At 40.4% G+C, this 57,671-nt stretch carries 51 protein-coding genes and 1 pseudogene (1 of these 52 running past the window's edge); 21 read left to right on the forward strand and 31 right to left on the reverse strand.

What is annotated here, in order from left to right; translation table 11 throughout:
- Positions 1-406: 406 nt before the first annotated feature.
- The 6 genes from C4S38_RS16230 to C4S38_RS08445 form a co-directional block, all read right to left on the reverse strand.
- Positions 407-538: a hypothetical protein gene (locus C4S38_RS16230; protein WP_262497702.1), complete on the reverse strand. Its 132-nt coding sequence runs from the start codon at positions 536-538 to the stop codon at positions 407-409.
- A 1-nt stretch (position 539) separates the two neighbouring features.
- Entirely contained in the window at positions 540-734 is a 195-nt protein-coding gene (locus C4S38_RS08425; RefSeq protein ID WP_103983367.1) for a hypothetical protein, read from the reverse strand.
- Positions 734-1,162: an HU family DNA-binding protein gene (locus C4S38_RS08430; RefSeq protein ID WP_103983368.1), complete on the reverse strand. Its 429-nt coding sequence runs from the start codon at positions 1,160-1,162 to the stop codon at positions 734-736. Before C4S38_RS08430 ends, C4S38_RS08425 begins: the two co-directional genes overlap by 1 nt.
- 277 nt (positions 1,163-1,439) lie before the next feature.
- Positions 1,440-3,314, reverse strand: a complete 1,875-nt coding sequence (locus C4S38_RS08435) for a DUF6562 domain-containing protein (RefSeq protein ID WP_103983369.1) — start codon at positions 3,312-3,314, stop codon at positions 1,440-1,442.
- A gap of 48 nt (positions 3,315-3,362) precedes the next feature.
- Positions 3,363-4,397 (reverse strand): DUF6562 domain-containing protein, encoded by a 1,035-nt coding sequence (locus C4S38_RS08440; RefSeq protein WP_103983370.1) that lies wholly within the window; start codon positions 4,395-4,397, stop codon positions 3,363-3,365.
- A 6-nt stretch (positions 4,398-4,403) separates the two neighbouring features.
- Entirely contained in the window at positions 4,404-5,504 is a 1,101-nt protein-coding gene (locus tag C4S38_RS08445; protein ID WP_103983371.1) for a DUF3575 domain-containing protein, read from the reverse strand.
- A gap of 830 nt (positions 5,505-6,334) precedes the next feature.
- Between C4S38_RS08445 and C4S38_RS08455 the strand changes: the two genes are divergently transcribed.
- On the forward strand, positions 6,335-7,609 hold the full coding sequence (locus C4S38_RS08455) for a 3-keto-disaccharide hydrolase (protein ID WP_394340844.1): 1,275 nt from the start codon (positions 6,335-6,337) through the stop codon (positions 7,607-7,609).
- A 164-nt stretch (positions 7,610-7,773) separates the two neighbouring features.
- A pseudogene (locus C4S38_RS16045) lies at positions 7,774-8,058 on the forward strand (LytTR family DNA-binding domain-containing protein); the annotation flags it as partial.
- 17 nt (positions 8,059-8,075) lie between these two features.
- Here C4S38_RS16045 and C4S38_RS08465 read toward each other — a convergent pair.
- The 6 genes from C4S38_RS08465 to C4S38_RS08490 all read right to left on the reverse strand — a co-directional run bounded on the left by C4S38_RS08465 (position 8,076) and on the right by C4S38_RS08490 (position 16,593).
- A complete protein-coding gene (locus tag C4S38_RS08465) occupies positions 8,076-9,095 on the reverse strand; it encodes a DUF4838 domain-containing protein (protein WP_103983375.1) in 1,020 nt (339 codons plus the stop codon).
- 101 nt (positions 9,096-9,196) lie between these two features.
- Positions 9,197-9,568, reverse strand: coding sequence for a hypothetical protein (locus tag C4S38_RS08470; protein WP_103983376.1), 372 nt, complete (start codon positions 9,566-9,568; stop codon positions 9,197-9,199).
- A 117-nt stretch (positions 9,569-9,685) separates the two neighbouring features.
- The gene (locus C4S38_RS08475) at positions 9,686-10,354 is read right to left on the reverse strand and encodes a 3-keto-disaccharide hydrolase (RefSeq protein ID WP_103983377.1); all 669 of its coding nucleotides are present in this window, start codon (positions 10,352-10,354) and stop codon (positions 9,686-9,688) included.
- 25 nt (positions 10,355-10,379) lie between these two features.
- Positions 10,380-12,068, reverse strand: coding sequence for a RagB/SusD family nutrient uptake outer membrane protein (locus tag C4S38_RS08480; RefSeq protein ID WP_103983378.1), 1,689 nt, complete (start codon positions 12,066-12,068; stop codon positions 10,380-10,382).
- 19 nt (positions 12,069-12,087) lie between these two features.
- Positions 12,088-15,273, reverse strand: coding sequence for a SusC/RagA family TonB-linked outer membrane protein (locus C4S38_RS08485; protein ID WP_234999327.1), 3,186 nt, complete (start codon positions 15,271-15,273; stop codon positions 12,088-12,090).
- A 258-nt stretch (positions 15,274-15,531) separates the two neighbouring features.
- Positions 15,532-16,593, reverse strand: coding sequence for a FecR family protein (locus tag C4S38_RS08490; RefSeq protein WP_103983474.1), 1,062 nt, complete (start codon positions 16,591-16,593; stop codon positions 15,532-15,534).
- 176 nt (positions 16,594-16,769) lie between these two features.
- Between C4S38_RS08490 and C4S38_RS08495 the strand changes: the two genes are divergently transcribed.
- Positions 16,770-17,318, forward strand: a complete 549-nt coding sequence (locus C4S38_RS08495; RefSeq protein WP_103983380.1) for an RNA polymerase sigma-70 factor — start codon at positions 16,770-16,772, stop codon at positions 17,316-17,318.
- A gap of 32 nt (positions 17,319-17,350) precedes the next feature.
- Here C4S38_RS08495 and C4S38_RS08500 read toward each other — a convergent pair whose 3' ends face one another.
- From C4S38_RS08500 to C4S38_RS08530, 7 genes are all read right to left on the reverse strand, one after another.
- Positions 17,351-18,952: a DUF4855 domain-containing protein gene (locus C4S38_RS08500; protein WP_103983381.1), complete on the reverse strand. Its 1,602-nt coding sequence runs from the start codon at positions 18,950-18,952 to the stop codon at positions 17,351-17,353.
- A gap of 6 nt (positions 18,953-18,958) precedes the next feature.
- Entirely contained in the window at positions 18,959-19,756 is a 798-nt protein-coding gene (locus C4S38_RS08505; protein ID WP_103983382.1) for a glycoside hydrolase family 16 protein, read from the reverse strand.
- Positions 19,757-19,786: 30 nt separating this feature from the next.
- Entirely contained in the window at positions 19,787-21,376 is a 1,590-nt protein-coding gene (locus C4S38_RS08510) for a SusD/RagB family nutrient-binding outer membrane lipoprotein (RefSeq protein WP_103983383.1), read from the reverse strand.
- A 13-nt stretch (positions 21,377-21,389) separates the two neighbouring features.
- Positions 21,390-24,707: a SusC/RagA family TonB-linked outer membrane protein gene (locus tag C4S38_RS08515; protein WP_234999328.1), complete on the reverse strand. Its 3,318-nt coding sequence runs from the start codon at positions 24,705-24,707 to the stop codon at positions 21,390-21,392.
- A gap of 313 nt (positions 24,708-25,020) precedes the next feature.
- Positions 25,021-25,902, reverse strand: coding sequence for a PIG-L deacetylase family protein (locus tag C4S38_RS08520; protein ID WP_103983475.1), 882 nt, complete (start codon positions 25,900-25,902; stop codon positions 25,021-25,023).
- A 32-nt stretch (positions 25,903-25,934) separates the two neighbouring features.
- Positions 25,935-26,969 (reverse strand): FecR family protein, encoded by a 1,035-nt coding sequence (locus tag C4S38_RS08525; RefSeq protein WP_103983385.1) that lies wholly within the window; start codon positions 26,967-26,969, stop codon positions 25,935-25,937.
- A 74-nt stretch (positions 26,970-27,043) separates the two neighbouring features.
- Positions 27,044-27,613: an RNA polymerase sigma-70 factor gene (locus C4S38_RS08530; RefSeq protein WP_103983386.1), complete on the reverse strand. Its 570-nt coding sequence runs from the start codon at positions 27,611-27,613 to the stop codon at positions 27,044-27,046.
- A gap of 141 nt (positions 27,614-27,754) precedes the next feature.
- On the opposite strand from C4S38_RS08530, the gene C4S38_RS08535 reads away from it, so the two are divergent.
- From C4S38_RS08535 to C4S38_RS08565, 7 genes are all read left to right on the forward strand, one after another.
- The gene (locus C4S38_RS08535) at positions 27,755-30,553 is read left to right on the forward strand and encodes an outer membrane beta-barrel protein (protein WP_103983476.1); all 2,799 of its coding nucleotides are present in this window, start codon (positions 27,755-27,757) and stop codon (positions 30,551-30,553) included.
- A 193-nt stretch (positions 30,554-30,746) separates the two neighbouring features.
- Positions 30,747-31,514, forward strand: a complete 768-nt coding sequence (gene surE / locus C4S38_RS08540; protein ID WP_103983387.1) for a 5'/3'-nucleotidase SurE — start codon at positions 30,747-30,749, stop codon at positions 31,512-31,514.
- Between the two features lie 15 nt (positions 31,515-31,529).
- Positions 31,530-32,663: a lipid-A-disaccharide synthase gene (gene lpxB / locus C4S38_RS08545; protein ID WP_103983388.1), complete on the forward strand. Its 1,134-nt coding sequence runs from the start codon at positions 31,530-31,532 to the stop codon at positions 32,661-32,663.
- A 93-nt stretch (positions 32,664-32,756) separates the two neighbouring features.
- Positions 32,757-33,500 carry a NigD1/NigD2 family lipoprotein gene (locus C4S38_RS08550; RefSeq protein WP_103983389.1) on the forward strand — a complete coding sequence of 248 codons (744 nt, stop codon included), beginning with the start codon at positions 32,757-32,759 and terminating at the stop codon, positions 33,498-33,500.
- A gap of 132 nt (positions 33,501-33,632) precedes the next feature.
- Positions 33,633-34,166, forward strand: a complete 534-nt coding sequence (locus tag C4S38_RS08555) for an RNA polymerase sigma factor (protein ID WP_099464081.1) — start codon at positions 33,633-33,635, stop codon at positions 34,164-34,166.
- Position 34,167: 1 nt separating this feature from the next.
- Entirely contained in the window at positions 34,168-34,704 is a 537-nt protein-coding gene (locus C4S38_RS08560) for a hypothetical protein (protein WP_103983390.1), read from the forward strand.
- Positions 34,705-34,728: 24 nt separating this feature from the next.
- Positions 34,729-35,820, forward strand: a complete 1,092-nt coding sequence (locus C4S38_RS08565) for a DUF4097 family beta strand repeat-containing protein (RefSeq protein ID WP_103983391.1) — start codon at positions 34,729-34,731, stop codon at positions 35,818-35,820.
- A 70-nt stretch (positions 35,821-35,890) separates the two neighbouring features.
- Here C4S38_RS08565 and C4S38_RS08570 read toward each other — a convergent pair whose 3' ends face one another.
- The 7 genes from C4S38_RS08570 to C4S38_RS08600 all read right to left on the reverse strand — a co-directional run bounded on the left by C4S38_RS08570 (position 35,891) and on the right by C4S38_RS08600 (position 42,168).
- On the reverse strand, positions 35,891-36,280 hold the full coding sequence (locus C4S38_RS08570; RefSeq protein ID WP_103983392.1) for a hypothetical protein: 390 nt from the start codon (positions 36,278-36,280) through the stop codon (positions 35,891-35,893).
- Positions 36,277-36,840, reverse strand: coding sequence for an RNA polymerase sigma factor (locus C4S38_RS08575; RefSeq protein WP_103983393.1), 564 nt, complete (start codon positions 36,838-36,840; stop codon positions 36,277-36,279). Before C4S38_RS08575 ends, C4S38_RS08570 begins: the two co-directional genes overlap by 4 nt.
- A 10-nt stretch (positions 36,841-36,850) precedes the next feature.
- Positions 36,851-37,234: a DUF6249 domain-containing protein gene (locus C4S38_RS08580; RefSeq protein WP_099464082.1), complete on the reverse strand. Its 384-nt coding sequence runs from the start codon at positions 37,232-37,234 to the stop codon at positions 36,851-36,853.
- A 242-nt stretch (positions 37,235-37,476) separates the two neighbouring features.
- Positions 37,477-39,135, reverse strand: a complete 1,659-nt coding sequence (locus C4S38_RS08585; RefSeq protein ID WP_103983394.1) for a Gfo/Idh/MocA family protein — start codon at positions 39,133-39,135, stop codon at positions 37,477-37,479.
- An 8-nt stretch (positions 39,136-39,143) separates the two neighbouring features.
- Positions 39,144-39,650 carry a DoxX family membrane protein gene (locus tag C4S38_RS08590; protein WP_099464084.1) on the reverse strand — a complete coding sequence of 169 codons (507 nt, stop codon included), beginning with the start codon at positions 39,648-39,650 and terminating at the stop codon, positions 39,144-39,146.
- Between the two features lie 127 nt (positions 39,651-39,777).
- The gene (locus C4S38_RS08595) at positions 39,778-40,656 is read right to left on the reverse strand and encodes a 3-keto-disaccharide hydrolase (protein ID WP_103983395.1); all 879 of its coding nucleotides are present in this window, start codon (positions 40,654-40,656) and stop codon (positions 39,778-39,780) included.
- 24 nt (positions 40,657-40,680) lie between these two features.
- Positions 40,681-42,168 carry a Gfo/Idh/MocA family protein gene (locus C4S38_RS08600; RefSeq protein ID WP_103983396.1) on the reverse strand — a complete coding sequence of 496 codons (1,488 nt, stop codon included), beginning with the start codon at positions 42,166-42,168 and terminating at the stop codon, positions 40,681-40,683.
- A 478-nt stretch (positions 42,169-42,646) separates the two neighbouring features.
- Between C4S38_RS08600 and C4S38_RS08605 the strand changes: the two genes are divergently transcribed.
- The 6 genes from C4S38_RS08605 (at position 42,647) to cls (ending at position 48,785) form a co-directional block, all read left to right on the forward strand.
- Positions 42,647-42,874, forward strand: coding sequence for a DUF4492 domain-containing protein (locus C4S38_RS08605; protein ID WP_103983397.1), 228 nt, complete (start codon positions 42,647-42,649; stop codon positions 42,872-42,874).
- Positions 42,875-42,885: 11 nt separating this feature from the next.
- Positions 42,886-44,442 carry a cytochrome ubiquinol oxidase subunit I gene (locus C4S38_RS08610; RefSeq protein WP_103983398.1) on the forward strand — a complete coding sequence of 519 codons (1,557 nt, stop codon included), beginning with the start codon at positions 42,886-42,888 and terminating at the stop codon, positions 44,440-44,442.
- Positions 44,443-44,483: 41 nt separating this feature from the next.
- Positions 44,484-45,638: a cytochrome d ubiquinol oxidase subunit II gene (locus tag C4S38_RS08615; RefSeq protein WP_103983399.1), complete on the forward strand. Its 1,155-nt coding sequence runs from the start codon at positions 44,484-44,486 to the stop codon at positions 45,636-45,638.
- 256 nt (positions 45,639-45,894) lie between these two features.
- Positions 45,895-46,812: a ribonuclease Z gene (locus tag C4S38_RS08620; RefSeq protein ID WP_103983400.1), complete on the forward strand. Its 918-nt coding sequence runs from the start codon at positions 45,895-45,897 to the stop codon at positions 46,810-46,812.
- Between the two features lie 121 nt (positions 46,813-46,933).
- The gene (locus C4S38_RS08625) at positions 46,934-47,254 is read left to right on the forward strand and encodes a hypothetical protein (protein ID WP_103983401.1); all 321 of its coding nucleotides are present in this window, start codon (positions 46,934-46,936) and stop codon (positions 47,252-47,254) included.
- Positions 47,255-47,348: 94 nt separating this feature from the next.
- Complete coding sequence (cls, locus tag C4S38_RS08630; RefSeq protein WP_103983402.1) at positions 47,349-48,785, forward strand: cardiolipin synthase; 1,437 nt, start codon at positions 47,349-47,351, stop codon at positions 48,783-48,785.
- Here cls and rsmD read toward each other — a convergent pair.
- From rsmD to C4S38_RS08645, 3 genes are read right to left on the reverse strand one after another with little or no spacing between them, the layout of a single operon-like run.
- Entirely contained in the window at positions 48,757-49,329 is a 573-nt protein-coding gene (rsmD, locus tag C4S38_RS08635) for a 16S rRNA (guanine(966)-N(2))-methyltransferase RsmD (protein WP_103983403.1), read from the reverse strand. The genes cls and rsmD overlap by 29 nt on opposite strands.
- A complete protein-coding gene (locus C4S38_RS08640; RefSeq protein WP_103983404.1) occupies positions 49,317-50,141 on the reverse strand; it encodes a DUF3822 family protein in 825 nt (274 codons plus the stop codon). Before C4S38_RS08640 ends, rsmD begins: the two co-directional genes overlap by 13 nt.
- A gap of 11 nt (positions 50,142-50,152) precedes the next feature.
- Positions 50,153-50,788 (reverse strand): hypothetical protein, encoded by a 636-nt coding sequence (locus C4S38_RS08645; protein ID WP_099463660.1) that lies wholly within the window; start codon positions 50,786-50,788, stop codon positions 50,153-50,155.
- A gap of 93 nt (positions 50,789-50,881) precedes the next feature.
- Here C4S38_RS08645 and C4S38_RS08650 point away from each other — a divergent pair, with 93 nt between their 5' ends.
- The 5 genes from C4S38_RS08650 to C4S38_RS08670 all read left to right on the forward strand — a co-directional run bounded on the left by C4S38_RS08650 (position 50,882) and on the right by C4S38_RS08670 (position 55,307).
- Positions 50,882-52,297, forward strand: coding sequence for an ATP-dependent DNA helicase (locus tag C4S38_RS08650; protein ID WP_103983405.1), 1,416 nt, complete (start codon positions 50,882-50,884; stop codon positions 52,295-52,297).
- Positions 52,298-52,408: 111 nt separating this feature from the next.
- Positions 52,409-53,023 (forward strand): hypothetical protein, encoded by a 615-nt coding sequence (locus tag C4S38_RS08655; RefSeq protein ID WP_103983406.1) that lies wholly within the window; start codon positions 52,409-52,411, stop codon positions 53,021-53,023.
- Positions 53,020-53,724 carry a 16S rRNA (cytidine(1402)-2'-O)-methyltransferase gene (rsmI, locus tag C4S38_RS08660; RefSeq protein ID WP_103983407.1) on the forward strand — a complete coding sequence of 235 codons (705 nt, stop codon included), beginning with the start codon at positions 53,020-53,022 and terminating at the stop codon, positions 53,722-53,724. Before C4S38_RS08655 ends, rsmI begins: the two co-directional genes overlap by 4 nt.
- Before the next feature lie 18 nt (positions 53,725-53,742).
- On the forward strand, positions 53,743-54,615 hold the full coding sequence (locus C4S38_RS08665) for a Cbp1 family collagen-binding glycoprotein adhesin (protein ID WP_103983408.1): 873 nt from the start codon (positions 53,743-53,745) through the stop codon (positions 54,613-54,615).
- Entirely contained in the window at positions 54,612-55,307 is a 696-nt protein-coding gene (locus tag C4S38_RS08670) for a YjjG family noncanonical pyrimidine nucleotidase (RefSeq protein WP_103983409.1), read from the forward strand. The genes C4S38_RS08665 and C4S38_RS08670 overlap by 4 nt, the downstream gene beginning before the upstream one ends.
- A 50-nt stretch (positions 55,308-55,357) precedes the next feature.
- On the opposite strand, the gene C4S38_RS08675 is transcribed toward C4S38_RS08670, so the two are convergent.
- Together C4S38_RS08675 and C4S38_RS08680 are read right to left on the reverse strand one after the other, a co-directional pair.
- Positions 55,358-56,371: an FAD:protein FMN transferase gene (locus C4S38_RS08675; protein ID WP_103983410.1), complete on the reverse strand. Its 1,014-nt coding sequence runs from the start codon at positions 56,369-56,371 to the stop codon at positions 55,358-55,360.
- A gap of 6 nt (positions 56,372-56,377) precedes the next feature.
- Positions 56,378-57,671, reverse strand: the 3' portion of a protein-coding gene (locus C4S38_RS08680; protein ID WP_099463667.1) for a peptide chain release factor 3. 287 nt of this gene lie beyond the right edge of the window; the window shows 1,294 of its 1,581 coding nt (coding positions 288-1,581); the start codon falls outside the window, past its right edge — the gene reads right to left on this strand; its stop codon occupies positions 56,378-56,380.

Below are 57,671 nucleotides of genomic sequence, written 5' to 3' on the forward strand. Positions count from 1 at the left end.
AGTAATTGACGGTATTATTATTCTATAAAACAAACATCTAATGTCTGTATAATACTTGTACTACTTGTTGTATGTAAATCTTTCAAAGAACTCGTTATACACCCGCTTTTTAGCGAACGTGGATGCAAAGATAAAACTTTTTATTTATTAGCTCCAAATGTTTATGGAACTTTTTTGATAAAAATATTGTTCAATATCTATTCACCAATCATTCTCTCTCGAATGCGGATGCAAAAGTAATGCTCTTAAACATATATTCCAAACTTTATTCCAACTATTTTTTTAAACAAAACAAGGCGCACAACCTAATTTGCATAACATCCGCAAGTTACATATTGAAAAAAAAATTACACCAATCTTATTGGATAACTATGCCGGGAGATTCATTTATATATAAGGTACGAGATTATTCATCGAGTTCTTTAGAAGGCATATTCTGAGGTTTATTTTTTCCGGTTATCTTACCGATCATTCTCTTAACAATCCCAATACAACGACTGACTACCGATAATATATCCATAATTTTTTCTGCATTCATCTTACTTGTTTTTTAATTTATATGAATAATCTACGCCGACCAATGCACCGGCAAATGTGCTGATTTCTCCAAAGGCAACTAATATGCTTCCATGTATTTCACCCGAAGGAGGCACCCAAAATCCCATAAATAAAAGAGTAAGGCCTGCCACACAAAGCAGCAAGGCCATTACCAATTGAAATGTCAATCTTGACATTATACAGTATGAGGACGATCACATTCCTTTTCCACCACTTCCGGGATTACCCTTGTAAACTCGGTGGTCATCTTTGTTTCACGAAGTTCTTTCCCCGGTGTAAAAACGATTTTCGCTCTACGAAGCAGACTGTTGTTAAAATCCTTCTCTTCGTCTACCCCATCACTACTAACAGACAAACGGAAATTTCCAAATTCACCCAACTGAACAATACGACCTTCCTGCAATTCCATATCCATTACAAAATTAAGGTTATCCAGAACCGCTTTGACATCCGCACTTGAAACTGTGCTACGGGCAGCAATCAATTTACATAAATGTTTCAAACCAGACGTTCCATTACTCTTTGCTACTGCATAATACTTCTTAGCTGCATCCTTTTCGCCAGGTTTACATGAACGCTGTACCAACTTAAATCCTTGTGACATAATTTATAAATTTAATTTGTTATGTGCTCACCATTGAACACGATGCAAATGTAAAACAGGAAAAAATCCTCAACATGGCTTAAAAAAAGCTGTAACAAACTGAATATCACAAATAAAAAAACATTCGCACTCAAAAAAGGACTATTCACCCCAACTTATATTGTCGCTTTTTTACATTATATCAACTTACCGGAAACAGATAAATAAAGATTTATTGCATTGCTCGGCAGCACCCGGACATTGACGCATGGCTGTCCGAATAGCTGTTTGCCACAGGTCAGTTGATGACAGGCGTGCGCGGAACGAGCTTCGGGTAAGCAGTGCCGCTATCGCCTGTTTGCCACTTATAAGTGCTTTCGGACACGCCGTTGTTGATGCCGTTAAGCTGGCTGTTCAGTGTGCTGATGTCGGTGAAGTTGTTGTTGCCCGTGCCGACGGCTCCGTCGCTGTTGTTGTTCTTGCCTATCATATCGGTAGTTCCTCCGCTGGAGCCGCTGTTCCACGCCGAATAGGAACAGTTTCTGCCATTTATATCGCCTGCCAGACCTCCTGCTCCGGAACTTTCTGCTTTTCCGCCGCTAATCGTCACCTGTGCATTGGCAATGCAGCCGGTGATAGCTAGCGTGTTTCCGGCATAACTCCCCGTAATCCCTCCGGCAGCGTTCGCCGCGTTGTTGTTCGAGGTGGTGGAAGAAACGGTACCGTTGAAACGGCAGAATTCGATAGTTCCAGCCACAAGGCCGCATATACCTCCGGCGAAGCAATGCTTTGCTCCGGTTACGGTGACCGCTCCCTCCACGATAAGGTTGCTGACCTTACCTCCGATAGCTTCGAACAATCCGCCACGAGCTTCATAGTTTTCATCGGTGGAGTTGATTGAAACGTTCATATTGCTGATGGTATTGCCTTGTCCGTCAAAAGTTCCATAAAAATTATATATCGGTGTCCACGGTTTGTTTTCGAGGTCGATGTTGGCGTCGAGCACGTAGTTGGCATTACGATACATGGCTTCGGTGCTGCCCGTTATCACCGCATTGGCTTTCGCGAGCGTGGACAACGCCGCCAGTTGTTCGGCGGTGGCGATGGTGTAATGGTAGTCTTCGGCTTTGTCGCCACTTCCGGCGGTCTTTACAGGGTCGAGGATATTTCTGGCAGGGGCGACGTCGGTATTGTACTCCACATCCGATGTTGTCCAGTCGCTGTTGATGTCCACAGTCAGTTTCACGTCTTTGATGGATACCGGCTTTTCCGAAATCAGGCTTCCGGTAGCGTTGGTCTTGTAGTTGCGCTTGAGGGGGATTCCGGCAGGGATGGTGACCGACTGCAAATCTTTGCCCTCAGTCCCTGTAAAGGTCAAATCAATACTGCCTAAAGTGGAAGAGGCTTCGGTAAAGATATAGTCGGAGAAGAGGGTTTGCGATTCGGCTGATTTGCTGTTGCAGGTCACCGTAACTGTGCCGCTTGCTATTCCGCTTAATACATTAAAGTTTTTAGGTACAGTGTACCGGGCTTGCAGCCCGCTGCAATAGCCGTAGTTTGTAGCATTCTTTTCTTTTATCGTCAGTTTGGCAAACGGGCGGGTCAGTGCAGGGATAGTCGGATTTGTCACGGCAGTAGCCCCCTTCTCTAATGCATAGAGACCGCAGAAAGCGTCACGGGCATCGGTGTTAAAGGCGTACACGTTTTCAATAATCGAGATGGCTTTCAGACCGTTGGTGACGTCATTAGTGGCATAAAACTTGTCGTCGTAATGCGTGCAGCTTAGGCCTCCGATTGTGGCAGAAATACCTTTTGAGTCCGTTGCAATAAAGTCCGCCCAGAAAAGGCAGTAGTATTTGCCTTCATCTATCGTGAAATCGAATACTACGTTGTCACCGGTCATTCCCGCTTGTTCTATGCGCTGTTTCAACACAGGAGTTTGATCTGGTGCCCCTTGCGTCCATACTTCGAGGATGCAGCGAAGTTTGTAGTCGGAGGGAGCCGTGGGCAATGCCCGTGTCCCGATTTGCGCGAAATCTTCGGGCAGCGAGGCGGTGAGGGTCACGCGGTTGCTCTCGGTAGCGGTTTGCAGCGCATCGGTTTCGTCCTGGCTGCACGAGGTTATCAGCCCCACGAGGGCGATAATCCAGAGGTAAAGATGGTACTTTTTCATGTGCTTGATAATTTTGATTTTTAATTTATTGGTAATTCACTCTTTTTATCAATGTAGCAGACCGTCGAGGTCTATGTCTATATCTCCGTCAAAATCGGGGTCTATGTCCACGCCTCCCTGCATCTCGCTGGTGAGGAAACGGGCACGCACGGTGGTGAGGTGTCCCCGTCGGTAGGGCACTTCCAGCCCGGTGGTGCGGCTGATGACGTTGCCGCCGCTGTCGCGTATTTCCATCGAGAGGCTGACGAACGATTCCGTGCCGTTCACAAACACGAAGTCCGTTCCGATGGAGCATTCCTCCTGTCCGTCTGTGGGGACGGCGAGCGGGGTGGTATAGGCTATTCCCGTCCGCGAATCCGCAGGCTTGCCCGCGAGGACGTTGAACACCGTGGGGAGGTAGAAGCCGTAGGAGAACGTAATCGTAAATGTTTCATCATCGGCACGTTGCTTCTTTGTCTTGCGGAGGAAATCCTTCACGTCGGTAGCTATAATCTCATACTTCGCCAGCGGGCGCACCATGTCCACTTTTATCTGCACTTTTGCATTCCATTCGTCTCGGTATTGCCGCAGGTCGAGGGCGGCGGTTCCATAAAGGCAGTCCCGATAGTCGGTGCTACCCGTATAGGGATCGGTGCAGGCTACCTGCTGCAAGTTGTCCGTATCGTAATAGAGGTCGTCCATCGTGCCTGCCTTTACGTAGTCCGTCCATACGGCGAGAGTATAGTCCAGCGCATGCAGTTTCAGATGGATGGGGAGCGTGATTTTCGCGTCTCCGTCCTCTTCGGCGGTCTCCATCACCGTCACCTGCCGGGCTGTGGGCTTGCCCTCCCGCCACGCCTCGATGATGAAACGGCGGCGGTAGCCGTCGTTGGCTTTCGTTGTTCCGCTGCGGGCATTTTTCTGCGTGATGATTTCCAGCGGAACAAGTTCCAGGTCGAGCGTCACTTCGGTGTTGACTTCTACCAGCGTGGGGTCGATGCCTTCTTCGCCGTCTTCCGTCATGCCAGGGTAGTCGTGTACGCAACCGGCAAGGAAGATTGTCAGCACAAGGGCGATAAATCCTATCGTGTATTTCTGTTTCATAAGCCGTTACTTTTTAAGGTTAAAGCGATAGACCACGGAAAGCCCCACACGGGTGATGCCCCAATAGTTCTTGGTACGTGTGTCGATGCGTGCGCCGTTATCTATATTATAGTAGGTGTCATAGCGCATGTTGGCATAGCCTGCGCCGAGCGTAAACTCGCCCGCCCAATGCTCATTAAAGGGCAGCAGATAACCGTAACTGATACCTGCGCCCAAGAGCGGACGGGAGGTGTCTTGATAGCGGTCGCGGTTCCACTTCACGTTGAACCAGCCAACGTGTGCGTGTACGCCGAAGAAATGCCCTTCGCCGGGCTTCGATAGCCAGTAACGGGCTTCGGGCTGGATGGTAAAGGTCTTGATGGCGTGTTTGCTGCCGATGTGCCACGGACACCACAGTATCGGAAGTTCGACGGAGAGATGTTCGCTCACCTGCACGTCTGCCGCCACATTCATAATCGTGCCTGCCCATGCCGCAAGATTGGTCTTGACGGCCACGTAGCGGGGAGAAGAAGATACGGTTTCCGGCGTTACCGTGAGGGCCGGTTGTTCCGCTTGCTGCTGTTCTTCTACCGTTATTTCTTTCTCCGGAACAGGCGGCTCAACCTTTTCGGTTTCCGCCCGTACTTCCGGTGCATCCGCAAGGGCAAGCCTGACAATGCCCTGCACATCGGCACGGCGTGCTTTCTCCGGGCTTTCCGCTCCGGTATCCACGCCTGCACCCGCGTAGGCGATCCGTTCGGCGGCGATACCCTTCCGTACAAGGTAGTTGCGCACGGTGCGTGCACGGCGTAGCGAGAGCGTATCGTTGAGCACCGCCCGTCCGCTCGCATCCGCCCAACCCCGGATGACGATCCGTGCATCAGGGTTCGCCCCGGCCCAGCGAACCAACCACCCCGATTTCGGGTAATCGCTCCGCTCAATCCATTCGCCGTTGCCGAGCGAAAAATAAAACGTCGTGCGCATCATCACTGAATCGCGTTCAGTCGTGCCGGGAACGATATTCCCGTTCTGTGCTTTTAATGCGGCTGGCGATAATAAAAAGATCAGCGCAAGGCACGCAACCGCGTGGTGGCAGCGGCCCGGAAAGGCAAGTAAAGTTCGTATCATCTGGTTTCTTATTTTTATTTCATGGACAGACAGACAATCCACTACCCTCCCGTATTGCGCGGGTAGCGAGAATTGCCGGATAAAGAATCGGGAGAAAAGGAGAAATGGAGCAATAAAAAAAGACGCAAAACAGCCATAAGCCGAATTGCGAAAGTATTGGTAATTAAGAAGTTTTTGCTTAATTACACGCGAATTAGAATTGTATGTGTGTGTGTGTGTGTGTGTGTGTGTGTGTGTGTGTGTGTGTGTGTGTGTGTGTGTGTGTGTGTGTGTGTGTGTTTACACGAATTTTCGAAACTTCCAAATTTTCAGGCATTAAAATAGCAGGAAAAGATATCTTTCCGCTTCCCGAAGCCCTGTTCGGGGCATCGCTCATGCTTTCATTTCTTGTTCCGTTGTTACAACATATATCCATTTACATCATATTAGGCTATAAATATACATTATTTTGCGTTCCGCACCAAATAATAACCTATTAAAGAGCATGATGATAGCAGGAATAGCACCCAACGATTACAGATTGGCACAAAACTAAATATTATATTCTCCAATTATTAAGTTTCAAAATAACAACCACTCAAAGAAAAATATTTCATCCCGATCATTTTTATAAATCATCGGGATGATTTGCAAAAATGATCGGGATGACTAATTCCGTTCTCTCAAACAGGTTCCCTAAGAAGTGTATTTTGACATATTTCATCCTATTAACATCTATCCTGTTACATTCTTGTATTGACTTTCGGTTTTTATCTATATATTTGTGGCTGAAAAGTATTTAAATCTAATATTAATCTAACTTCTAAAAAATGGAATTTATTATGAGTAAAATGACTGCCACCAGTCTATTAGCTTCTTGTGCAGTTTCATTAGCCTTGTTCTCTTCTTGTGCCGAAAAAGAGCAAAACACGCTTTCTCCCGAAGAAGTTGCCGAAGGCTGGCAATTGTTGTTTGACGGTAAAACATTGAATGGCTGGAAAGATTACAACGGTACTACGCTTACACAGCCATGGCATGTTGTAGACGGATGTATTCAAGCTAAAGGAGACGGTAGCGATGCTAGCGGTTACATCGTTACAGACAAAGAGTATGAGAACTTTGAATTGTCTTGGGACTGGAAACTTTCCAAAGGTGGAAACAGCGGCATGTTGTATCATGTGGTTGAACGTCCACAGTATTCTGTTCCTTACGTAACCGGCCCGGAATATCAGTTGATAGACGAACCGAACTTCCCGGAGCCACTGGAAGAATGGCAAAAGTTAGGCGTAGACTATGCAATGCATCTGCCCGATAAAGCCAAAATGAAAGTAAACCCGCAAGGCGAATGGAACAACTCCAAGATCGTATTCGACAACGGCCATGTAGAACATTGGCTGAACGGAGAAAAAATTCTGGAATTTGAAGCCTGGACAGATGACTGGCATGCAAAAAAGAACAGCGGCAAATGGGCTAAGGCTACTGAATACGGATTAGCAAAGAAAGGTGTATTATGTCTGCAAGACCATGGTTATCCTGCTTCATTCCGTAATATTAAAATTAAAGAACTTCCACGTAAAACCGGACAAGAAGTTGTATTGTTCAATGGTAAAGACCTGACCGGATGGGAAGCCTATGGAACGGAAAAATGGTATGTAGACAATAATGGTTTACTGGTTTGCGAAAGTGGTCCGGACAAAAAATATGGTTATCTGGCTACACGCGATTATTATGACAATTACGATCTGACTGTTGAATTCAAACAGGAAGCCGATGGCAACTCAGGCGTGTTTATCCGTTCTTTCGTTGAAGATGGAGCAAAAGTAAACGGCTGGCAAGTTGAAGTAGCTCCTAAAGGGCATGACACAGGCGGTATTTATGAATCATACGGCCGCGGCTGGTTGATCCAGATTCCGGATGAAAAAGAAAACATACTGAAAGAAGGCGACTGGAACACCCTACGCATCAAAGTAAATGGCGACAATGTACAGACTTGGTTAAACGGTGAAGAAATGGTAAACATCAACGACGAAAAGATCGGTGCCGGACAAGGACGTATCGCATTGCAGATTCATGATGGCGGCGGAATTAAAGTTCGCTGGCGTAACTTGAAATTAACAACTCTATAATTTTATCTCAGACAAAGCAAAAAGAGATATTTTCAGATAGAAAGAGATCCCCCTACAGTCTTTTACAGATTGTGGGGGGATTTTTTATATACCAACTTTCTATCCCCCCTCGCCCCTTTCCCATCCGGCTTCATACACCTTATTTCCGGTTTCAGCAACTATTATCCGGTATTGCTTATTTTTATTCGGAGAATAAAGTAGTCTTTGCCGTAACAAAAAAAGGGCAGGAACATGCGATAGACTTCTCATTAAACAAACTTATGGAGCAACTGGACCCGGAACGATTCTTCCGGGCCAACCGACAGATTATTCTTTGCATAGATGCAGTAGATCATGCCGAACCTTACTTCAACGGGAAGATTATTGTGATTGTAAGACCGGCTTTCAAAGAAAAGATAACAATCAGTGAAGAAAAGCTATCTTCTTTCAAACAATGGCTGAACTATTAGCTTTTCACTGCCCGGTTTTACTGTAAACGCTTCATTCCTTCACCATAATCTTTCAGGAAAGTCTGGTCAGGGTACTGTTGCCAATACCGGTCGTCCATATAAACAGCAAAGGAAGTAATGTTTTTAATACCGAATCCGGCATACGTTTCCAAATCAGACATAAATACGTCAGGATGCCAAGGCAGTTTAACAGCCGGTTTCTTCCAATCGCTAAACAAGGAAACATCCAGCCAGTATTCAAGTACAACTGCGGTTTCGGCCGGAAATACCTTTAAATTATCTTCCAAAAACCTTATGTTTTCGGCATGTGTCATACCTCTTCCACTAGCAAATTCGTCGGAAAGAGGTTTTTCCCAACTACGATAAAAAGGTGCAAACTCAAGGAAAATGCCATCGGCCGGTTTTACCTTCTTGGGAGCTTCCATAGTAGTATGGTAAGCAAGATGGGCTAACTGTGCTTTGGGATCAATCGTTTTAAGTCCTTGTATAATCCGGTTTTCTATCATCAAAGCCTGTTCGCTTCCGGAAAGATGAGCACATTCCGGACAAAAGCAAAGAGGTGCACCATCATCCAGCCAATAATAATAGCGATGATTAGTAGACGGAAGTAGTTTAGCATAATGAATTGCGTTTTCAGCTATTATATCCAATGCTTTAGAAGAGCTGGCACAACAATTGAAGTCGGCCACGCGATTCCCGTTTTCATCCATACGGAACAAGGTAGAGTCTTCTGAAAATAATTCCCTGGGTAATAATTCGTGGATAGCATGCAATTGATGTTCGACCTGAATGCCATATTTATTGCAATCGGCAAGGAACTTCTGCCCTTTTTCAGATTTGATAAAAGCTTCTACTTCCTTGGGAGTAACATGTGTACCAATAGTGTTTATACCGTTATCGGCAGCCAAGCGGGGCCAATCTACGGTTTCCAGATCGTGAACGGAGAGAACAACACCTCTCATCTTAAAAAACGATTCTTCGGAATGGCATGCACATAACAGCAGTACCAGCAAGCTTAACAGCAGTTTTTTCATCATGATATAATATTAAAGTTGACAGCTGATAAACAACAATGGACAGTCAAAAATATTGCGTATGCAACCGTCAACTGTCCACCGTCACCTTTCAAGTGAAATAATTATCTTCGTCCGTTTCCTTTGCGGTGAATCTTCTTTGCTGCCATCTTTTCCTGATATAATTTGTATTGTTCTTCAGTAAGAACTTTTTTCAGTTGAGCATCACGTTCTGTACGCATAGCCGTCATTTCGGCACGTTTTTTATCACGGACAACCTTTGCTTTTTCACGCTCGACCTTCATTTTATCAGCAAATTCCTGATTGATCTTACGGAACTCGGCAGCTTGTTTTTCATCCAATTTCAATGATTCGACCATCGTTTCATAACGTTTGGATGAATCATCGTTTCTTTTATCCATTCTTTTGCCATCGCGGGCAAATACTGAAACGGAACTTAATACAATAACTAAACACAAACCTATTACCTTTTTCATAAAACTATACCAATTCGTTTAATTAATACTTGTTTGTGAAGCGCTTCGAAACAATAGACCGAAAACGAGGCAAAAGGTTTAAAGGCAGCCTGATTTTTTTTCAGGCTACCGGCTCTTTTACAATTGTTTAATCTTTATGTTGCGGAACCATATACCGGATTCGCCATGCTTGCCTTGAAAACCGATATAGCCTTTCGGTTGTATTTCGCAATATGGTTTAGGCAACCAGGCCGGAATATCTGTTCCGTCAGGATTTTTTGTACCGGAAGTCCAATCGGCCAGATTTGCCGAAACAATCTTTTTACCGTTTAGCTCCACATCAATTTGTTGACCTTTGGCTGTGACAGTCATCTGGTTCCAGTCACCCGGCTCCTTAACAACCAGCTGTTCATTTGCCCCTTTGTGTCCGAAGATAGCACCACAACGCAGATTTTCCGCAAGTTCTTTCCATTGTGGATGATGATCGTCGGCAATCTGGATTTCTATAGATGTAGGAATCCAGTCTTTTTTGTCCGGACAATAAATAACAACACCGCTATTAGTATTCACGTCTGTTTTGAACTCCAGTTCCAATACAAAATTTTCATACTGGTCTTTCGTCCAAATAGCCTGATCGGCATTAGCAGTCAAGATACCATCCTGCATACTCCACACGGCCTGGTCATAATCTGCATTCGACAAATCGTCGGCAAACAACGGTTTAAAGTCATTCTTTGTACTACAAGCTGCCAAAGTAAGGCAACACACAAATAAAGCTAACAGCTTTCCGATACTTGTTTTGTTCATAATGGTAATTTATATAGTTAAACAATTAAAAACCAGGTGTTGTTTGCTCTAACAATGGATTGGCATTGAGTGCCCTGTAGGGTATAGGGAAAACATCTTGATTTGATGCATCAGGGCTCTTGTCCCACCAAGTTCCTTCACTGAAACGGTTCCATCTTATCAAATCTATGCGACGGTGGCGTTCGCCTAAAAATTCACGCCCCAATTCATCTACAAACTCATCATCAGTCAGTTTTGCAAGGTTCTGTTCATAACTAAAACGAGGCCAATCTGCAGCCGAGAAATATCTCTTTCTCACAGCATCCAACAAACGAGCCGCACCCAATTTATCATTTGCCCGATACTTACACTCAGCCAATGAATAATAAATTTCCGCCAATCGTATTTCAGGAATAGAGTTCATTTGAAATAAATCTTTGGATTGAGGAAGCCAAGGAAATTTAATTAAACGATACCCTGTATTTTCCTCTCCATATATAACATGGGAACCTTTAGCTAGTCCGGCTTCCCCCTCTGAAAAACGGCCTACCTGATCTACATAAACCAAAGGCTTTCCGTTATATTCTTCTGTACCTGTAATGATCTCATCGGTATAGCCATAACCTTTGTCATAATCAAACTTATATTGCGTGCCCATAAGGAAAAAGCCTTCATAATCACCTTCCACACTCGTCACTCTAAACGGTTTTTTCCGAATATCCTCATTCGGAAATTTCTCAAATGGCATCCCCAGTTTGTCTTGGTAAAGATTGCCTCTCAAGTCTCTTGACGGAGCTAGATTTCCTCCATTCCAACCTTGCCAGTCATTATCCAAAGAATAACGATCCTGATAATGCATCCACATATTGTACATCCATGATGCTTCCAGATAATTTTTTTTATGGGCAAACTCAAATATGTTTTCCGGCGACTTGTATCCGTTAATACCAGCCCGGAAGGGACCGCGATAATCCGGATCGATACTATAACTACCGTATTTACCGTCTATAATTTCCTGAGCAACGCGCGCGCAATCATCATAACGGGACTTTCCCGTCCATTTTTCAGCATTTAGATACAAACGTACCAATATAGAGGCAGCCCCTCCTTGGTCGAGACGTGAAGAAGTTATATTTTTCGGCAACGCCGGAATAACAGCTAACAGTTCTGACTCGATAAAATCAAAAACTTCCTGAGGAGAAGATTGTCCTTTTATCTCATCTACTCCGGTAACTATAGGCACATATCTGAAAAAATCGATCAAAAACATATAATACCAAGCTCTAAGTCCACGTACTTCGGCAATATACTGATTTTTTACATTCTCATTTAATTTAAATCTAGAAAAATCTAATTTTTCAAAATCTGAAATCACATTATTGCACAACGTAACTCCCTTATAAGGCCCAACCCATGCATTATAAACAAAATTTTCCTGCACTGTCCATTTATGCTCATGTAAACGAACATATTCACCACCGTTATATCCATGCTTTCCACGGGTGGGAATCATTAATTGATCGGCCGTTACCTCCTGTAAAAAATAACGGGCATCTTCCCATCCTGTTTTATGAGCCCATGTATAATTGCTTGTCAGAGCAGCATAAACATTCTCACTATTTTGATAATAGTTGGTAGCCGTAATCTGACTGAAAACCTCTTCATCCAGATTCGTACACGAAACCCAAACGGAGCCAACTATACATAAACTTATTATATATTTAAACAGCTTCATAATAATAGATAATTTAAGGTTAATAAGATATTTGGATCCCAATTGTAAAAGAACGAGCCACCGGATAGACATTAAGACCGCTGACACCCGGTTCCAAGCCATTTATATCAACAGCCGTAGGGTCCATTACGGAATATCCGGTAAGCGTAAAAGCATTCTTTATTGTACCGTATATTCTCAAATTGCTAATCCAGTCTGTTTTTAAACTCGGAGTCCACCCTAGAGTAATATTATCAAGTCTGAAATAATTTCCGTTCTCCAGAAAGTAATCACACATCACCTTTCCCGAAGTAATATGTCCATTCTTCCCATAAGCATCTTTCAACAAATTAATACCCGGCTCCGCCATCAAACCATAATACATTTGATACATATTCAATATCTGATAGTCAAACTTTCCCTGAAAATACAAAGTCAGATCGAAGCCTTTATAACGCAACGTATTCCCCCAAGTCAATGCATACCGAGGAGCTCCATGCCCAATGTTGCCTTTGTCGGCATCACTGGCAACCCCATTAGCCAGTATTTTCTCGCCTCCTTCTTTGGCATCCTTCCACACCAACATATTACCGCTCTCATCGACTCCCGCATATTTTAACCCCCAAAATGTTCCAACTTCCGTTCCATCTTTCAAACGCTGTGCATATCCGGGAAGTCCGGGAGCAGGCAAATAATAACGGTCCATATATCCCTTCTGATATGTACCATTTGAGAATTTATCCAATTTAGACTTGGTATAAGATACTATAACATTTGTTGAATAAGAAAAATCCTTTGTCCGGACTGCATCCCAATTCAGCGTTAGTTCGATGCCTTTTGAACTGGTAGAGGCTACGTTTGTAAATATCTGGTCATACATGAAAGGAGGAAGAGGAGCATCATAATTGGAAATAACGTCCTTCCCTTTCCGTATATAAGCATCAAGACTACCGGATAGCTTATTCTGAAAGAATCCGAAATCGAGCCCTAAATTATACGATATCTGTTTTTCCCAGTGCAAATCGGGATTGGGGTTATTTGCCGGTCCCCATGTCTGTATCCACTGTCCAAGATCATTCTGCCATCTTTCGCCCCCTTTATAACGAGCCAGTGCCGAATACATCGGGAAGCCGGAACGTCCCGTTGCTCCATACGAGAAACGAAGCTTTAATTCATCAATATTCTTAACAGACTTTATCACAGGCAAATTAGACAAACGCCATGCAGCTGAGGCCGCAGGAAACCAACCCCATTTATGATTAGCGCCAAATTTGCTATTCCCTTCATACCTGACGGAAGCAGTCAAATAATACGTATCATCATAGTTATAATTTAAACGGGCAGGAAAACCGATTGTCTTTTCTTTTTCTTTCAATGATTCCATACCCAAACGTCCGGAGGCCATATTCCAATCCCCCGCTTGCAGATTATTGTAAGAAAGCACATCAGAGGGAAAGTTCGCATTTTCTGCAAAAAACATCCGATGATTAAACTCTTGGTACGAATATCCTGCCATTAATTTAATGGTATGTTTATCTATTGAAGTGAAATAATTACCAATCCATTCAAAGGTATAATCCGTCCAGTTTTCATTCTGCAACCGAGCACGCCCCTGACGCATGTTATCTACAGATTCTTTATGCTTGGAATTGATGTACAGGCGTCTCAAATACTCTTGGCTTTGTCTTGCCAAAGAAACCTCGGTATTCAGATTAGGCAAAATATTCAACTTAATTTTAAAATCGGCAAGGGAGAACTGCCTATCTCCGCCATTTTCCTGGTCTTTTATATCTCCTACAGGATTGTAGGTGTCAAATCCGTACAAAATACTATATTTATCAGGATCGTCTTTATCCATCATCGGATGAGTAGGGTTCAGCTTAACTGCTTGCTGAAACACTTTATAGTCTACATATTCTTCATTTATTACGCGTGTAGACAAATTTCCACTCACTTCCAACAATCCTTTCAACGTTTTAGCAGAAAACCCCATTCGGACACCATATTCTTTTCGGGAAGAACCAATATCCAACCCCTCCTTCGTTTTGTAATTAGCCGAAGCCCGGAATGTTAGATTCTCTCCTCCACCGGATATGGCAACGTAGTGATTCTGGTCTATGTTATTTTTCCTCAATAACTGATCATACCAATTTGTATGACTGCCAAAATCTATATCTCTTTTATGTGCCAGAAACTCCTCTGCAGAAAGGACTTCCGGCTTATTAGCAACCATGTCATGATCCATATAGCCATCATAGGTAACAGAAACTTTTCCTGCCTTACCTTTTTTCGTCTGAATCAAAATAACCCCGTTAGCAGCGCGAGAACCATAAATAGCTGCCGCCGAACCATCTTTTAAAATTGTTATCGATTCTATATCCTGATTTGCAATGTTTCTCAAATCAGCTCCCGGCATTCCATCAACTATAACCAACGGCGTATTTCCCGCATCAATAGAAGAGGCACCACGCATTTGTATATTAGGAGATGCATTCGGATCTGCTGCTGCCGGATTTGAAACACTCACACCTGAAACTTTTCCATCAATCATAGACAACGGACTAGTAAACGCTCCTTGTAAAAAGTCTTTGCTGGAAACAGACGTAACCGCAGAAGTCAATTCCTTTTTTTCTACTGACCCATACCCTACTACAACGACTTCCGATACCTTCAATACATCCGTCTCCAGTTTTACAATTAAGCTTGTTTTCCCTTTCAATGGTATATCCTGAGTAATATATCCAATATATGAAACCTGCAATACCCCATTTCCAATATCCTGAGTCTCAAATTCAAATTTTCCTTCTATATCTGAAATACAGCCGAAGGAAGTACCCTTAACAAGGACATTCGCTCCAATTATCGGTTCTCCATATTCATCCAAAACACGTCCGGTTATTCTTGTCTTTTCATCAACCGGAACATTCATCTTTGTCAGAATCACATCCCTATCCACCACCTTATAGTGAACATCTGAGCCCTCGAACAATTGATTCAGCACAACAAAAACATCTGCATCCTGTGCGTTTACAGAAACTTTCCGGTTTACATTTATCAGCTTGCTATTGTAGAAAAACTGGAAGTCGGTTTGTTTCTCTATCGTTTCCAGAATTTCCGCCACTGTTTTTTCCGTCATGCGGATTGACAATGTTGCAGTTTGTGCATACGAATGAGAAGCGAATGCAATACTGATAGACATACACAGTAATAAACAGGTTAACTTCATGGTTCTCGTTAATTTAGGCACCCACCAGAATCTACCATAAAAGTGTGCACCAAGTTGGATATAACAATTCTTTGTCATATTTTTGTAATGATTTAAGATTAAAAAATTATTTCTTTAGTTCGTTTTAAGACCTGCTATTGAATATTTCATACGGGAAGATGCTGGTAACATGTTTCCGTATGTTTTTATTCTGTAAGTCTGTCGGTTTTACTTTTCGGTTTTATCCATAGGCAAACTGATTTTATTAGACATCAATCATTATTTTTTATTCCAAAGGATAACTTTGGTTTTCGTTATTTTCTCGCTGTCATCCGTCAAGACATGATTTATCTTATAATCTATATTTGATGATATTTTCAAATAATCCAATATCTGAGGTAATTGCCGGTTGACAAATGTACCAGTAAAACAATAGCTCTTAATAATCGCATCCTTAACCTCAAAATCGACATTATAGAAATAAGACAATCTCTTTAGAACTTCTGGTAAAGGGCTGTCCTTAAACATTAACTTTCCCTCCATCCACCCTGTATCATACATAGTATTTACTGTTTCTACATTCAAAGTATTAGATAATAAATCATAGGAGGCTCTCTCCGAAGGCAAAAGTGCCCTGCTAAGTTGTCCTTTTGCTGTTTTAATCTCAAGATCAATACGTCCGTTTACCAATGTGGCACATATCTTGTTTTCTCCGGCATATGCCTGCAAATTAAATTCTGTTCCTAATACTTTTACAGACATTTTGTCGTCAATTACGCCAACGATAAAAGGACATTCAGGATTATGCGTTACTTTAAAATAAGCTTCGCCTACTAATGATACTTTCCGTTGATCCTTATCATAAGGCAAAGGATAAGTAATCGAACTACCTGAATTTAAACACACGACCGTACCGTCCGGCAATTCCAGATTTGTACGCATACCGGCATTGGCTTGAACCGTAACTGACTGAGGCTTTATCAAACGTAACGCTTTAAAGTTCTTCATATCAACTAAAGTTACAGACAATAAAAATGCCCCAATAAAACAAGCGGCAACCGCAACAATACGGCGAAAATATAAATTGAAAGAACGTTTCTTCAATTTACTCTGAATCTGATTAAATGCTTTTAACGGATCACGATCAGCCAAACGCTTCTGTGTTCGCTGCGCAAAATAAATACGAGCGATCTGGAGAAGTTCTTTTTCATGTTCATTATTCTCTTTCAACCAGTCTTCAACCAGTCTCCGCTCTTCTGCCGAAGCTTCCCCACGGACGTATTTTAATAAAATTACGCCACCCGGTTCCGTTAACTCATCATATTTAATTTTCTCTTCCATATAACCGCCTTCTATTAATAAGACAATACTTTCCATATCATACCCTAAACGAGTATGAAACTTTTTTCAGACATATGGCAATATTTTTTCTTTTCCTTTTGATTTTATGTAGTTTCATTTGTTTTTACAATTAAAAAATTACCTTTGCCTTACTGGGAAAAGTATATCTAATACGTATGGAAGACGCATCATTATTTGAATTAATGAGGATAGGAAATAAAGATGCTTTCAAACAGTTGTTTGTGAAGTACTACTCACCTTTATGTGAATTTGCTTCACAGTACATCCCTGATGAAGATTCAGAAGAACTAATTCAAGACCTTATGTTATTTATTTGGGAAACAAAAGAAAAACTCGTCATCGAAAATTCATTAAAATCCTACTTGTTTACTTCCGCCAAACATCGTTGTCTGAATGCTATAAAAAAACAAATCTATCATGAAAGAATACATTCCATACTCTACGAAAAACTAAAAGACCAATTTGAAAATCCGGATTATTACTTCATAAACGAACTGAGCCAAAACATCCAAAATGCAATTAATGAACTACCCGAAGGTTATCGCGAGACATTTACGTTAAGTCGTTTCGGTGAAAAAACAAACGCCGAGGTCGCAAAGACTCTCGGCGTTTCAATAAAAACGGTGGAGTATCGAATTTCACAATCTTTAAAAATACTCCGGATCAAACTAAAAGACTATCTTCTTCTCTTTATGTATTTATGACAAGTCCTGCCTGTCTTCCGTTTTTACCATAACTAATCAAATGACACTTTATTAAGTTTCAAAACAGATTCTTTCACTTGGGAATGTATTTCTATTTCCAGATAAAAAGGCTGATTGAACGGCCAATATTCTGTATCTCCGTTAAAGTCGTCATCCATAGAAAAAAACAAAACATCATTAACATATAGCTTTATATTTCCGGCCGTCCATTCACAAATAAAAGAATGGTAATCTCCCGACAAATTAAAAACAGGAAGTGTAGCTCCTTTCTTATTACCCGTCTCCCAATTTAATTCTTTGGAAAAAATTCCACCTTTTATACAATCCGGATACTTACCATCATACTCCAACAGGGTTATCTCTCCACTTTGTGCCCCCGAGCCATACAATCTTTTTACAGGTTTGAGGCGCACCGATACTTTTACATCGGGATTATCGGAAAGCAACTTCGCTTTTAACTCTATATAACCATATTGTTTTTCAAGCAAACCTTTCGTACTAACAATATAAGGTGTTTGTTGTGTTACTTTCCATATCGAATCATCCAAACCGATAATAAGATCTGAAGCCTCATGGATTTGCCTTCTTTTACAAACTAAAGAAGCCAACCTGTCTATTAATGCCCTATCTTTGAGATTTGAGGATTTTGAAAAACCCAATATGGCCCCTCCTCCTTCATAATAAGCAATAGCGGCATCGTCATAAACCCCATTTTTCTCAAAACGATCCAAATAAGCAACCAGACGATCATAAAAGGAATCTTTCTGACCAGCAAATACACGTTCATCAAACTCTACTTCAAGTCCCAGATTATGAGTACGTGCCAAACGGCAAGTTTCGTCAATCCGTTGATCCGGTATAGAGGCTTCAAAGAAATGGTTCGGTTGTGCATAAGCCACATCAAATCCTAATTCTTTCCAATCGCTATATCCCATCGCATTCCAATATGGAATCCAGTAAAACAAGAAATCTTTAGAACGTATATAATCTCCGATAGGAACAGTAAGTGCTTTGCTTGTAACTATATCTTCCGATACCCAATAGAAACCAGCCAAATCCAAATTAGCAAATCCTGCTTCTTTAAAACGTTTGGTCAATTCGTCAATATACCATCGACAAGCTTTTAATTTATCGGCATCATTCGAAAAATCCAAAGACTGTCCATCTAATGTTCCCCAATCTTTCTGATCAGGAATTGGTTCCGGTAATCCTATTACAACTTTATGGCGAAAAGAAGGGGCTCCAATTTCTTCAATCTGCGATTGAATACATTCGTTCAATGCATACAACGATTTACCTTTCTCAAAAACACGATCCATCAACCAAATCCATTCTTGCTTCCGGGCCGGCAGTTTCTCATAACGGGAAGCATAACAACGGCCTTTACCATCCTTAAATTCAAGAAATAAAAAGCCATCGAATAACCAGTTTTTATTGCCATCCGCATTCTGGTGGACAACATAAGGCAAAAATTGATCGGCTGTCCAATCCATACGATGTGCCCCTCCCTGATAAATCAAGACCATATCCGAAATATCCGTTTGTTTATAGCCTTTTACCAAAGGCTGGGAAAATAAATTCCCAGCCCAAAGTACACAAAGTAAAAATAACCCAGGCAAATATTTGCACCTCATACAATCTTACCTCTTATAAACCTTTACATAGTCTACTATAAACGTATCAGGAGCACAAGCATTCTTTATACCTTCCAAAGTTGCAGGAATCTCCATACTCAGAATCATATATTCGTCAATATTAGAAATACCGACAGTCTGCTCATGATATTTCAATCCATCTATAAAAAACGAATATTTCTGATCCGTCCATTCCAAAGCAAACGTGTGGAACCCTTCGGAAAGTCCTTCCAGGTAACTGGTCATCTGACCACTCGATTTCTGATTAGGTCCATAAGCCCAATGCAAGCAATGTGTCAACGTATCAGCACCTAACCCTTTGAAGTACTCGAAAATATCTATTTCGGTACCAAACTTACCCGGATCTTCTCCATTTGATATCTGTGGAGACTGGAACCAAAAGGCAGCCCAAGGTCCATCACCTTTTTGTAGTTTGGCACGACATTCAAAATAACCATAAGTCGTCATATAAGTTTCACCTGTTCCAACCATACTCGCCAGAACGCTATCTTTCTTAATGTCGTACATAAGTAATAGATTACCGTTCTCTACCTTTACCATAGACGGATCGTTATATCCAATACGCCGAGGACCGGTTTGACGACATTTCCATTTGGTCGTATCCAATTCTGTTCCATCAAAGTTGTCTTCCCAAACTAACTTATATCCATGGTCTTCTGGGACAAAAACGTCTTGAGTCAACGCATTATTAACTGGTACTTTCATTGTTTCTTTCTTACCCGAAGGCAAACAAGCACTCATCATACACATACATGTTGCTAAGACAGGAATCAAATTTTTCATATTATATCAGATTGTATTTAACGTACTACTTTATTTACATCTACCTGTATCCCACCAAACACGAACATGGCCTCCGTCACCTTTGCCGTTATTCAGGTTTTTATCGGTAGCATGAGCCTTATTAATACGCCGTTCTTCATCGGGGTAATATATTTTTTTAATAAATTCTCCGGGTTTGATATTCGAATCATCACATCTGACAATCGGTTTCAAATCAGGGTACCCTGTCCGGCGAAACTCAGCCCAAGCTTCGGCACCAACCGGATATAGCGCTATCCATTTTTGAGTTATAATCTTTTTCAGGTTCGACTCAAAATCACCGGAAACATCCCAGGCTACGTTTCCCGTCGTTATATACGTCTCATCTTTTGTCAGATCCAAAAGCTTGGTATCTATACCATCTCTTGATTCTGCGAAAGAAGTCCGGATACCTTCTTCATAATTACCTTTGGCATTTCCGGCTCCATTCCACCCGCGAAGAGCAGCTTCAGCTTTCAAGAAACAGACTTCCGAATAGCGCATTACCGGATAGCGTTTGGTAATCCAGACACTTGTAGGATCTACTCCTGCTGTATTCCAGTTAGGGAAAAACATCATTCCATGTACATTCGAATTTTCATCCAATGTGTAGCCAGGCATAGCCAACTGATCTGCCGGCAATCCGTTTGGAACGCCTTTGTAAGCGGCTCCTTTTCCTTCTGTTACAAACAATTTCGTTTTTCCTATATAAAGTGTTTCACGGGGATCAACCACCGTCCCCGTATTTTCCAGAATATCGACCAATGTAGCACTCACCCTAAACTCACCCCAATGACTGATCGTAATTAACGGATACCCCAAGCTATTCCAATCATCTTTATTTGTCATACAGGTTGCACCATCATCTATTGAAGACATAACTCCGGCAGCCAAAGCCGCCTCACCTTCCTGGCGTGCTTTTTCAGGATCTATAAAAGAAAGACGTATCGCACACCGGAGACGAATTGAATTGGCAAACTTTATCCATTTAGAGACATCTCCATTATAAATAAAGTCGGAATTGCCTAATGCATTCTGGCCTTTCAATCCGCTTTGCAAAACTTCAACAGCTTCACGCAGTTCTTTAAAAACATCATTATAAATATCCTTTTGACTATCATACTTTGGTTGTTCGATATTTATTCCAGCTTCCGAATAGGGCATGTCTCCGTATATATCAGTCATCTTAGCCGAAGAATAAGCCAATATGATACGCATTAGTTGATAAGTCTGGACTGAATGCGGGTTTTCGGTTATCTGGCTACCTACCATTTTTATATTTTTCATAACTCCCGTATAGTGAGGCCCCCACAAACCTCCTGTAGGGTAAGCGTCTTCATACACATAACGGTCCACACTATAACCCGTTGATGTATTTGCAATGTATTGAGCATATAAAGCAACCCCTAATTGATCGCCCAACTGATAATTATCCCAAGCTATATTCGTAACTTTCCATGTAACAAAAGGAAATACCAATTCAGGATTAAGTGATGAAGATGCCAACGGGTTTTTATTTAATTCCACAAATGAATCTGTACAGCCAGACAACAAGCAGGCAAACAAACCTATGGTAAATATATTTTTTATTTTATTTTTCATAACTCAATTCGATTTAAAATTTAACATTCAAATTGAAGCCAAAACTTCTTGTCGGCGGCATAGATGAAATTTCAAATGCCTGTGCATAATCGCTACGTGAAAAGGCTCCTTCCGGATTTGACGGCGTATTTTTCTTTATAAAAAACAAATCGCGCCCAACGAGTGAAAATTTTACACTTTTCAATGGAGTTTTATCGATCCATGCTTTAGGTAAATTCCAACCGACAGACATTTCACGCATTTTTACATACGAACCGTCATATAAAAATTCTTCGGCAACACCGTCCGGGCCTCCCACTGTTTCATAAAATTGCTGAGAAGTAATAGCTACAGTATTAGGCTGGCCGGTATCCACACTGACACCCTTCACAACCAACCCTCCATCACGATGTGCTAACGTCCGTTCCGAATTACCCAATTTACAGGCATATGCATCTGTTACAGACACAACATCACCACCATGTTTTATGTCAATCAACATATTAAATATCACATCTTTCCAACGAAGAGTAGTAGATACAGACCCTGTCCAGTCTGGCATCATATTGCCAATTACCTTATCGCTTTCAAAAATTGGCAAGCCATCAGCATTAATTTTCATGTTGCCAACCTCATCACGAACATAAGCTTTTCCTATAATGTCGCCAAATTTTTCACCTTCCCGGACAACAACGTTACCAATGCGTACACCTCCCATATCCCAACGTTTCACCGTAGGATCCAATTTTATACAACGAGACATATTCGTACCCCAATTCAAATTTACATCCCATTGCCAATCTTTGGTTTGAACAGGTATAAAGTTAAGCATCAACTCGACACCATGGCTGGCCATTTCTCCGGCATTGATTAACTTCGTAGTATAACCGGAAGACTGAGCCACCGATATTCCCAATATCTGATTGGTAGTTTTTGAATTATAATACGTAAAATCCAAACCTATTCTTCCACTAAACATACGTAAGTCTAAACCAGTTTCATAAGAGTTGGTTGATTCCGGTTTCAATGTAGCCAACGGAAATCCGTTCGGGGCAGATGAACCCAATACGGGTGTAATAATTGTGTATACTCCATACACCGGATACAGACGATATGGACTTGTATCATTACCCACTTTTGCCCATGAACCACGAATCTTCAGGAAAGAAATCTGTTCCGGCAATTTAACCATCTCCGATATTATCCCACTTAAACTAACAGAAGGATAGAAATAAGACCAGTTATCGGATGGTAAAGTAGAAGACCAGTCATTACGCCCGGTTAAATCCAAATAAACCATACTTTTATATCCGAACTGCACATTGCCTAAAACAGAATGAACCTCTTTTTTGCTGAAGCCTTCTTCCACCGTTTTATTCCCGCCGTTAGATATAGCAACTAAGCCAGGAACGGTAAAACGTCCGGAACGCGCATTCAGTACTTTACTCGTTTCCGCACGGAAAGCTGCACCCAAATTTGCCATAAGAGAAAAATCACCGAATGTTTTATTAAAGTTAAGCATAACATCCGAGTTTATTTCCTGAAATGTATTTGTATAAATCGTATATTGATTGCTGCCCGAATTATATGAAAACGGCATCATTATTCTCCGGTCGGTATCATACCAGTCCAAACCAACCTTACCGTTCAGGCGCAACCAGTCGGTGAAAATTATAGAAGCATTTATCTGGCCGATAAAGCGGTTCATGACATCTTTATTACCATTCCCTTTATAATAATAAGCATACGGATTAATGTATTCATTACTGGCTCCGCTCCAATTTACAGGATTTCCATCCAAGCCTTCCGGATTTTCCAAATCGACAGTACGGATACTTCTTGGCATTTTTATAAACTGGTTGGCAATACCATACTCTCCCTGATCCGGACGATTCCGTCCTTTCTGCCGGATATAATTAGCTTTCATCCCAACCTGCAACCATTGGTTCGAAAAATTAAGGTTGGCATCAATATACTGGCGAGTTAAATTATGAGAAGGCGTGACACCATTATTTCTGGAATCCGAATATGCCATACGTCCCGATAAAGATTTGCCTCCGGCAGCCAAAGAGACACTATTATTATAATTCACTCCAGTACGATAAAAATCCATCATCTGACTATTTTGCGGAGTCATAGCATATGGCTGATAACGATCATCTCCGTAAATACTGTTTCTCCAGTTCGGGACTGTCATACTACCATCCATTTCCGGTCCCCAACTTCCCTTTGCATCTATCGAATATTGCCCGTTACTACCCTGACCGTATATATTCTGCAGTTTATAAGATTCATAAGGGGTACTAAAACTTACATTTCCATTATATTCTATAGTTAAAGGCTGATCTATTTTTCCTTTTTTAGTCACCACAAGAATTGCTCCGTTTTGGGCACGGCTACCATACAACGCAGCAGCATTGGCTCCTTTCAATACCGAAATACTCTCAATATCTTCCGGATTAATTTCGGACGCTCCACCGGAATAATCCGGATTTCCCCATTCGGTCGCCTCCCCTTGCATATTATCACTAATCGGAATCCCGTCTACCACCCATAGAGGCTGGTTATTTCCACTTAGCGAACTTAAACCACGCATGATTACACGCGTCGATCCTCCCATTCCTGTGCCTGATTGTGAAATCTGCACTCCTGCCACTTTACCTTGCAGCATATTAGACACACTCTCCGAACGATTTTCAATCAAATTATCCGTCTTTATCTCCTGCATAGCGTACCCTAATGCCTTTTTCTCACGTTTGATGCCCATAGCCGTGACTACCACTTCGTTCAATTCTTCTATAGAGGAAGCTAGCACAACATCTATCCTATTTTTTCCATTAATTGGTACCTCTTGTGGTTTATATCCTATATAGGATACTTGCAGAATCGCATTACTATTTGGTACTTCTATCGAGAAATTACCGTCAATGTCTGTTATTACACCATTGGCCGTACCTTTTACTACCACATTCGCCCCAATAACAGGCTCTCCGCTTTTATCAGAGACATTACCGGTTATCTTTTTTTTCTGTTGGACATCTTTTGTTTCAACTTTATCTTTCAGAACAATATAGCGATCGCTAATTACGTATGAAATATTTCCATTTTTAAATAAAGTATTCAATATTTCGGTTACATTCTCTTTCTTAACGGAAATATCTACTTTGCGCGTTACATCTACCACCTTTTTATTGTATAAAAAACGGAATTCTGTTTGAGATTCTATCTGATCCAACACTTCCTCGATAGAAACATCATTCAGCTTCATTGTCAGTGTTGTTACTTGGGAGTAAGAGGTTGATGCCACAGATTGCATTACGCAACAAATCAATAGTATTAGACATATTCTCATAACCAGAAATGTTTTCGAGGCAAAAAAATGCCCTGTGATTTCCTTAATCGAACAAGATTTCATATTTTTGTATGTTTAGTTAGAAAATAAGGTTTATTATGCACATTTTTGAAACTAAATGATCTAAAGGGGAGGTGTACCAGACCTTCCCTTTTATATTTAGAATCAACTGAAATTTAAATTTATCCGCTGTTCAGTTTTTCCATATCCATTCGTTTTTAAGGTTAAAATTTATATTCTCTGATCTCTATAAATAAGACAGCGTACAAAAATTCTTCCACATTAGAAAAGGCTTGATTAACTTATATTAATACTATCTGGGTAACATAGGAAATAGTTGCAGGACTTCTTCCTTATCAGGCTCATTTCCATATTCACAAATCTCGAAAGCTTCAAAATAAGAGATATTTTTCACCTGCTTCGGAGAGTACCATTTAAGAGCCGGTTCACGGTATTTATCAGACATTTTCCTTCTCAACAAATGATCAGCTACAAGTTTTCTCCTGCCTGCTACATCCGCAGGTACATCTTCTTCATACCCTCCGTTCCAAGGCAACCATTCATATACCTGCGATTCGTGGGCACAAATTGCATCCAACTTCTGTTCAATCACAGGAGTTATGTCAATCACGATATCCGGTGAAAACGGAGCCGGTTTCTGAAAATTATCATGCATATATAAAAAGACCGGAGCTTTTAACAAAGGTTCGCCTCCCGGAACCATTAAAGGTACAGAAATCATATAAGCAGCATCCTGTACAATTGTCGAGGTATAACGGTGATCCGGGTGATAATCATTAGGACGATGTGTTATCACAATATCAGCCTTCCAATCACAGATCATGCGAATAACCGCTTTCCTGTTTTCTAATGTCGGCATTAATTCTCCATCATGGTTGTCCAGATTCTCATAAACAATGCCCAAACTACGGGCTGCTTCTTGCATCTCCTGTTTTCTACGAGCAGCCAATGCCTCCGGTTGCATTTGGTGATGCCCTTTATCTCCGTTAGTTAGAGAAACAAATTTCACCTTATGCCCCATTTTTGAAAATAAAGCCGCCGTACCTCCTGCATAAATATCACAATCATCCGGATGGGCACCAAACACAATAACCCGAACCGGTTCCCCGGCAAACATAAATGAAAGAAAAGAGGCAACCAACAAAAAGGCTGCTCCGACAATCAGTTTTTTCATATTCATACGATTTAAAAATTAAATGATAAATGTTATGGTTTTCTTTTTACACTATAAAATTCAATATGTGTTTTATTATAACGATTATCCGAAGATTTTCTCGGTTCATACACTTTATAATCAATCGGAGCCGTAAGCTTCATCAATTCAAGGATAACAGGCAACGATTCCTTCTCAAATGTTACTCTATAGGGCTGCATTCCTATTTCAGGGTCACGGATCGTAATATCTACATTATAAATCTGACCGATTTTCTTTAAAATATAAGAAAGAGAGTCATCCCTGAAGATAAGGTTGCCATCTTTCCATGCGTACCATTTATAAGGGTCTGTTTCCGTTATTTCAAAGGATTTATTTACGTCTCCATACAGCAACCGCTCTCCTGGTTTCAAACTGACTTTATCTGCTTCGTTATTCAACTGTACATGTACTTTACCTCTTACCATAGTCACAGCAACAGGTTCTTTTTTATAGGCCTCGACATTAAAAGCCGTTCCGGTAGCTTTCACTTTTAACAGATCGGTTGCTACAATAAAAGGGTTTTCTTTATCCGATTCCACTTCAAAAAAAGCTTCGCCCGATAAAAACACACTTCTCTCCCCCTTTTTGAAAACTGTCGGAAATTTTAACGTACTACCCGCATTCAACCATGCCACTGACCCGTCCGGTAAATTTATTTGCGAATAGGTTCCAAACGGCACAGTTATTTTTTGATAAGCAACATAATTCTTGCCCGCATCATTTCTAAAATAAAAATAAGCGGAAAGAATCAGTAAAGGCAATAGCAAAACTGCTGCAACTTGCTGCCAGTATTTATATAAAGTTAGATACCATGGCTGTAATGACAGTTTACCCATTACTTTAGCATGAGCCTTTTCCAAATCATCATCAGTCACTAAAAACTGCGGATTTGATAACTGCCATAAGTTTTGTAATTGTTCATAATGCCGTTTATTTTCAGGATTTTTCTTTACCCATGCAGCTAGCATAGTTATCTCCTCCGGAGTAGCCACGCCGGAAAGATAAGCAATGACCAATTCTTCTATTTGTTTTTCTGATTGTTCCATATTCTGTTTTACTATAAATAAGACAATTCAGAGAGTAGCATCCACATTAAAACAACGTTATTTATAATTAAAATTCAGAGTAACCTCAATAAGCATACAAGACAAAGCAAAAAGTCCTTCAATAAAGTACGTAACATTTCCAGCGCCTTACTTATTCGCACCTCTACAGTCCTCTCCGATACATTCAGCCGTATAGCAATATCTTTATACTTCATTCCCTGCATACGGTTCATTTCAAAAGGTAACCGAAACGCTTCAGGAACTTGTTGTAATGCCAAAAGGAAATGAGTTTGCAGATCGGAAAACAACACATAATTTTCCGTATTAATTTCATCCAGCACCGGATTAGACATCATATCAGAAGCATGTTCATGCACTATGTTCCGGTGTTGAATCTCATTCATACATCTATTGCGAACGGAAGTCAATAAATAAGATTTTAGTGATGTGGTTATTTCCAGGCTTGCACGATCATTCCATAAATTAAGAAATACAGACTGAACGATATCTTCACAAACCATCTTGTTCGAAAGAAAAACTCCTCCAAACCGGACCAAATCTTTATAATAAGAAGTAAATAAAATAGAGAATGCCTCCTTATTTCCTCTTCTTAATTCGGCTAACAACATCAATTCACTTTGCATAAAACGAGTCTCCCGTAATTGACGGCAATATACGACTTATTGTTAATTATATCAAATAGAACAATTAAACATTAAACTAATATAAACAAAGACTGTCTATTTTTCTCAGACTTATTTAGAACTAAAAGATACAAGTTTATGATAAAATCGGGAAAATACCTCATTTTGATAGTATTGATACTCCTCTCACTGTCTCTTTCAGCACAGAATTCGGGAGTAAATGTTAATGGGGTCGTAGTGGAAGAAAGCACGAATGAACCTGTAGAACAAGCAACCATCCGTTTGCTAAGTGTAAAAGACAGTGCATTGGTTCGTGGTACGGTCAGCGGAAATAATGGTAGTTTTACCTTGAAAAATATCAAAACCGGAAACTATTTATTACACATTACCTTTGTTGGTTATGATCCTTTATATCAACCACTGCGTATTACGGGGAAAACAAATCCGGTTAATGTAGGGAAACTGGCACTAAGCGATGGAAGTATTCAATTAGGCGAAGCAGTTGTCATAGGCAAAGCCCCGGAAGTTGTTGTCCGCAACGATACCATGGAATACAATGCAGATTCTTATAAAGTAACCGAAGGTTCTGTACTTGAAGACTTGCTAAAAAAGATGCCTGGTGTTGAAATAGATAGCAACGGAAAAATAACCGTCAATGGTAAAGAAGTGAAGAAAGTGATGGTAGATGGGAAAGAGTTCTTTTCCGACGACCCAAAAGTCGCATCTAAAAATTTACCCAGCAAAATGATAGATAAGGTACAAGTTCTGGATAAGAAAAGCGATATGGCCATAATGACCGGATTTGATGACGGAGAAGAGGAGACTGTTATCAACCTGACTGTAAAACCTGGCATGAAACAGGGCTGGTTTGGTAACGCGTTTGCCGGTTACGGCAGTAAAGACCGATACGAAGGCAATGCTATGGTAAACCGTTTCATCAACAATGATCAGATTACTTTCATGGGAGGAATAAATAATACAAACAACATGGGGTTTTCAGATCTTGCTTCCACCATGTTTGCAGACATGGGAGGTGGAGGCAGACGGGGATTTGGTCGTGGCGGAGCAGGAAATGGTATTACTTCTTCGGGCAATGCCGGATTAAATTTCAGTAAAGAATTTAATAAAAAGATGACATTAGGAGGCAATGCCCGGTATTCCCATTCCGACAATGAAGCCAGCAGCAAAAGTTCCCAACAAAATTATCTGCCTAACGATAGTAGCTCTTATTATGACGAACAGAACCGGAGTAATACAAAAAATGATAATTTCGGCATAAATTTCCGCATGGAATGGCAGCCGGATACTCTTACCAGAATCATATTTACTCCCGACTTCAGCTATAGTAACAGCCATAACTGGGAAAGTGGAAATTTTCATACTTTATCCGGAGATATGGATACCGTGAATGTGGGAAATTCCAACTATTTTTCCGATGGTGAAGGGCATAATTTGAGTGCCCGATTGGAGTTCAGCCGCAAATTGAACAATAAAGGCCGCGTGTTTAGTGCCTCTGTATCTGGAGGGCTTAGCGACTCCTATAACCAAGGAATGAATCAATCTTCTACTCAATATTATCAGCTGGAACCCGGTCTAAAAGATGAAATCATCGACCAGAAATTCCGGTACGACAACAAAGGCTTCAACTACCGTGCCTACTTATCATGGGTAGAACCTATAGGACACAACAATTTTATCCAATTAACTTATAGCATCAGCCAGCGTAAGCAAGAATCTCTGAAAAACTCATACACCATTGACGAGAACAATGAATACACAGTACTCGACACCGCTTACAGCAAAAGTTACCGTAATAACTTCATCAATCAAAGAGCAAGCCTGAGCTTCAAATCACAACGCGAAAAATACAATTATACGCTCGGTTTAAACTTAGATCCGTCTTATTCCAGTAGCGAAAATTTTGTAGGAGACAGTACTTTTTCCAATCTGTCACGCAGTATTGTAAACTTATCTCCCATGGCCCAGTTTAACTATATGTTTGACAAACGTACAAACTTACGCATCACGTATAGCGGACGGACAAGCCAGCCCAGCATGACCCAGTTACAGCCTGTAGCAGACATTAGTAATCCTTTGAACACAATCATAGGTAATCCGGATCTGAATCCTCGTTATACAAATAATCTGTCGGTTCGTTTTCAAAAATTTGTACCGGAAAAGCAACGTGCTTTCATGATAATGGCAAATGCCAGTTATATCGTAAATGATATTGTCACTTATTCTACATACGAAGGGAACAGTGGTAAAAAAGTTACGACTTACGAAAACGTAAACGGTAATTACAGCGCAAATATCCGCGCCATGATAAATACTCCGCTCCGAAATAAACGTTTTTCTATCAACTCGATGACAATGGGATCATTTGCCAACAGTAACGGATTTATCAACGAAGAAAAAAACACGAACAAAAACCTGATTCTTTCCGAACGCGGCGGTATAGACTTCCGTTCGGCTTATCTTGATCTGGGAGTAAATGGTAATATCCGCTACAACGGAACAACAAACTCATTACAAGGACAAAAGGATCAAAACACCTTCAACTATGGTGTAGGAGGTAATACGATTGTTTACCTGCCACTCGATTTTAAAATAGAAAGTGATATAAACTGGTCTACCAATTCAGGATATGCCGACGGTTATCAGCAAAAAGAAGTGCTATGGAATGCTTCGGCATCAAAAACCTTCCTGAAAAACAAACAGGCAACCCTTCGTTTCAAAATATATGATATTCTGCAGCAACGCAGCAACATTTCGCGCTCGGTTACGGCCAACTATATCCAGGATACGGAATATAACACTTTAAGTAGTTATTTCATGGTACACTTTATTTATCGTTTCAGTATCTTTAAAGGAGGCGGCTCAATGCAAGATGTCCAGATCCCCGGTCGCCATAGAAGAATGGGGCTTCCAAGAGGATGATAAAATAATGACTTACCATGCGTCATAAAAGCATTCCCAATAAATATAACTATAATTTTTTTGACTCATAGTTATGATTTTAAAAAGTCATAACTATGAGTCCGTTTTTTTGTTTTACAGGAGTAGGGGGATTTTGCTTAGTAAGCATTATCTTTGCATGACCCTGCAGTAAATATAAAATAAAACAATAAATATGACAAAAGAAAGACCGCTTATCTTAATTACAAATGATGATGGCGTATTGGCAAAAGGCATTAATGAACTGATTGTTTGTCTCCGCGACCTGGGAGACATTATTGTGTTTGCACCGGACGGTCCACGCTCTGGTATGGCAAGTGCTATTACTTCACTCGTTCCTATTAAATATACATTGCTAAAAGAAGAAGAAGGTTTGACAATCTATAGTTGCTCGGGTACCCCTGTTGACTGCATCAAACTATCCATTAACGAAATCCTGGACAGAAAACCGGACTTGCTTGTTTCCGGCATCAATCACGGAGGCAACATGGCCATTTGTGTAAACTATTCGGGAACGATGGGAGCTGCTGCCGAAGGATGTATTTTCGATGTACCGTCAATAGGCGTTTCATTATTAGACCATGCTGCCGACGCCGATTTTTCGGAAAGTTGCCGTCTGGCACGTATGCTTGCCCGGCGCGTGTTGAAAGAAGGACTTCCACATGGTATATATCTCAACCTGAATGTTCCAAAGACTTCACATGTTTTAGGATTAAAAGTATGTCGCCAGGCTGACGGTAGATGGATTAAAGAATTCAAACGCTCGGAAGATGCAAGCGGTAATCCTGTATATTGGCTTACCGGAGAATTTAAAAGCAATCAACCCATTCATCCGGACAATGATATGTTAGCGCTGAACAGCGGCTATGCATCTCTCGTACCATGTAAGATAGATGTTACAGATTATGACTTCATATCTACCCTCAATAATTGGAAATTATAATATTCTTTTCTTTATATGAAATATTATCTGATAGCCGGTGAAGCTTCCGGGGACCTGCATGCTTCCAACCTGATGGCTGCACTGAAAGAACAAGATAAGGAAGCGGATTTCCGCTTTCTGGGAGGGGATCTTATGCAAGCCGTTGGAGGTACTCTGGTAAAGCATTATCGCGAAATGGCATTTATGGGATTCATCCCTGTATTGCTCAACCTGCGTACAATATTAAAAAACATGCAGACATGTGAAGAAGATATCAGCCGCTATCAGCCGGATGTGGTAATATTGATCGATTATCCGGGTTTCAACCTGAAGATTGCCAAATTTGTAAAAACAGTGCTACACTTACCTGTTTACTATTATATATCTCCTAAAATCTGGGCTTGGAAACAATATCGCATTAAAGATTTCAGAAAGTATGTAGATAAGATGTTCTGCATACTACCTTTCGAAACTGAATTCTATCATAAGCTCAATTATACAGTAGATTATGTAGGCAATCCGTCTGTCGACTCAGTAGCCCTATATATGGAACAAAAGGCTGTTTCCCGTGATATTTTTTATACAGAAGAAAACCTGAACGATAAACCAATCCTAGCTTTACTTGCCGGCAGCAGGCGGCAAGAAATAAAAGACAATCTCCCCACTATGTTAAATGTAGCTGCTTCCTACCCCGATTATCAACCGATAATAGCAGGAGCTCCTGGTATCAGCCCTGATTTTTATAACAAATATACGGGCAATCATCCGGTAAAAATCATTTTCGGAAAAACTTATCCGCTTCTGCAACATAGCAAAGCCGCTTTGGTAACATCAGGAACAGCAACACTGGAAACATCGCTTTTTCGCATACCGCAAGTTGTTTGCTATTATACGCCGGCCGGTAAATTGGCAAGTTTCATCTTCCGCCATTTTTTCCATACAAAATATATTTCATTAGTAAATCTGATAGCCGGGCGGGAAGTGGTACAAGAATTATTCGGAGCACGTTTTTCCCGGCAGCAAATCCAGGAAGAATTAGGACGGATTTTACAAAATAAAGAGTATCGCCAAAAGATGCTGGATGGTTATGATGAAGTAATCCGGATACTCGGAAAACCCGGAGCATCCGAGAGGACAGCACGACTAATTTATCACTCACTTCTGCATTAACATCTTTTATTAACGCCTTATGCAGCATTTTATTACAGTTATTCATCTTCCCTTATACAAACGAAGAAATAACATTGTAATGATACTAAAGGTATGAAGACGTTGAAATCAATTTTATTTATTGCAGGAGTTTTTTTAACTTCACTTACATTTCATTCCTGTCTGGATGATGACGGTTACTCACTGGATAAATTCTGGATAGAACCCGCCACCGTAGTGCCCATTAACGACAATTCTTTTTATTTACGGACAGACGATGGTTCTACTTTATGGCCGGCAGCCCCTATCTATATTCATTACGAAGCAAAAGAACGACAGAGAGCGTGGGTAAATTACACAATTTTAGGTGATTCAATCGGAAACTATTCCCACTCTATCAAAATTAACGGGATATCCGACATTCTTACAAAAGATATAGCAAAAAATCTGGGGGACGAAAACGATTCTGTCTATGGTACAGACCCTGTTTCCATCAAAAATCCAAAACAAGACATCTGGATTTCCGACAATTTCCTGAATATCCTGTTCCGTATGAATTATGGCGGTTCAAAAAAGCACTTTGTGAACGTAATACAACCGGATGAAAAAAATCCTTATTTGCTGGAATTCCGTCACAATGCCTATTTCGATCCGGCTGTTACATCCACAGAAGGCCTTGTTTGCTTCCGGATGGAAAGCTTGCCTGATACGAATGGAAAAACCGTAACATTAACATTACGCGTAAAAACATTTGAAGGAGAAAAAGAATATACATTAGAATATAATTCCGATAAACAAGAATCTTCTGACAATAGCAAAAGTATTAATATGACAGGAGATATGGATAACTTGGAATAAACCTTCCCACATAACTTTTATTTTTATCATTTAGTTCAGGAGGAGAGACATCGGGATGATGCCTCTCTTTTTTTGTATAATTTTGTATCGTTGATGCAACGTTACAAATACGGCCTTCGTTTATATAAACAAATGGAAGAAATTACTGCACATCTGATAGAAGGTTGCCGGCAAGGGAAACGAGCCTCACAACTCGCCCTTTACAAGCAATTTGCACAAAGGCTATACATAACCTGCGTACGAATCACCGGCAACCAGGAAGAAGCGGAAGAAGCAATGCAGGATACATTCCTAAAGATATTTTCCCGCCTCGACCAGTATCACGATAGTCAGTGTTTCGAAGCCTGGATACACAGAATAGCTATCCATACTGCCATTGATTACGTACGTCGGCAAAAACCCGATTGGGAACAATTGCCGGACAATATGGCCGAGCAACCGGACGATGACAAAGAAGTGGAAGAACAAATCCACTATACCGTCCTTCAGGTAAAAGAAGGCATGAAAAAACTAGCCGCCGGCTATCGCGTAATCCTCTCTCTTTACCTCTTTGAGGGATATGATATGGAAGAGATTGCCTCTATCCTGAACATTCAACCGCCGAGCGTACGCAGCCAATACCTGCGTGCCAAGCGTAAACTTTTAGATATTATAGGAGCTAATTAATATGGATAAACTAAAAGATTTCATTGATGCCAATAAGGAAGCATTCAACGACGACATGCTTCCCCAAGGACACTTTGAACGTTTCGAACGGAAACTAATAACTTCCTCCGGTAGACGTTTCAAAAGAAAGCAACTATACATGATCGGTGCTTTTATTGCTGCTGCTTGTTTTGCCTTGCTATTTATCCTTCGGATACCCGGTGGAAGCACGATTCCCAACCCTGTCAAACAACAGACTGCACAACACTGCCAGAAACAGGAAATAGAAGAACTCCGTATCTACTACAACATGCAAATGAATGATGTAATGGCACGTATGGAAGAAATCTACAAAGAAGACAAAACACCTGGTACGTCAGAATTATTACAAGCAACAAAGCAAGTGCTTCGAGACAATTACATGTTCGAACAAACCATACTGCCAACTCTACCCTGCAGCAATAACGGACTGTATGCTATGACACAACATTACAACAGCAGTCTGGAAGGACTCTCCATTATGCTCAAGCAGATGGAGCAGGTAGCGGGTAGCAAGTAGATAACAATTAAAAACTTAAATAAAATGAAGTATTCAGTACAAACAAAAAACTATTCACTATGCCTGGTAGCCATGTTAATGCTACTATGCAGTCTTCCGGCTTTAGCAAAAGATCAGGGATATACAAAACGAAAAGAGATAAACAAATCTTTCAACGTAAGCATGAATGATCTTCTGCAAGTAGACAATCGCTATGGAAACATCACTATCGCATACTGGGGTAAGAAAGAAGTAGCCTTCCGTATCGTAATAGAATCGAAATCAAGCAATGAAAGCAGAGCCCAGGCAGAACTGGACCGTGTAAATATCGATCTGCAAAAGTCCGGCAATACAGTATCTGCCATCACCAGCCTGGCTAAGAGTTCAGGCAACTGGAACTGGGGAAACGGTGAAAACCACAGCCTCAATATCCACTACTATATCAACATTCCAAATGGTTTAGCCATGGATTTGACGCAGAAGTACGGAAACATTGACTTGCCAGCCAGCAACGATGGCAAATGCGATCTGCATGTTAAATACGGCAACCTGTCTGCCGGAAATTTCAAAGCCGGACTCACAGTGGAAGCCAAATATAGTAATGTGACCATCGGCAATGTGAACAATGCAGAACTTGAAGTTGGCTATGCAGGCAACGTCAGTATCGGTAATGCCAAAGAGCTGAACATAGACAGCAAATATTCCAATCTTACTCTGCAGGATGTAAAAAAACTATCTCTGGAAAAGAAATACGGCAACCTTAAGGCCGGAACTATCGAAAGTGTTTCACTGGAAATGAAATATAGTGAAGGAACCATCCAAGCTATAACCAGCCAGCTTATTGTAGACGAATTGAGCTACGGCTCACTTACGGTAAAAGAATTGTCGCCCAACTTCAGGGAAGTAAATGTCAACGCCAGATACGGCAATCTGAATCTGAATATCCCTGCCAAAGCAGCCTTCAAAGTAAGCGCCGACAATATGAAATATGGGAACTACAGCATTAAAGGATTTAACATCACCTCTTCGGAGAAAGAAGATAAAAGAACTTACCGCTCTGAAATAAATAACGGTGGCAACCGCACCATTTATTTCGACGGCAACGGATATAGCAACTTAAAGATAAATGCAAATTAATGCACACTCGCTTATGAATAACTAAAAAGCCCGCGTTGTGAAACGCAGGCTTTTTTATTTCTATCCAATTTTATTTATTATGCAAGTTTTCCTTCATCGACTCTTTAATCCGTAACCAATTATCCAGTTGGGTAAAGAAAAAGAATATCGAAACAGAACTACTGATTGTAAGTAATAATGGAAAGAAATGCTTTACCGTCCGGATCATACTGTCTGTCGCAGCATACTCTTTCATGCAAAGCATCACACCACCTGCAATAATCGCCATATAGACAATAAAAACAATAAGGATAGTACTGAAAGAAGGAAGCTTTTTCATGTAACACTTATGAATGGCAGCCCGCTTTTCTCCCATAATCAATGCCATGATACGCGCATTGAGCGAAAAAGGGGGTTGCTCGGCTGTATCTTTCATTAAATCCCGGGTCAGTTTATTAACATATTCTTCTGTTGTATTCATAATAAATCTGATATTTCTATTTTCATAGTCTTTTGTACTATTTCGTAAAAATGCTTGCGTGCACGAAATAATTTCACTTTGATATTGGAAGCAGTAAGATCGGTAATCTGGCGGATTTCCTCCACCGAACACTCTTCCAGATAATAGAGAGTAAGCAACAGGCCTTCATCGGCCGGAAGCTCTTTAAGCACACGGGAAATGACCTCCTTACGATCTTCTCTTTCCAATACGGAAGAAGCTGCATTCATCTCGGCAACTGTCAGATCGGTTGCTCCTGCTTCTTCATAGCCGGCAAAGATATGTTGCCCACGTAAAGCAGATAAGGCCGTACGGTAGACAATCCGGTAAAACCAGGTAGAGAACTTACTCCCGAACTGGAATTCCGGTAGGGCACGATACATCTTTACAAAAGCATCCTGTACCACTTCTTCTGCCTCCTCGCGATTCTCCATAATACGAAAAGCAATGGTATAAGCCATCTTCTCGTACTTCGCGACAAGGCAGGAGAAACTTTGAGTATCCCCTGCCAAAATGCACGTTATCCATTTTTGCTCATCCATCCGGCAACTTTTATTTATTATCTTCCTGTCTCTCTTTCAACTGTATATTGCGCGAAACAAAGAAGTAAACAACAAAAGCAATACCTGCAAACAGAATCGCCATAGTAGGAATTGCCAGATTCAACCATTCTTCTACAGCCGGCATCATGGGATACACAAAAATTCCAACAATCAGTCCAAAAGCAAGTCCAATCATTACAATTCCATTTCGCAAGGCCGGATAGCGATTCGCCTTTTTTTCCGGTTCTTCAAGTATGAAACCTTTATCAATCATAGCCATCCGTTCTTCATGGCGGCTTTTAATAGTCTGATAACAAGCTACAATACCTAATACAACAGGTAATCCGACGGCACAAACAATTGCAATAATCGGAATCCATAATTCTGCATCCATATTCTTCTTTTTTTGATGTTAATATATCGGTTTTGTAGATAAGACGCAACGCGAAGTAATTGGGTTACACTCCGCACATCGTTTTTTTTCGGTAGATAAAAAAAGGGGCACAAATCAACTAGGGAGACCTCTGTAATTATATAGGAGGCCTACAAATTAATCAGGAAGGTCGTCACAATTAATTCCTCGGACACAGAATTAATTACAACGACCTTCCACATTAATCGTACTGCGTTTTAAGCTCAGGCCTTCTCGCCTCTTACGATTTCTTCTTTATCTTTATCCCAATACATAGTACGTCCTTCCAGATAAGCGCGGGTTCCCATGTGGGCAGTCATAGCTTCTTCAAAAGCACGGTCTATGTTACAACTCGGAGTCTTTCCCTGACGGATGCATTCCAGCCATTCACGGATATGAAGGTGGCTGGTATCATAACGGCGCCCGTTTACATAAGTGTAAAGCAAACCGCGCTTTGCAAAATACAATTCAGTCGGCGATGTTACCGAATCTGTGCTGTTCTGTCCCGGCACATATGTATAGAACGGTGTATCGGTAGGAATAATACCCTGGCTGATCTTGTCGGCATAACGGGTTGAATCAGGATCAACAGTAATGGCCAACATGTTGGAAACTTCCATAGAAGCATCATGTCCCATGAAGACTTTGCCACGTCCGCGGGCACTTGCCAACGTTGCACTATACAACATGGAGAGATCTTTATCCGGCCATTCGAATACAGTCTGCAAAACATCCGGAACCGTACGTCCGTCCTTAAAAAAGTACACGCCTCCGGAAGAAGTAGCCGAATGAGGAATACCAACGTGCATAATCTGGTTTACCGCATCATATTCATGAGTCAGCAAATCACCGGAAAGCCCTGTACTGTAATCCCACCAGCAACGCCAACGGAAAAAGCGTTCCAGACTGAACTTATCACGTTCTTCCGGACCGATATATCTTTCCAGGCCATTCTTAGTCATATAATCCATATATTCCTTCACGCGGTCAGGATTACCTTCAAACTGTTTCCAGTCGATAGTATCGGGCGATGCTCCTTCAATAATATCATATACCCAAGCTCCGTTAGGCGAATTACGATTGGTACAAACCTCTATCAGATTCACTTTACCCAACAGCCCTTTGCCTATGATCTCTTCGGCCTTCTGGTAGCAGTCGGTCTGACGTCCCTGATGCCCTAACTGAAATACTATACCGCTTTCTTTCACGGCCTGACGTACCATGTAGGTTTCGGGCACGGTCCACGAAAGAGGTTTCTCTACGTAAACATGTTTTCCTGCACGGGCAGCTTCTATAGCCATAGTGCTATGCCAGTGATCGGGGGTTGCAATAATTACAGCATCAATATCATCTGCGGCCAATAGTTCCTGATAGGTACGGTAACGCTTTGGTACGGCACCACCAAATTTACCGTTTGATCCTTCACGGTTAATATTGGAAGCAGCCAACTGGGCGGCTTCTGCATATTTATCAAATATATCGCAGACACCATTTACAACGACGTTAAGGTCGTCTTGCAACATATATTGCTCGTAATTGGTATCTTTCTTGTTCTGCTTGTGAAATTCAATAACTTTATCTATCCAGGAAGGTTCGGCAAATCCGGCCGCCCGCATCAAATCCTTGCCACGGATTCCGAATCCGATCATTCCCAGGCGTATCTGTTTACCATCTTTTACAGGTTCAAGATAACTGGCATTATCGCCGCTCACCTGAAATACATCTGATATATTGCGTCCCCTAAGGGCATCTTTTCTCTTCTGATAGACTCCGTAAGCCAATGCACCTAATACAGGTACGGTAGCCAACGTTTTCAACGCATCCCGGCGGCCTTTGTCAGGTTGTTGTTCCTGAGCGGGAGTTTTATTAACATCTTCTGCCATAGCCTTTATCAAATCAATTTAAGTTTATGTAATATAGGACAAACTTTTCCTAACATGCGGTCGAAACCAAATATCTGGGAAGTCGGGAATACACACAATAATCCCAATGCAGCCAGTTCTACCAAATTCTTATCTATCCAAAGGTAAGAGCCTTCAAAAGGCATCATGTACTCTGCTCCTATAAAAGAAGGATGCGACAAAGTGTACATAGCCAGCAGTATCATTCCACCCACTGAAGACAGGCGATATAAACATCCCAGTGTAAGCCCCAGGCCAATAAGCAAAAGAGCCCATTCATTTGCAAGGTTGATCATATCTACCATATTTGCATCTTGTGTCAATCCGATAAAAAAGGAAGAGGCAAAACCTTTTGAATCAAGGAGGTAAGGCATCGAAGTCCATTTCGGGTTCATGATCTTTACCATTCCTTCATACATAAAGTGCCAACCAATAAAAAGCCGGAGCATCATCAACCAAGTCAGCTGTGCTTTCGTATAACATTGTTCTTTATTCATCATTCTGTATATTAAGTCTGAAAGTTGGTTCTAAAAATATCCATATAAAATAAAATACCCGAAGCTAGAACATTAGATTCCGGCTTCGGGCGTTTTTATCTGAAATTATTTGTTTACTTAATAAGGATCAATCCAGTTCTTTAACTGTGATATTACGGAACCAAACATCATCGCCATGATCTTGAAGTCCGATGAAGCCTTCCTTATTTTCGCCACCACAATTTAGCAACAGTTCGTAAGCCAACGGCCATTTTTCCTTGCTGAACTTGCTCTTATCAAGCATTTCCTTCCATTGCGGAGTCCACAAATGATATTCTACTACAGGTTCGTCGTTCTGATAATGAACAATTGTGCCTTTATAGCAAAGGATTTTCACCTTGTTCCATTCGCCGAACGGTTTAGCATTCTGCGGTTTGGCAGGTATCATATCATACAAAGAAGAAGATTGACGGTTACCGTCTTTACCCATCTTTGCATCCGGATGATTTTCGTTATCCAGCACCTGGCATTCAGGAGCAGAGATAAAGATAGGTTCTTTTACATCGTTGCCATCCTTATCTTTAGAAATAACTTCCTGACCCAGATAGAAAATACCGGAGTTTGCTCCTTTGGCAACTTTCCATTCCAATTCCAGTTCGAAGTTTTTCAGTTTGCTTGCAAAAATCAGGTCTCCACCGTCTTTTGAACCAGCTTCACCGGCACCCGAACCTTTAATATGAATAGTACCGTCTACAACTTCCCAAGCAGCAGGTACGTCGGAACGGTTATAACCTCTCCATCCGTTGAATGTCTTGCCATCAAAAATAACAATCTTTCCATCTTTGTCTTTCGGGAAAGTCGACAAGTCAACAGTAGGAAGATCGTTCACAATTCTATATTCGGGAACAGCAGCTTCTTCTGTCGTAGCTTCCGCAGTAGCTGTATCTTCTGTTTTCTTTCCACCGCCACAGGATGTAAAATAACACATCATAACTGCGGCACTTGCTAATAATACTGACTTTTTCATTTTTGGATTTATGTTTTTTACAAATTATCTCGGCATATCAGGCAGCTTCCAACCATCGCGATAGTTATGCTTGATCAATTCAGCCGCAAACTGTTGTGCATTAACCGGATCAGTCCATTTCTTGTTGAATGAAGGATGACCGTCTTTAATTGTAAAGCCGTCTTTAATAACAGTCTTGATTGTTTCATCCGGACTGATATTTGTAAATTGCATATTGTTGCCATCCCAATGCAACTCTTTGTTCAAGCCTTGCAAACGAACAGCCAATACACCCATTACAACCATTTCATTAAACGGACCAGCCAATGAGAAGTCTGACTTAGCTTTTACACGGTTTCCTGCGCTTTCTTTACAAGCACGGATCCAGTCTTGTTCATGACCACCACTAGTTGCGTTAGCAACACGGCGTTCTGTTTTAGCGACATTAGGTACACGGCCAGACAACAACCAAGGATTCTGTCCGTAGCAACCACAAATCAATGTATCTTTTGTTCCGTGGAAGATACACAATCCGCCTCCATAACCCATCAGTTCTTTTCCTTGTGGGAATCCTACAGGACGATCCGGCATCATACCGCCATCATACCAGTGAATTTCTACTTCCGGAAGAGCTACCTTAGGCATATTGTCACGAGCAGGGAATGTCAGTTTTACATGCTGAGCCTGCGGAGCACAATCCGTCAGCAACAATGTAGACGAACCTTGTGCTTTTGTAGGATAACCTAATTTCAGAGCTTTAAACGGAGCACTCATGATGTGGCAAGCCATATCACCTAAAGCGCCTGTACCATAAGCCCACCATCCGCGCCAGTTCCATGGATGATAAATATGGTTGAAAGGACGCATTTCAGCCGGACCTGTAAACAAATCCCAATTCAAAGTAGAAGGAATCTTATCTGCTTTATCGGGCACATTCAAACCTTGCGGCCAGATAGGACGGTCTGTAGCACATTCCACTTTTGTTACTTCACCTATTTCTCCATTCCAAATCCACTCGCAAACCAGGTTTTCACCTTCGTCCGAACAGCCTTGGTTACCCATTTGTGTAGCAACCTGATATTTATCAGCCAGCTTAGTCAACAAACGAGATTCATAAACAGAGTGGGTCAACGGCTTCTGGCAATATACATGTTTGCCCAAAGTCATTGCATCGGCAGAAATAATAGCATGAGTATGGTCTGCAGTAGCTACCAATACAGCATCGATAGACTTACCCATTTCATCATACATCTTACGGAAGTCCCAATATTTTTTAGCTTGCGGATGACGGTCGAATACCGGTTTTGCATACTTCCAGTCTACATCACAAAGAGCTACGATATTTTCTGTAGTCTCCATGTTCTTTAAGTTTGCATTACCCATACCACCAATACCAACGGCAGCAATATTCAATTTATCGGAAGGGGCTACATATCCGTGACTTTTACCAAGGATAGAACCCGGAACAATAGAAAATGCAGCAGCAGCGGCGGCTCCTCTTTGGAGGAAAGATCTTCTTGAAATGTTTGACATAGTAATAATTTTTTATAGATTAGCACTTAACAATAATATTCCATGTATTTTTCCACCTTTTTGTGGTTCAAATTGTCGCAAATATAACCAATACTGTGTTAAAGACAAGCCTATGAAAGTGCTTTATCATTTAAAATAATTTTTTTTAACAGAGAAATAAATCCTACATGCCGGCATCTTTCTGTTTTTTACCGAATGCAAATTTGATTTTCATACCGGCAAAATAGATTGTTGACAATTATCAGCCAAGCGGCCGACAATTGTCAACCGTATGGCCGACGACTATCAACCGTTCGGTTGATAATTATCAAATCAAGAAGTATCACGTATGTATTCAATACCAGCTGATAGGTATAATCTATTTTTTAATAGATATTTATTATATCCTGCAGACAGCAATTATAGTCTTTTTCATTATATTTGTATTAACTTGAAACATTCTTGTTTTCACATCTGTTATCTTAATGAAAATACATGTATGAAAAAAGATTTTATTCTAATACGAATCTACCGTTTTTACCTGGAAGGTTTTCGTGAAATGACACTAGGTAAAACCCTTTGGCTTATAATCCTGGTCAAATTGTTCATTATGTTTTTCACTCTTAGGTTATTCTTTTTCCCCAATTACCTCAACCAGTTTAATAGCGATAAAGAAAAAGAAGAACACGTTTCAAGCCAACTTATAGACAGAGCAATTACTCCTTAAACATTAATAATATGATTGAAAGCATTGACACTTCTTTGATTGATTGGTCGAGAGCACAGTTTGCCCTTACGGCCATGTATCACTGGTTATTCGTCCCCCTGACATTGGGGTTGGGTGTTATACAGGCCATTATGGAAACTATTTACGTCCGGACGGGAAAAGAGTTCTGGAAAACAACGGCCCAGTTCTGGATGAAACTTTTCGGTATTAATTTTGCCATAGGGGTAGCAACCGGCCTGATACTTGAATTTGAGTTCGGAACCAACTGGTCTAACTATAGCTGGTTTGTAGGAGATATCTTTGGTGCGCCTCTTGCCATCGAAGGTATTCTGGCTTTTTTTATGGAAGCCACTTTTATTGCCGTCATGTTCTTTGGTTGGAACAAAGTGAGCAAGCGTTTCCACCTTGCATCCACATGGCTTACAATTGTAGGTGCAACACTCTCTGCCTTATGGATTCTGATCGCAAATGCATGGATGCAGTATCCTACAGGTATGCAATTCAATCCGGACACTGTTCGTAATGAAATGTTTAATTTCTGGGATGTAGCCCTATCTCCTGTCGCTATCAATAAATTTTTCCACACCGTGCTTTCCGGTTGGATTGTCGGGGCATTGTTTGTCGTTGGTATCAGCAGTTGGTATTTATTAAAGAAAAGAGAAGTAGAATTTGCCCTGTCGAGTATCAAAATCGGAGCTATCTTCGGTTTAGTTGCATCTATCTTAATTATATGGACAGGTGATGGTTCCGCTTATCAGGTAGCCCAAAAGCAGCCAATGAAATTAGCCGCTATGGAAGGACTATATGAAGGAAGCAACGGGCAAGGGTTGGTAGCTATCGGGATTCTAAATCCGCAAAAGACAAGTTACCAGGACAATGTTAACCCATTCATCTTCCGAATCCAAGTTCCTAAGCTTCTGTCTGTCCTTGCTGAACGCAAAGCAGATGCGTATGTCCCGGGAATTGTCAATCTGATTGAAGGAGGCTACACAACACATAATGGAACGCCGGCCCTTTCCGCCCAAGAAAAAATAGCAAAGGGCAGACTTGCAATCAAAGCGTTAGCCGATTACCGTCAAGCTAAAAAAGACAAAAACGAAACACTGGCCGAACAAAGCCGTACTATATTGAACGACAATTTTGCATACTTCGGATATGGTTACATTAAAGATCCGGCAGAGCTTATTCCACATGTCGGACTTACCTTCTATTCTTTCCGCATTATGGTATTATTAGGAGGATATTTCATTTTATTATTTCTCATCGCTTTAATCTATGGTAAGAAAAACAAATTTGCAGAAGCCCGTTGGTTGCAATACGTTTGCCTGTGGTCGGTCCCACTGGCTTATATTGCAGGACAAGCCGGATGGGTTGTTGCAGAGGTAGGACGTCAGCCCTGGGCCATACAAGACATACTGCCGACTTCGGCCTCAATATCCAAGTTGAATCCATCCTCAGTGCAGACCACATTCTATTTATTCCTCATCCTTTTTACAATCTTATTGATTGCAGAAATAGGCATCATGGTGAAAGCTGTCAAAAAAGGGCCACAATCAAATGGACATTAATAACGGACAATTTGTTATTCACAACTTATAATTATTAGCATATGGATAATACATATATATTATTACAACATTACTGGTGGTTCCTTGTATCTTTACTTGGAGCACTGCTTGTTTTCCTGCTTTTCGTTCAGGGCGGACAGTCTTTGCTATACACAATAGGGAAAACCGAATTGCAACAAAAAATGCTGTTAAACTCAACCGGGCGTAAATGGGAGTTCACATTTACAACACTGGTTACTTTTGGAGGTGCCTTTTTTGCCTCTTTTCCTCTTTTCTATTCTACCAGCTTCGGAGGAGCATATTGGGTATGGATGCTTATCTTACTCTGTTTCGTAATTCAAGCTGTTTCTTACGAGTATCAAGCTAAGAAAGGGAATCTGTTGGGAAAGAAAACCTATCAGATATTTCTGATGATTAATGGTATAGCAGGTCCTATTTTACTGGGAACAGCTGTAGCCACCTTCTTTAACGGCGCCGAATTTGTGGTAAACAAAGGACAACTGACCGACATAACAATGCCGGTAATATCCACATGGGCAAATCCCTGGCATGGACTGGAAGCCGCCATTGTATTCTGGAATCTTTGCTTAGGGCTGGCCGTATTTTTCCTTGCCCGTGCACTGGCTTTACTTTATTTCATCAATAATATCGATGATACCGAAGTTATAAACAGAAGCCGCAAACAACTTATTCCTGAAACAATCCTTTTTCTGGTTTTCTTCCTTCTATTTGTGGTTCATCTAATGTTCACAAAAGGTTTTGCCGTTAACCCCGAAACCGGAGAAGTATTTATGCAGCCTTATAAATACTTTATAAACCTGATTGAGATGCCGGCAGTATTAACGGTATTAGTTATAGGTGTAATAAGTGTTCTATTTGGAATAGGAAAAACTCTATTGTCTGCAGAATGGAGAAAAGGGATCTGGTTTACCGGAACCGGGACAGTTCTAACGGTATTGGCACTACTGCTTTGCGCCGGTTGGAACAATACGGCATATTATCCGTCCATTGCCGATTTGCAAAGTTCGCTGACCATACAAAACAGTTCATCCAGCCTGTTCACATTAAAGGTAATGAGCTACGTATCTATTATCGTACCATTTGTTCTGGCATATATATTCTATGCCTGGAGAGCACTTGACCTGCACAAGATAAACAGTAAAGAGATGAGCGACGACAAAGGACATACCTATTAAAAAAAGGAAACGGCGAAGCTCACGCTTGGCCGTTTCTGCATTTAACCGTTTTAAACAAAAAGAAAAAGTTAGTTAAGGCTTAGAAATATATCATAAGTCTTATTTACAGACTGCAATTGCTTCCTGAAAGGACAGCAAACAAATATATATAATCCCGTTTACCCAGCCTGCATCGGAAGGCTTTTTTTTGTTATTTTTCACAGTAAGGAGAGGCTTTTGTATTATCTTTGCATTGAATTATCCCAATAAACCCTTTATGGCTGAATTTGATATAAATATATTAGGATGTGGCTCCGCACTTCCCACTACCCGTCATTTAGCGACTTCCCAAATCATAGATTTACGAGATAAATTATATATGGTCGATTGCGGAGAAGGTACCCAAGTACAAATGCGCCACATGCGAATAAAGTTCAGCAGGCTGAATCATATATTTATTTCCCACCTGCATGGTGATCATTGTTTTGGTTTGCCCGGCCTGTTATCTACTTTGGGGATGCTTGGCCGGACCGGAGAACTCGTGATTCATGGCCCTAAAGAACTGGAAAATTATTTACGTCCCGTATTGACAATCTTCTGCAAAGGTTTACCCTACGAAATACGAATCAATACGGTGGATACATATCAACATTCGCTTATAATGGAAGATCGCTCTCTAAGTGTGTATTCGATCCCTTTAAAACATCGTATACCTTGCTGCGGATATTTGTTCGTAGAAAAACAAAAAGAAGCTCATATTCTCAGGGAAATGACCGATTTTTACCAAGTTCCCGTCCGAATGATGCAAGAAATAAAAAGAGGAGCAGATTTTATAACGGAAGAAGGAGAGATAATTCCAAATGCACGTCTCACACATCCGGCAAAACCTGCAAAACGATATGCCTATTGTTCCGACACAGCATTTTATCCGAATATCATCCCATATATTGAAGGAGTAGATTTACTTTATCATGAAGCCACTTTTGCAGAATGTGATGCAGCACGAGCGAAAGAGACATTTCATTCTACAGCAAAACAAGCAGCCGAAATAGCCAAACGAGCCCAAGTAAAGCAACTAGTTATAGGCCATTACTCTGCACGCTATGAAAACCTGAGCCAACTCAAACAGGAAGCCGATGAAATATATACGGATACAACCTTAGCCAACGAAGGCATGGTTATTTCATTGTCATAGCTTCCATAGTCCATTGTTTCACAGGCTACAGACAAGTTAGATATGGCGCTAAATAAACCGGTCTTTTCTTTCTTCGTTTACAGATTTCTTCATACATTTGTGCGAAATTAGGGTTTTGAATATGAAAGTCTTTATTACAATACTGTTAGCCCTGACTTTACAGGTAGGTTCTTCAATTCCAGCATACGCTTCGAAGTTGAAGAGTGAAACCTTTGCCATAGACCAAAACAATCTTAAACCAATAGAAATATCTGTATCTGAAAATCGCATTCATGTAGAAAATGCACCTATAGGCAGTATCCTCGAAATCTATAGCGTAGTCGGAATCAAAGTAGCAGAAATAGAATTAAAACAACCGTCCGGAGATTACACAGTAAACATTGCCAAAGGATATTATATTATCCGTATCGGGGAAACTGTACGCAAAATAGCAATTCGTTAAGGTATAAGTTTCCACACAGATATTTTCACGTAGTCCGTTTGTTTTTTTCGTCCTTCTTCTATATCTTAGTCGTTTGTAGTATAAACAAAGAGGAATGTTATCGGCTATATATATACAGTTTATAGTAGGCACTATTTTCATTATATTATATTGTGTAACTATCGTAGGATTAATATTGGTTATTCTGACTGAAAACAGAAATCCGCTAAAAACAATCCCATGGGTAATTGTATTGTTATTAGCTCCCGGTATCGGATTGCTCTTTTATTTCTTTTTCGGGCAGGACAATCGCAAACAACGTATTATTTCGAGAAGAACCTACAAACGTATTATGAGGCGGCCTCAAGAAGGTAAGCTACCTCAGGATATGTGCATCGTGCCTGAAGCTTATCAGCCGCTATCGACGTTGCTAAGCAACAGTAGCCAATCATCACTTTTATACGGAAGTGATATAACAATCTATACTAATGGCACTGATAAATTACAGGATTTACTAAAAGAAATAAATAATGCCACTCATCACATTCACTTGCAATACTATATTTTTTGTGATGACGAAACAGGCTATAAAGTACAGAAAGCTTTGATCAAGAAAGCCCGTGAAGGTGTAAAAGTACGTGTACTGTACGATGATGTAGGTTGTTGGAATGTGAAAAACCGCTTTTTCAAAGAAATGCAAGATGCCGGAATTGAAGTATATGCTTTTCTTAAAGTGGCATTTCCTATTCTAACCAGCAAAGTAAACTACCGTAACCATCGTAAAATAGTAGTAATTGACGGCAGAATAGGCTTTATGGGTGGTATGAACATTGCCGACCGTTATGACAAAGGCACATCTTGGGGAACATGGCGAGATACACATTTTAAAATTATAGGAAAAGGCGTCCATGGCCTTCAATCCGCTTTTCTTATTGACTGGTATGTTGTAAGTAAAAAGCTGCTGAATGACAAAATATACTATCCTCCAGCACAGATTTATAGCGATAACATCATGCAGATAGCAACTAGTGGACCTGTAGGGCAATGGAGAACATTGCTACAGGCAGCCATCTTTGTTATAGCAAACGCAAAGAAATACATCTTTATACAAACCCCTTATTTCTTACCGACTGAAGGATTGAATCAAGCACTGCAAACAGCAGCCTTAGGAGGTGTTGACGTACGGCTGATGCTACCTAAACGTTCAGACACCCGCACAGCAAACATGGCAACTCATTCTTTTATTGACGAGATGGTAAAAGCCGGAGTAAAAGTATACTTCTACAAGCCGGGATTCCTACATTCCAAACTGGTAATAAGTGATGATACCATTGCATGTATCGGTTCTGCAAATATGGACTTCCGCAGTTTTGAACACAATTTTGAAATTAACGCATTCATATATCAAAGGGAGTTCACTTTGCAAATGAAAAAAGTGTTTATGCACGACATGCAAAATTGTGAGCGTCTCGTACCTTCCAAATGGCTAAAACGTCCATGGAAACAAAGGATAGCAGAATCTTTTATGCGTCTGTTTTCCCCTCTTCTATAATCCGTTCCTCTTTAACAAAAATAGAGAAGTTTACAGAACCATAAACTCTGTGTTGATTAAAATAAGGAAGAGAAGAAAAATCATTTGCCTTTGGATGCTCCATGACAAAAATGCCTCCTTCGCGTAATAAATCACGTTTAAATATTAATTCAGGAACCTGAGGTAATTCCTTTAATGCATAAGGAGGATCGGCAAAAATAAAATCAAAACTTTGCGCCGGAGCCGAATGAAGATACCGAAATACATCCCCTCTGATCAGTGTCAGATCATCTGTCTTTAGCTCCTTGACAACTTTTGCTATAAAAGATGCATGTGCATTATTTTTCTCTACAGCAACAACACGACGACATTCACGGGATAATAATTCAAAAGAAATACTACCCGTACCGGCAAATAAGTCCAACGCATCTAATCCTTCAAAATCAATAAGATTAGAAACTACATTAAACAAATTCTCCTTTGCAAAATCTGTTGTTGGACGTGCACTAAAAGAAGAAGGTACGTCAAAACGCCGACGACCATATTTACCACTTATAATTCGCATATCGATAAAGAAATTAAATCCATAGGGACCTGGCCAATCTCAACTCCCAGCAAATAAGCCTCCGAAGGAATCTCCATTAAATGAACCTGCTGCAAATATGTATGCAACGTACTCATTATAGTATTACGCAACATGGAATTTCCCGCCAGATAGAGAATATCTTTCACCTGATTCATGCCAACCTCTCTCCATACATTTAATATGTAATATAACATATCATCAGGAACTGTTACCTCAAAAGAGTTTACAAAAAGCAAATTGCCTTGGGTAAAACAGGCAATATCTATCATACCATCATGCAATACCACATACATCCGCTTCGAAAGACTTGTCCGGCTTTGTTTACTCCATAAAGATATTAATGGAGTCATATAATGGACAAAACAAGGATTCAACAGCGAACGGGAACAAAACTCATATGCTTCTTCATCCAAGCCAAATACAACTTCCATTCGATCTGCTTTCAAAGCATTATTCAAACATTTCTTTTCCGGAGTTGAAAAATTAAAAGAAAGAAAGTCGTTTTTTCTTTTTTCATCAAAAATATCTCCGGGAACAAGCGTATACTGAGCAGATACACAAACCACGTAAATCCGTTTATACATCCAATTCAGAAAATCATGTTCAAAGAAAAATTCTTTCAAAGAAGACATATATGAAACTGTCCGGCTAAATTCTGCTTCTCTGTAAAAGAAGCTTCCTACTTCCGAAGGGATATAACCGGAAAAAGAAAGTCCACCCGACCATAGCCGGATGGACACTATATATTTTTCCGAATTACCAGTTAACGTATCAGGAATACTGATAGTCATATAGTTTTCGATTATTCCCAGTTACCTGCGTTATTATTAATTTCTTCCAAAGAACCTACACGCAAGCCAGGGAACTTAGATTGTTTTTCTGCTTTTTCAATCAAGTTATAAGTCAACTGAGGATCCAAATCATACAAATAGTCTGCAAACTTAACCTGGCACTGGAATACTTTAATTTCATAACCTGAACCAGACTTCAATGTAGCAGTATCCATATCAAATGTTATTTTTTCACCTGGTACTTCAGGAACATAACGCATACCTGCAACATCATAACCTGCGCCCAACAATGTATCGACAGCCAACACCCACATAGTATCACGTCTGATCAAACCTTTCTTTACAGCTTCCTTTTCAGTCATACCCTTTTCCAGCTGTTCATCAGTTAAAACACCTTCCTTTACCAAGAACGGCAGTTTTTCTGTTGTCAAGAATTTAGCCAATTCATCAAAATTAGCGGCATGTACCTTGTGAATATTTTTGTATTCAATCTGAGCTTTACGGATATCAATCAGGCGAGTCTTGATAGCGTTGTCACGTATTTCTTTCTCTGCATCATATTCCCTTGGTGCCTGAATACTTCTATAACACATGTAAACTAGCAGTAGAACTGCAGCAGCTAATAAAATCTTTAATGTAACTTTCATGGTTTGTATTGTTTTTTGAATTTATTTCGTTCGGCAAATTTAAAAAAGAATATTTAATACACTACCTTTATCGCAAAAATTATTACTTCCAAAATGATAAATAGTTATTTGAGTTGCCAAATTACACAAAATTTCCCATACAATCCCACAGATGACCAACTTTCCGCCCTGAAAATCATCTCAAACTTCTTATTTTCAAGAGAGCCGGACGGTCTTCTTCTTCTCAAAGGATATGCAGGTACCGGAAAGACTTCACTAGTGGGTTCCTTAGTAAAAACCTTAAACGAACTTAAACAAAAAACCATCCTTTTAGCACCTACCGGGCGGGCAGCAAAAGTGTTTTCCGGATATGCTGCACAGAAAGCTTACACCATACATAAAAAAATATATCGGCAAAAAGCATTTTCTAATGAACCAACTGGGTTTCTTCCGGATACTAATCTACACAAAGACACCCTGTTTATAGTAGATGAAGCTTCTATGATTTCCAATGACGGATTAGATACATTCTTTTTTGGCACCGGACGCCTGTTAGACGACCTGGTTCACTATGTTTACTCAGGCGAAAACTGCCGCTTAATACTGATGGGCGATGTTGCCCAGTTACCACCCGTAAGCCAATCTGAAAGTCCGGCTCTCAACAAAAAAATTCTTCAAGGATATAACTTGCAAGTAGAAGAAATAACTCTCACACAAGTAGTCCGCCAAAGTGAAAATTCAGGTATCTTGTTCAATGCGACTAACCTCAGAGACGCTTTAAGAAACAACACGGTGGAAAATTTCCCAAAACTGCACCTGGAAAGTTTTTCCGACTTCAGAAAAATAAATGGAGATGAATTAATAGAAGAAATTTCAGCGGCTTATGACAGAGATGGTATTGAAGAGACTATGATCATATCTCGCTCCAACAAACGGGCGACTATTTACAACAACGGCATACGCAATCGCATTCTATACCGTGAAGAAGAACTATCCTCCGGTGAGCGTCTAATGGTAGCCAAAAATAATTATTATTGGACTGCCGGATGTAAAGAAATGGACTTTATTGCCAATGGAGAAATTATTCAGGTATTACGTGTACGCCATACAACAGATTTATATGGTTTCAGATTTGCTGACGTATTAGTCCGTTTTCAGGATTACGACTTAGAGATGGAAATAAAAATTTTATTAGACGCTCTCCAGACAGACTCCCCTGCTTTACCTAAAGAGCTTAACGACAAGCTATTTTACACCATCCTCGAAGACTATGAAGATATACCTACAAAAGCCGGGAAAATGAAAAAAATGAAAGTAGACCCATATTATAACGTCGTCCAGGTAAAATACGCTTATGCTGTAACTTGTCATAAAGCACAAGGCGGACAATGGATGAATGTATTCCTTGACATCGGTTACATCACAGAAGAAATGTTAGGAAAAAGTTTCTACCGTTGGCTTTATACTGCTTTTACACGAGCAACCCATAGGCTCTATTTAGTAAACCTGCCAGACGAATTTATTGAGTAACAACGTATCTTTACAACAATATTTTACATCAATACAACGTTACATTAATAAGAAATACTTACTTTTGCGAATAACAGAGCGGATTATCTTCCCGCTTGAATACATAAAAGTATGGCAAACAAAGAAAAGATAGATTATCTGTTACTGGACATCAAGGAATTAGAAAAGCAAGTTGCCGGCATGAGGGATGTCGAAATATATCCGGTATCCTTTTTCAGCCAGACATTTGATTTGACACATAAAATACTCAAAGATCTTCATGCGCTCGAAGCAATTCAGATAGAAATGCTGCGCAAGCAAATGGAAGAACACGCAGTTTTATTGCAGTCTATCCCTAAACAAACAGCCACACCAATGCCGGATGCCCCTTCATTGGAAAAGGCTATTGAAGAAATTCCTGTTGTAAAAGAACAAATCATAAAAGTAGAAGAACCGGTCAAAGAGACAAATAATACAGCTGATCGCCCGAATTTGTTCCTCAACGATTTATTGGAAAAGAAGAACTTATCCGATTTCCGTAAAGCTTTCAGCTTAAATGATCGTTTCCGCTTTCGCAGGGAATTGTTCGGAGGAGATGAAAACAAAATGAATAAAGCAATCTCCGATCTTAATGACATTCATTCATATGAAGATTCGATTGCTTATCTGAATAATGAATTGAAATGGAATATAGAAGATGAAGCTGTAACGGACTTCATGAAACTTCTGGAAAAACGGTTCCTATGACAAAGTTAACAGTTGTACCAACTCCTGTCGGAAACCTGGAAGATATGACATTCCGGGCTATCCGGGTGCTAAAAGAGGCTGATCTTATTTTAGCAGAAGACACTCGTACAACCGGGATTCTATTAAAGCACTTTGAAATAGAAAACCGAATGCAGTCTCACCATAAATTTAATGAACATAAAACGGTGGGACAAATCGCAGCAAGAATTAAAGCAGGCGAAAATATAGCGCTTGTTTCAGATGCAGGAACTCCTGCTATCTCCGATCCCGGTTTTATGTTGGTTAGAGAATGTGTAAAACAAGGAGTAGAAGTTGAATGCCTCCCTGGTGCAACAGCATTCGTTCCGGCATTAGTTGCATCAGGACTACCGAATGAGAAATTCTGTTTTGAAGGTTTTCTTCCCCAGAAAAAAGGAAGGCAAACCCGGCTCAAAGAATTGTCGACTGAGTATCGCACAATTATCTTCTATGAATCACCTTTCAGGTTAGTAAAAACATTAGTACAACTAGCTGAATTTTTTGGAGCAGACCGACAAGTTTCCGTTTCTCGTGAAATATCTAAAATACATGAAGAAACTGTAAGAGGAACGCTTCAAGAAGTGGCTGCGCACTTTAGTGTGAACGATCCGAGAGGTGAAATTGTTATTGTATTAGCAGGCTTAAAAGATAAAAAGGACAAAGAGACAGAAAAGGATGTTTAACGTAACAAACAAAAAGACATGAAGAAAGTATTAGTAGTATGTATCTGCACAGCCATGCTGGCCTCCTGTGGACAAAATTCAGCCGATTATAAGAAGCTGAAAGCTGAAAATGATTCTCTGAGACTGGAGAATACCCGCAACACTGACGAAATTAATGAAATGCTGAACACATTAAACGATGTAGAAGCAGACTTTCAATCAATACGTGATGCCGAAAATTATTTAACCATCCAACAACAAACAGGTGGTGAAATGAATCTGAGCAAACGCGAACAGATTAAGCAGAATATGGAGTTAATCACTGAAACTTTGAAGAAGAACAAAGAACAGATTAACCAATTGCAGGATAAACTAAAGAAAAGCGGAATTCAATCGGCAGCACTGAAAAAGACTATAGACCGCCTATCTTCCGAGCTTGATCAAAAAGCTACAATGATTGTTGCTTTACAAGAAGATTTAGCTAAAAAAAATATCCGCATCCAGGAATTGGACGAAATGGTCTCATCTTTAAATGAAGATGTGGAAACTCTGGCAGCTACAACAGCTGCTCAATCCGAAAAAATAAATGCGCAAGATCAAACAATCAACACCGCTTATTATTGTTTCGGCACATCCAAAGAATTGAAAGATCAGAAAATTCTTTCCGGCGGCGGCCTATTTGCAAAATCAAAAGTATTGCAAAGTGGTTTTAACAAGGATTATTTTATTTCTATCGATATCCGAGAAGTAAAAGAAATACCTTTATTTGCAAGTAAAGCAAAACTAAGATCCAATCATCCGGAAGGTTCTTATGAATTTGTAAAAGACGAAGATAACAACCTGACACTTAAAATCACAGATACAAAAGCATTCTGGAGTTTAGGTAAATATCTGGTAATTGAAGTAGGATGACGAAATACAAAAATCTATTCATAGACTTAGACGATACCCTTTGGGATACGTATCACAACAATAAAGAATGCCTCGAAGAGATTTATAATGCCTACAATTTCGGGCGTTATTATGCCTCCTTCGAGGCTTTCTTTGATATATATATGCCCAACAATATAGATTTATGGGCTAAATATCGTACCGGAGAAATAAACCGGCAAACACTTATTATCGAACGCTTCCGTTATATGACCCGTCCGATGGGTATTGAAGATGTCAAATCCATTATGGAATTAAATAATGATTTTTTGCAACGGACTACAAAGAAAACCCGTCTAATTCCGGGAGCCATCGAACTGCTGGAATACCTCCGTCCATCTTACAGAATGTTCATTCTTTCAAATGGATTCAGGGAAGTACAATTCAAGAAACTACATAATTCCGGCCTCGCCCCTTACTTTGAGCGTATGGTATTGTCTGAAGATGCCAATATACAAAAGCCACATAAAGAAATATTTGATTTTGCCCTGCGTAATACAAACTCCCGCAGAAATGAAAGTTTAATGATAGGAGACAGCTGGGATGCTGACATTATAGGAGCTTACAATTCAAAGATAGACCAAGTCTGGTTTAACCCCGAAGGTCTTCCTGCCGGGCATTTCACTCCAACATACACTGTATATTCTTTGGAAGAAATAAAAAAAATCCTTTAAGATTTTATCTGGTAAATAAATCAACCAAAAGCAGGGGCATATCCTTCCAGCTATTCTTTACGGTCTATTAAATACTGCTGAAATCCTTCGGAATACTCAACGCGATAGCCAGTATCAACAGAATCAGAACAGATAAGATAATATTCTATTTCCGGAATTTTTATTTTCAAAGCCTTTGCTCCGTTTGAGCCCAATACCATAATAGCCGTAGCACAAGCATCAGCAATCATACCTTCCGGTGCAATAACAGTTGCCCCCAAAACATCCCGTTGTACAGGACATCCTTCACGAGGGTCAATAGTATGTGCATATTTCTTACCATCTTTCACATAAAAATTGCGGTAATTACCAGAGGTCGCCAATCCGTGGCGGCCACACAAAGAAACAATATCCTGTAAATCCTGCGTCATACCGGAAGCATCGTCTATAGGCTTTGTTATACCTATACGCCAGCACTCTCCTTTGGAATTCATCCCTTTGGCAACCACTTCTCCCCCAAAATCGATCATAAAATTTTGGATACCTTTACTTTCAAACAGCCGGGCAATCATGTCACATACCGTACCATCAGCCAATGAAGATGCGTTAAGCAATAAACGGGGATCATCCTTTTGAATTTGCCCGTTTACCAAATGCACTTTCTGATAACCGACAAAGGCTTTAACACTATCAATATGCTGAGGGGTAACACTATCTTTTTTGCTAAATCCAAACCCCCACAAATTAATGATAGGAGCACATGTAATATCATAAGCACCATCTGTTTGTTCGGAAACATATATAGCCGTATTAAATAGCTTGGCAAAAAGCGAATCTTCCACAGACATATTTGTATTCCGGTTTATTTGGGAAATAACAGATGTAGAATCAAATGCATTAAACAAATGATAAAAACGCTCAAACTCTGCATTTATTTCGTCCGTTAACGGTTGCTTATATTCATACTTAACCGTATAAGGGGTATGTAACTGACCTGTCAACGTATAATACTGTTGTTTAGGTTGACAAGACATTTGCAGCAAAAACAAACTACCCCAAAGCAGACAAAACAATACAGATTTCATATTTCCTTAAAATTCAGATGTAAAATGGAATTTAATATCCGGGAAATCATGTTGGGCCATTGTAAGAACATAATTTGAATCGGCAAGATAGACATCTCGGCCCTCCTTATCCAAAGCCATATATTGAGATTTCCGCTTTTTAAAATTCTCTAAAGCTTCTGCGTTATCACTTTCAATCCAACATGCCTTATATAAACTGATCGGCTCCCATTTACATTGGGCTCCGTATTCGTGTAGCAGACGATATTGGATAACCTCAAACTGAAGTTGTCCTACTGTTCCAATGATTTTACGGCCGTTAAACTGATTTGTAAATAACTGCGCAACTCCTTCATCCATCAATTGCTCAATACCTTTATTAAGCTGTTTGGCTTTCATCGGATCAGCATTTTCAATATACTTAAACATTTCAGGAGAAAAGCTAGGCAAGCCTTTAAAGTGAAGTTCTTCGCCGGATGTCAAAGTATCTCCTATCTTGAAATTTCCAGTATCAGGCAAACCGATAATATCACCTGCAAAAGCTTCGTCTACTACTTCTTTCTTTTGTGCCATAAATGCTGTCGGACTACTAAAACGCATCTGTTTACCAAAACGAACATGTTTATAATTGGCATTACGTTCGAAACGGCCCGAACAAACTTTCACAAAAGCAATACAGCTACGATGGTTAGGGTCCATATTAGCATGTATTTTAAAAATAAAGCCCGTAAAATTTTCTTCTTCCGGATCAACCACACGTTCCTCCGCTTGTATAGGACGAGGAAAAGGAGCAATATTTATAAAACAATCCAGCAATTCCTTTACACCAAAATTATTCAGTGCCGAACCAAAAAATACAGGAGCAATATCACCACGCAAATAGGTATCTATATCAAATTCAGGGTATACACCCTCTATCAATTCAATATCCTGACGTAGCTTTTCTGCTTGCATGGAATCTATATAAGTCTCCAATTCCGGACTATTTATATCTTTAAACTCTACGTTCTCTGTTACATATTGCTTGCTCGGAGTATACAGGTTCAGTTTCTGTTCATAGATATTATAAACACCTTTGAAGCGTTGTCCCATATCGATAGGCCAACTCAGCGGACGCACATTTATGTGTAATTCTTCTTCTATTTCATCTAACAAATCAAATGGGTCTTTACCGTCACGGTCCATCTTATTTACAAAAACAATAACCGGAGTTTTACGCATGCGGCACACTTCCATCAATTTGCGTGTCTGCGCTTCCACACCCTTTGCTATATCAATAACAATAATAACACTGTCTACAGCCGTTAGAGTACGAAATGTA

It is taken from the genome of Parabacteroides chinchillae (assembly GCF_900108035.1).
Taxonomy (GTDB): Bacteria; Bacteroidota; Bacteroidia; order Bacteroidales; family Tannerellaceae; genus Parabacteroides; species Parabacteroides chinchillae.

Coding starts and splice junctions, on each gene's coding strand:
- C4S38_RS08575 (WP_103983393.1), bottom strand. CDS start 36,840: ATGGATGAGCAAAAATGGATAACGTGCATTTTGGCAGGGGATACTCAA.
- C4S38_RS08530 (WP_103983386.1), bottom strand. CDS start 27,613: ATGCAAAGTGAATTGATGTTGTTAGCCGAATTAAGAAGAGGAAATAAG.
- C4S38_RS08510 (WP_103983383.1), bottom strand. CDS start 21,376: ATGAAAAATAAAATAAAAAATATATTTACCATAGGTTTGTTTGCCTGC.
- C4S38_RS08465 (WP_103983375.1), bottom strand. CDS start 9,095: ATGATGAAAAAACTGCTGTTAAGCTTGCTGGTACTGCTGTTATGTGCA.
- C4S38_RS08620 (WP_103983400.1), top strand. CDS start 45,895: ATGGCTGAATTTGATATAAATATATTAGGATGTGGCTCCGCACTTCCC.
- surE (WP_103983387.1), top strand. CDS start 30,747: ATGACAAAAGAAAGACCGCTTATCTTAATTACAAATGATGATGGCGTA.
- C4S38_RS08515 (WP_234999328.1), bottom strand. CDS start 24,707: ATGAGAATATGTCTAATACTATTGATTTGTTGCGTAATGCAATCTGTG.
- C4S38_RS08655 (WP_103983406.1), top strand. CDS start 52,409: ATGGCAAACAAAGAAAAGATAGATTATCTGTTACTGGACATCAAGGAA.
- C4S38_RS08480 (WP_103983378.1), bottom strand. CDS start 12,068: ATGAAGCTGTTTAAATATATAATAAGTTTATGTATAGTTGGCTCCGTT.
- C4S38_RS08490 (WP_103983474.1), bottom strand. CDS start 16,593: ATGGAAGAGAAAATTAAATATGATGAGTTAACGGAACCGGGTGGCGTA.
- rsmI (WP_103983407.1), top strand. CDS start 53,020: ATGACAAAGTTAACAGTTGTACCAACTCCTGTCGGAAACCTGGAAGAT.
- C4S38_RS08645 (WP_099463660.1), bottom strand. CDS start 50,788: ATGAAAGTTACATTAAAGATTTTATTAGCTGCTGCAGTTCTACTGCTA.
- C4S38_RS08600 (WP_103983396.1), bottom strand. CDS start 42,168: ATGTCAAACATTTCAAGAAGATCTTTCCTCCAAAGAGGAGCCGCCGCT.
- rsmD (WP_103983403.1), bottom strand. CDS start 49,329: ATGCGAATTATAAGTGGTAAATATGGTCGTCGGCGTTTTGACGTACCT.
- C4S38_RS08555 (WP_099464081.1), top strand. CDS start 33,633: ATGGAAGAAATTACTGCACATCTGATAGAAGGTTGCCGGCAAGGGAAA.
- C4S38_RS08580 (WP_099464082.1), bottom strand. CDS start 37,234: ATGGATGCAGAATTATGGATTCCGATTATTGCAATTGTTTGTGCCGTC.
- C4S38_RS08590 (WP_099464084.1), bottom strand. CDS start 39,650: ATGAATAAAGAACAATGTTATACGAAAGCACAGCTGACTTGGTTGATG.
- C4S38_RS08560 (WP_103983390.1), top strand. CDS start 34,168: ATGGATAAACTAAAAGATTTCATTGATGCCAATAAGGAAGCATTCAAC.
- C4S38_RS08665 (WP_103983408.1), top strand. CDS start 53,743: ATGAAGAAAGTATTAGTAGTATGTATCTGCACAGCCATGCTGGCCTCC.
- C4S38_RS08605 (WP_103983397.1), top strand. CDS start 42,647: ATGAAAAAAGATTTTATTCTAATACGAATCTACCGTTTTTACCTGGAA.
- C4S38_RS08475 (WP_103983377.1), bottom strand. CDS start 10,354: ATGAACAAAACAAGTATCGGAAAGCTGTTAGCTTTATTTGTGTGTTGC.
- cls (WP_103983402.1), top strand. CDS start 47,349: ATGTTATCGGCTATATATATACAGTTTATAGTAGGCACTATTTTCATT.
- C4S38_RS08675 (WP_103983410.1), bottom strand. CDS start 56,371: ATGAAATCTGTATTGTTTTGTCTGCTTTGGGGTAGTTTGTTTTTGCTG.
- C4S38_RS08425 (WP_103983367.1), bottom strand. CDS start 734: ATGTCAAGATTGACATTTCAATTGGTAATGGCCTTGCTGCTTTGTGTG.
- C4S38_RS08430 (WP_103983368.1), bottom strand. CDS start 1,162: ATGTCACAAGGATTTAAGTTGGTACAGCGTTCATGTAAACCTGGCGAA.
- C4S38_RS08585 (WP_103983394.1), bottom strand. CDS start 39,135: ATGGCAGAAGATGTTAATAAAACTCCCGCTCAGGAACAACAACCTGAC.
- C4S38_RS08610 (WP_103983398.1), top strand. CDS start 42,886: ATGATTGAAAGCATTGACACTTCTTTGATTGATTGGTCGAGAGCACAG.
- C4S38_RS08495 (WP_103983380.1), top strand. CDS start 16,770: ATGGAAGACGCATCATTATTTGAATTAATGAGGATAGGAAATAAAGAT.
- C4S38_RS08435 (WP_103983369.1), bottom strand. CDS start 3,314: ATGAAAAAGTACCATCTTTACCTCTGGATTATCGCCCTCGTGGGGCTG.
- C4S38_RS08565 (WP_103983391.1), top strand. CDS start 34,729: ATGAAGTATTCAGTACAAACAAAAAACTATTCACTATGCCTGGTAGCC.
- C4S38_RS08505 (WP_103983382.1), bottom strand. CDS start 19,756: ATGAAAAATTTGATTCCTGTCTTAGCAACATGTATGTGTATGATGAGT.
- C4S38_RS08470 (WP_103983376.1), bottom strand. CDS start 9,568: ATGAAAAAGGTAATAGGTTTGTGTTTAGTTATTGTATTAAGTTCCGTT.
- C4S38_RS08500 (WP_103983381.1), bottom strand. CDS start 18,952: ATGAGGTGCAAATATTTGCCTGGGTTATTTTTACTTTGTGTACTTTGG.
- C4S38_RS08440 (WP_103983370.1), bottom strand. CDS start 4,397: ATGAAACAGAAATACACGATAGGATTTATCGCCCTTGTGCTGACAATC.
- C4S38_RS08625 (WP_103983401.1), top strand. CDS start 46,934: ATGAAAGTCTTTATTACAATACTGTTAGCCCTGACTTTACAGGTAGGT.
- C4S38_RS08670 (WP_103983409.1), top strand. CDS start 54,612: ATGACGAAATACAAAAATCTATTCATAGACTTAGACGATACCCTTTGG.
- C4S38_RS08595 (WP_103983395.1), bottom strand. CDS start 40,656: ATGAAAAAGTCAGTATTATTAGCAAGTGCCGCAGTTATGATGTGTTAT.
- C4S38_RS08650 (WP_103983405.1), top strand. CDS start 50,882: ATGATAAATAGTTATTTGAGTTGCCAAATTACACAAAATTTCCCATAC.
- lpxB (WP_103983388.1), top strand. CDS start 31,530: ATGAAATATTATCTGATAGCCGGTGAAGCTTCCGGGGACCTGCATGCT.
- C4S38_RS08525 (WP_103983385.1), bottom strand. CDS start 26,969: ATGGAACAATCAGAAAAACAAATAGAAGAATTGGTCATTGCTTATCTT.
- C4S38_RS08570 (WP_103983392.1), bottom strand. CDS start 36,280: ATGAATACAACAGAAGAATATGTTAATAAACTGACCCGGGATTTAATG.
- C4S38_RS08455 (WP_394340844.1), top strand. CDS start 6,335: ATGACTGCCACCAGTCTATTAGCTTCTTGTGCAGTTTCATTAGCCTTG.
- C4S38_RS08520 (WP_103983475.1), bottom strand. CDS start 25,902: ATGAAAAAACTGATTGTCGGAGCAGCCTTTTTGTTGGTTGCCTCTTTT.
- C4S38_RS16230 (WP_262497702.1), bottom strand. CDS start 538: ATGAATGCAGAAAAAATTATGGATATATTATCGGTAGTCAGTCGTTGT.
- C4S38_RS08615 (WP_103983399.1), top strand. CDS start 44,484: ATGGATAATACATATATATTATTACAACATTACTGGTGGTTCCTTGTA.
- C4S38_RS08485 (WP_234999327.1), bottom strand. CDS start 15,273: ATGAAGTTAACCTGTTTATTACTGTGTATGTCTATCAGTATTGCATTC.
- C4S38_RS08640 (WP_103983404.1), bottom strand. CDS start 50,141: ATGACTATCAGTATTCCTGATACGTTAACTGGTAATTCGGAAAAATAT.
- C4S38_RS08445 (WP_103983371.1), bottom strand. CDS start 5,504: ATGATACGAACTTTACTTGCCTTTCCGGGCCGCTGCCACCACGCGGTT.
- C4S38_RS08550 (WP_103983389.1), top strand. CDS start 32,757: ATGAAGACGTTGAAATCAATTTTATTTATTGCAGGAGTTTTTTTAACT.